General features: G+C 58.5%; 48 protein-coding genes and 1 pseudogene (1 of these 49 running past the window's edge). 30 read left to right on the top strand and 19 right to left on the bottom strand.

Translation table 11 applies throughout. From position 1 onward, the window contains the following. A protein-coding gene (locus HBN68_RS18330; protein ID WP_169965656.1) for a DUF3313 domain-containing protein crosses the window boundary here: on the bottom strand, positions 1–97 show its beginning. The gene continues 572 nt to the left of window position 1, outside the view; 97 of the gene's 669 nt are visible here — the first part of the coding sequence; it begins with the start codon at positions 95–97; the stop codon falls past the left edge of the window. A 348-nt stretch (positions 98–445) separates the two neighbouring features. Between HBN68_RS18330 and ccoN the strand changes: the two genes are divergently transcribed. The 3 genes from ccoN (at position 446) to tal (ending at position 3,243) form a co-directional block, all read left to right on the top strand. Beyond that, positions 446–1,873 (top strand): cytochrome-c oxidase, cbb3-type subunit I, encoded by a 1,428-nt coding sequence (gene ccoN, locus HBN68_RS18325; protein WP_048376191.1) that lies wholly within the window; start codon positions 446–448, stop codon positions 1,871–1,873. Between the two features lie 54 nt (positions 1,874–1,927). After that, a complete protein-coding gene (locus tag HBN68_RS18320) occupies positions 1,928–2,158 on the top strand; it encodes a hypothetical protein (protein WP_169965658.1) in 231 nt (76 codons plus the stop codon). Positions 2,159–2,319: 161 nt separating this feature from the next. After that, positions 2,320–3,243 (top strand): transaldolase, encoded by a 924-nt coding sequence (gene tal / locus HBN68_RS18315; protein ID WP_094993347.1) that lies wholly within the window; start codon positions 2,320–2,322, stop codon positions 3,241–3,243. 103 nt (positions 3,244–3,346) lie between these two features. Here tal and rfaD read toward each other — a convergent pair whose 3' ends face one another. Both rfaD and HBN68_RS18305 read right to left on the bottom strand, forming a co-directional pair. After that, positions 3,347–4,336 (bottom strand): ADP-glyceromanno-heptose 6-epimerase, encoded by a 990-nt coding sequence (gene rfaD / locus HBN68_RS18310; RefSeq protein WP_169965660.1) that lies wholly within the window; start codon positions 4,334–4,336, stop codon positions 3,347–3,349. A 181-nt stretch (positions 4,337–4,517) separates the two neighbouring features. Further along, on the bottom strand, positions 4,518–5,807 hold the full coding sequence (locus HBN68_RS18305; protein WP_094993345.1) for a serine/threonine transporter: 1,290 nt from the start codon (positions 5,805–5,807) through the stop codon (positions 4,518–4,520). A gap of 227 nt (positions 5,808–6,034) precedes the next feature. On the opposite strand from HBN68_RS18305, the gene HBN68_RS18300 reads away from it, so the two are divergent. From HBN68_RS18300 to HBN68_RS18240, 13 genes are all read left to right on the top strand, one after another. Further along, positions 6,035–6,565 (top strand): DUF4946 domain-containing protein, encoded by a 531-nt coding sequence (locus HBN68_RS18300; protein ID WP_094993344.1) that lies wholly within the window; start codon positions 6,035–6,037, stop codon positions 6,563–6,565. Between the two features lie 146 nt (positions 6,566–6,711). Then, complete coding sequence (locus HBN68_RS18295) at positions 6,712–7,158, top strand: DUF411 domain-containing protein (protein ID WP_094993343.1); 447 nt, start codon at positions 6,712–6,714, stop codon at positions 7,156–7,158. Between the two features lie 619 nt (positions 7,159–7,777). Next, the gene (glgA, locus tag HBN68_RS18290) at positions 7,778–9,355 is read left to right on the top strand and encodes a glycogen synthase GlgA (RefSeq protein ID WP_169965662.1); all 1,578 of its coding nucleotides are present in this window, start codon (positions 7,778–7,780) and stop codon (positions 9,353–9,355) included. 16 nt (positions 9,356–9,371) lie between these two features. Beyond that, positions 9,372–11,183, top strand: coding sequence for a malto-oligosyltrehalose trehalohydrolase (gene treZ / locus HBN68_RS18285; protein WP_169965664.1), 1,812 nt, complete (start codon positions 9,372–9,374; stop codon positions 11,181–11,183). Continuing rightward, positions 11,176–13,266, top strand: coding sequence for a 4-alpha-glucanotransferase (gene malQ, locus HBN68_RS18280; RefSeq protein WP_169965666.1), 2,091 nt, complete (start codon positions 11,176–11,178; stop codon positions 13,264–13,266). The genes treZ and malQ overlap by 8 nt, the downstream gene beginning before the upstream one ends. Then, a complete protein-coding gene (locus HBN68_RS18275) occupies positions 13,254–16,022 on the top strand; it encodes a malto-oligosyltrehalose synthase (RefSeq protein WP_169965668.1) in 2,769 nt (922 codons plus the stop codon). Before malQ ends, HBN68_RS18275 begins: the two co-directional genes overlap by 13 nt. A gap of 16 nt (positions 16,023–16,038) precedes the next feature. After that, the gene (locus tag HBN68_RS18270) at positions 16,039–16,287 is read left to right on the top strand and encodes a DUF2934 domain-containing protein (RefSeq protein ID WP_169965670.1); all 249 of its coding nucleotides are present in this window, start codon (positions 16,039–16,041) and stop codon (positions 16,285–16,287) included. A 121-nt stretch (positions 16,288–16,408) separates the two neighbouring features. Then, on the top strand, positions 16,409–18,574 hold the full coding sequence (glgX, locus tag HBN68_RS18265; RefSeq protein ID WP_094993337.1) for a glycogen debranching protein GlgX: 2,166 nt from the start codon (positions 16,409–16,411) through the stop codon (positions 18,572–18,574). A gap of 2 nt (positions 18,575–18,576) precedes the next feature. Next, positions 18,577–19,578: an acyl-CoA dehydrogenase family protein gene (locus tag HBN68_RS18260; RefSeq protein WP_169965672.1), complete on the top strand. Its 1,002-nt coding sequence runs from the start codon at positions 18,577–18,579 to the stop codon at positions 19,576–19,578. Further along, positions 19,575–20,339 carry a PIG-L family deacetylase gene (locus tag HBN68_RS18255; protein ID WP_169965674.1) on the top strand — a complete coding sequence of 255 codons (765 nt, stop codon included), beginning with the start codon at positions 19,575–19,577 and terminating at the stop codon, positions 20,337–20,339. Before HBN68_RS18260 ends, HBN68_RS18255 begins: the two co-directional genes overlap by 4 nt. Before the next feature lie 3 nt (positions 20,340–20,342). Then, entirely contained in the window at positions 20,343–20,942 is a 600-nt protein-coding gene (locus HBN68_RS18250; protein ID WP_169965676.1) for a class I SAM-dependent methyltransferase, read from the top strand. Beyond that, the gene (locus HBN68_RS18245; protein WP_094993333.1) at positions 20,939–21,640 is read left to right on the top strand and encodes a glycosyltransferase; all 702 of its coding nucleotides are present in this window, start codon (positions 20,939–20,941) and stop codon (positions 21,638–21,640) included. The genes HBN68_RS18250 and HBN68_RS18245 overlap by 4 nt, the downstream gene beginning before the upstream one ends. A 75-nt stretch (positions 21,641–21,715) precedes the next feature. After that, positions 21,716–22,516, top strand: a complete 801-nt coding sequence (locus tag HBN68_RS18240) for an endonuclease/exonuclease/phosphatase family protein (protein ID WP_169965678.1) — start codon at positions 21,716–21,718, stop codon at positions 22,514–22,516. A 32-nt stretch (positions 22,517–22,548) separates the two neighbouring features. Here the strand turns inward: HBN68_RS18240 and glgB are convergent, their stop codons facing one another. Genes glgB through HBN68_RS18225 form a run of 3 tightly spaced genes read right to left on the bottom strand, consistent with a single transcriptional unit; the run spans position 22,549 to position 30,171 of the window. Continuing rightward, on the bottom strand, positions 22,549–24,774 hold the full coding sequence (gene glgB / locus HBN68_RS18235; RefSeq protein ID WP_169965680.1) for a 1,4-alpha-glucan branching protein GlgB: 2,226 nt from the start codon (positions 24,772–24,774) through the stop codon (positions 22,549–22,551). Continuing rightward, complete coding sequence (gene treS, locus HBN68_RS18230; protein ID WP_169965682.1) at positions 24,771–28,118, bottom strand: maltose alpha-D-glucosyltransferase; 3,348 nt, start codon at positions 28,116–28,118, stop codon at positions 24,771–24,773. The genes glgB and treS overlap by 4 nt, the downstream gene beginning before the upstream one ends. Positions 28,119–28,176: 58 nt before the next feature. Next, a complete protein-coding gene (locus HBN68_RS18225; protein ID WP_169965684.1) occupies positions 28,177–30,171 on the bottom strand; it encodes an alpha-1,4-glucan--maltose-1-phosphate maltosyltransferase in 1,995 nt (664 codons plus the stop codon). A 422-nt stretch (positions 30,172–30,593) separates the two neighbouring features. On the opposite strand from HBN68_RS18225, the gene HBN68_RS18220 reads away from it, so the two are divergent. Then, positions 30,594–30,833 (top strand): DUF3203 family protein, encoded by a 240-nt coding sequence (locus tag HBN68_RS18220; protein ID WP_094993328.1) that lies wholly within the window; start codon positions 30,594–30,596, stop codon positions 30,831–30,833. Positions 30,834–30,879: 46 nt separating this feature from the next. Here HBN68_RS18220 and HBN68_RS18215 read toward each other — a convergent pair whose 3' ends face one another. Further along, complete coding sequence (locus HBN68_RS18215; protein WP_262373572.1) at positions 30,880–31,440, bottom strand: maltotransferase domain-containing protein; 561 nt, start codon at positions 31,438–31,440, stop codon at positions 30,880–30,882. 347 nt (positions 31,441–31,787) lie between these two features. Here HBN68_RS18215 and ccoG point away from each other — a divergent pair, with 347 nt between their 5' ends. Next, the gene (gene ccoG / locus HBN68_RS18210; protein WP_169965688.1) at positions 31,788–33,209 is read left to right on the top strand and encodes a cytochrome c oxidase accessory protein CcoG; all 1,422 of its coding nucleotides are present in this window, start codon (positions 31,788–31,790) and stop codon (positions 33,207–33,209) included. Positions 33,210–33,307: 98 nt separating this feature from the next. Next, positions 33,308–34,717, top strand: coding sequence for a GntR family transcriptional regulator MpaR (mapR, locus tag HBN68_RS18205; protein WP_094993325.1), 1,410 nt, complete (start codon positions 33,308–33,310; stop codon positions 34,715–34,717). Between the two features lie 25 nt (positions 34,718–34,742). On the opposite strand, the gene HBN68_RS18200 is transcribed toward mapR, so the two are convergent. Next, a complete protein-coding gene (locus HBN68_RS18200; protein ID WP_094993324.1) occupies positions 34,743–35,153 on the bottom strand; it encodes a hypothetical protein in 411 nt (136 codons plus the stop codon). 222 nt (positions 35,154–35,375) lie between these two features. On the opposite strand from HBN68_RS18200, the gene HBN68_RS18195 reads away from it, so the two are divergent. The 3 genes from HBN68_RS18195 to HBN68_RS18185 are packed head-to-tail and all read left to right on the top strand — an operon-like array spanning position 35,376 to position 41,149. Then, on the top strand, positions 35,376–38,594 hold the full coding sequence (locus HBN68_RS18195; protein WP_169965690.1) for an efflux RND transporter permease subunit: 3,219 nt from the start codon (positions 35,376–35,378) through the stop codon (positions 38,592–38,594). Then, the gene (locus HBN68_RS18190; RefSeq protein WP_169965692.1) at positions 38,584–39,750 is read left to right on the top strand and encodes an efflux RND transporter periplasmic adaptor subunit; all 1,167 of its coding nucleotides are present in this window, start codon (positions 38,584–38,586) and stop codon (positions 39,748–39,750) included. The genes HBN68_RS18195 and HBN68_RS18190 overlap by 11 nt, the downstream gene beginning before the upstream one ends. Beyond that, entirely contained in the window at positions 39,734–41,149 is a 1,416-nt protein-coding gene (locus HBN68_RS18185; RefSeq protein WP_169965694.1) for an efflux transporter outer membrane subunit, read from the top strand. Before HBN68_RS18190 ends, HBN68_RS18185 begins: the two co-directional genes overlap by 17 nt. A 109-nt stretch (positions 41,150–41,258) precedes the next feature. Here HBN68_RS18185 and HBN68_RS18180 read toward each other — a convergent pair whose 3' ends face one another. Continuing rightward, positions 41,259–41,618 (bottom strand): SPOR domain-containing protein, encoded by a 360-nt coding sequence (locus HBN68_RS18180; RefSeq protein WP_094993320.1) that lies wholly within the window; start codon positions 41,616–41,618, stop codon positions 41,259–41,261. A gap of 252 nt (positions 41,619–41,870) precedes the next feature. Here HBN68_RS18180 and csrA point away from each other — a divergent pair, with 252 nt between their 5' ends. Both csrA and HBN68_RS18170 read left to right on the top strand, forming a co-directional pair. Further along, the gene (gene csrA / locus HBN68_RS18175; protein WP_047274922.1) at positions 41,871–42,065 is read left to right on the top strand and encodes a carbon storage regulator CsrA; all 195 of its coding nucleotides are present in this window, start codon (positions 41,871–41,873) and stop codon (positions 42,063–42,065) included. A gap of 290 nt (positions 42,066–42,355) precedes the next feature. Further along, a complete protein-coding gene (locus HBN68_RS18170) occupies positions 42,356–42,895 on the top strand; it encodes a DUF1269 domain-containing protein (protein WP_262373573.1) in 540 nt (179 codons plus the stop codon). A 58-nt stretch (positions 42,896–42,953) separates the two neighbouring features. Here HBN68_RS18170 and HBN68_RS18165 read toward each other — a convergent pair whose 3' ends face one another. Next, positions 42,954–43,370: an Ivy family c-type lysozyme inhibitor gene (locus HBN68_RS18165; protein WP_169965697.1), complete on the bottom strand. Its 417-nt coding sequence runs from the start codon at positions 43,368–43,370 to the stop codon at positions 42,954–42,956. Between the two features lie 64 nt (positions 43,371–43,434). Beyond that, entirely contained in the window at positions 43,435–43,755 is a 321-nt protein-coding gene (locus HBN68_RS18160) for a YbjQ family protein (protein WP_169965699.1), read from the bottom strand. A gap of 247 nt (positions 43,756–44,002) precedes the next feature. On the opposite strand from HBN68_RS18160, the gene ppnN reads away from it, so the two are divergent. Beyond that, positions 44,003–45,376, top strand: coding sequence for a nucleotide 5'-monophosphate nucleosidase PpnN (gene ppnN / locus HBN68_RS18155; RefSeq protein ID WP_094993316.1), 1,374 nt, complete (start codon positions 44,003–44,005; stop codon positions 45,374–45,376). A 71-nt stretch (positions 45,377–45,447) separates the two neighbouring features. Here ppnN and HBN68_RS18150 read toward each other — a convergent pair whose 3' ends face one another. After that, positions 45,448–45,981, bottom strand: a complete 534-nt coding sequence (locus HBN68_RS18150) for a DUF3087 family protein (RefSeq protein ID WP_169965713.1) — start codon at positions 45,979–45,981, stop codon at positions 45,448–45,450. A gap of 94 nt (positions 45,982–46,075) precedes the next feature. Next, positions 46,076–46,768: a glycoside hydrolase family 19 protein gene (locus HBN68_RS18145; protein ID WP_169965701.1), complete on the bottom strand. Its 693-nt coding sequence runs from the start codon at positions 46,766–46,768 to the stop codon at positions 46,076–46,078. Between the two features lie 291 nt (positions 46,769–47,059). On the opposite strand from HBN68_RS18145, the gene HBN68_RS18140 reads away from it, so the two are divergent. Next, on the top strand, positions 47,060–47,512 hold the full coding sequence (locus HBN68_RS18140; RefSeq protein ID WP_094993313.1) for a hypothetical protein: 453 nt from the start codon (positions 47,060–47,062) through the stop codon (positions 47,510–47,512). Between the two features lie 8 nt (positions 47,513–47,520). Here the strand turns inward: HBN68_RS18140 and HBN68_RS18135 are convergent, their stop codons facing one another. Beyond that, complete coding sequence (locus HBN68_RS18135) at positions 47,521–47,991, bottom strand: Lrp/AsnC family transcriptional regulator (protein WP_169965703.1); 471 nt, start codon at positions 47,989–47,991, stop codon at positions 47,521–47,523. A gap of 124 nt (positions 47,992–48,115) precedes the next feature. Here HBN68_RS18135 and HBN68_RS18130 point away from each other — a divergent pair. Continuing rightward, a pseudogene (locus HBN68_RS18130) lies at positions 48,116–49,316 on the top strand (methionine gamma-lyase). A gap of 325 nt (positions 49,317–49,641) precedes the next feature. Here the strand turns inward: HBN68_RS18130 and HBN68_RS18125 are convergent. Continuing rightward, complete coding sequence (locus tag HBN68_RS18125) at positions 49,642–50,568, bottom strand: LysR family transcriptional regulator (protein ID WP_094995174.1); 927 nt, start codon at positions 50,566–50,568, stop codon at positions 49,642–49,644. 310 nt (positions 50,569–50,878) lie between these two features. Here HBN68_RS18125 and HBN68_RS18120 point away from each other — a divergent pair, with 310 nt between their 5' ends. Genes HBN68_RS18120 through pcp form a run of 3 tightly spaced genes read left to right on the top strand, consistent with a single transcriptional unit; the run spans position 50,879 to position 53,212 of the window. Next, a complete protein-coding gene (locus tag HBN68_RS18120) occupies positions 50,879–51,610 on the top strand; it encodes a DUF969 domain-containing protein (protein WP_094995173.1) in 732 nt (243 codons plus the stop codon). After that, entirely contained in the window at positions 51,607–52,557 is a 951-nt protein-coding gene (locus tag HBN68_RS18115) for a DUF979 domain-containing protein (protein WP_169965705.1), read from the top strand. Before HBN68_RS18120 ends, HBN68_RS18115 begins: the two co-directional genes overlap by 4 nt. 7 nt (positions 52,558–52,564) lie before the next feature. After that, positions 52,565–53,212: a pyroglutamyl-peptidase I gene (pcp, locus tag HBN68_RS18110; RefSeq protein ID WP_094995171.1), complete on the top strand. Its 648-nt coding sequence runs from the start codon at positions 52,565–52,567 to the stop codon at positions 53,210–53,212. Between the two features lie 27 nt (positions 53,213–53,239). Here the strand turns inward: pcp and HBN68_RS18105 are convergent, their stop codons facing one another. From HBN68_RS18105 to HBN68_RS18090, 4 genes are all read right to left on the bottom strand, one after another. Further along, on the bottom strand, positions 53,240–54,298 hold the full coding sequence (locus HBN68_RS18105; RefSeq protein ID WP_169965707.1) for a linear amide C-N hydrolase: 1,059 nt from the start codon (positions 54,296–54,298) through the stop codon (positions 53,240–53,242). Between the two features lie 104 nt (positions 54,299–54,402). Next, a complete protein-coding gene (locus HBN68_RS18100; RefSeq protein WP_346010216.1) occupies positions 54,403–55,224 on the bottom strand; it encodes a hypothetical protein in 822 nt (273 codons plus the stop codon). 388 nt (positions 55,225–55,612) lie between these two features. Further along, positions 55,613–56,068 carry an anti-virulence regulator CigR family protein gene (locus tag HBN68_RS18095; RefSeq protein ID WP_094995169.1) on the bottom strand — a complete coding sequence of 152 codons (456 nt, stop codon included), beginning with the start codon at positions 56,066–56,068 and terminating at the stop codon, positions 55,613–55,615. A 259-nt stretch (positions 56,069–56,327) separates the two neighbouring features. Beyond that, positions 56,328–57,128 (bottom strand): hypothetical protein, encoded by an 801-nt coding sequence (locus tag HBN68_RS18090; protein ID WP_169965709.1) that lies wholly within the window; start codon positions 57,126–57,128, stop codon positions 56,328–56,330. Positions 57,129–57,671: the final 543 nt, after the last annotated feature.

The following is a 57,671-nucleotide window of genomic DNA, read 5'->3' as shown; positions in this document are numbered from 1 at the left end:
AACCGGAGTACTCATCCGGTTGGGTCACATTGCTTGAACAACCGAGCAGCCCGATTGAGGCAAGGCACAACGTACCGATCATTAAGCCGAACTTCATGGTGAAACTCCTGTAGAAATCGCCACCGCATGCGCACGGTGTTTTAGGTATAGCCAACCCGCGCAAAACCGTCATTCATTCGTACGTATTTGCATGACAGCGGTCATCAGGCCTCCAAAAACCTGACCACGGCCTTGCCTGCGTCAATACAGCGCAGACGCAGGATAAAAACCGCCAAGTGCAAAAAAACAGATCAGATGCGCACTCAAGCCCAATAAAACGCCTTTTAATCTGATCCGTAATATTTAACTTTTTCTGGATCTGTTTTGTTCTGCGTCGGGTTCCTACAGTTCACCCTGCGCCAGACCACGGGGTCTGGCAGGACTTTGAACCGTGGAAGACTTGAGCATGAGCACAGCACTAAACGGGCAGGCCTATAACTATAAGGTCGTGCGCCAGTTCACCATCATGACCGTGGTGTGGGGCGTCATCGGCATGGCCATGGGCGTGTGGATCGCGTCGCAACTGGCCTGGCCCGCCATGAACCTCGACCTGCCCTGGACCACTTTCGGCCGCTTGCGACCGCTGCACACCAGCCTGGTGATTTTCGGCTTTGCCGGCAGCGCGCAGTTTGCCGCCAGCTACTACGCCGTGCAGCGCACCTGTCAGGTACGGCTGTTCTCCGACAAACTCGCGGCCTTCACGTTTTGGGGCTGGCAGTCGGTGATCGTGATCATGCTGGTCACCCTGCCGCTGGGTTACACCACGACCAAGGAGTATGCCGAGATCGAGTTCACCGGCGCGGTGTGGATGACGGTGGTGTGGGTGGCTTACGCCATCGTGTTTTTCACCACGGTAGTGCAGCGCAAAACCAAACATATTTATGTCGGCAACTGGTTCTTTGGCGCCTTCATCCTGGTGATCGCCATGCTGCACGTGGTCAACCACCTGGCCATCCCCGTGGACTGGTTCAAGTCTTACCCCGTGTATGCCGGTGCCACAGACGCCATGGTGCAGTGGTGGTATGGACATAACGCCGTAGGCTTCTTCCTGACAACCGGGTTCCTCGGGATGATGTACTACTTCGTTCCGAAACAGGTCGGGCGCCCTATCTACTCTTATCGCCTGTCTATCGTGCATTTCTGGGCACTGATTACGCTTTATATCTGGGCGGGCCCACACCACTTGCACTACACCGCCCTGCCGGACTGGGCTCAATCGCTGGGCATGGCGATGTCGATTATTCTGCTGGCTCCGAGCTGGGGCGGCATGATCAACGGCATGATGACCTTGTCGGGTGCCTGGCATAAATTGCGCACCGACCCGATCCTGCGTTTTCTGGTGCTGTCACTGGCGTTCTACGGCATGTCGACATTTGAGGGGCCGATGATGGCGATCAAGACCGTCAACGCCCTCTCTCACTACACTGACTGGACCATCGGCCACGTGCACGCCGGGGCCTTGGGCTGGGTGGCAATGATCACCTTTGGCGCGGTCTACCACATGATCCCCAAACTCTACGGCCGCGAGCAGATGCACAGCGTGGCGCTGATCAACCTGCACTTCTGGCTGGCCACCATCGGCACCGTGCTGTACATCGCCTCGATGTGGGTCAACGGCATTACCCAGGGGCTGATGTGGCGGGCAATCAACGATGACGGCACCTTGACCTACTCGTTTGTGGAGTCGCTGCAAGCCAGCCACCCGGGCTTCGTGGTGCGGCTGGTGGGCGGAATATTCTTCCTTACGGGGATGTTGCTGATGGCTTACAACGTGTGGCGCACCGTTCGTGTCCCTGACTTCAAAAAAGCCGAGCTCTCGGCACAAATCGCCTGACCTACGCAGCGCACACCTGCGGGTGTGCGCTGCACCAAGCACGGAGCGGTGACGATGATAGAAATAGCCCTGAACATGCTGGCGGTAACCGGCCTTTACTTCGCCATCAGCGGATGCCTGAAGCATCAGACTGAGCGTGATATCGACGACGCCAGCTTGATCCCGTTCGCCGACGACCCGGAGGTCGCGCGCCGGGTCGAACAGGCCACAGGCAAAACCATTCAGACGGTACAGGTCAGCGACGAATCAGCACGCCCACCAGGCTGGGGCACAATGAAGCTCTAAAACGGGGGTTGCGAACACCTGTAAAGGCGCTTGAGCGCAGACATTGGTTGCATAACCCGGGTCATCGGCGGCATTCTGCCAGACCTGATGTTTTGCGAACTTTTGATCGACGACGCACTCAATCTGTACAGCCATTACACTTTTTCGGACAGAGCACGCTCATGACTTCCAAGCTGGAACAACTCAAGCAGTTCACCACCGTGGTCGCAGACACCGGCGACCTCGACGCGATTACCCGCCTTAAACCCGTAGACGCCACCACCAACCCGTCCCTGCTGCTCAAAGCAGCCGCGATGCCGGGCTATGCCGAACTCTTGCAAAACGCCGTCAGCTACGCCAAGGGTGATGTCGGCCTGGCCTGCGACCAGTTTTCGGTGTCTGTGGGTAGCGGTATCTTGAAAGTGATTCCGGGCCGTATTTCGACTGAAGTCGATGCCCGCCTGTCATTCGATGAACCTGCACTGCTGCAAAAAGCCAACCAGTTGATCGAGCTGTATGACAAGGCCGGTGTGAGCCGCGACCGCGTACTGATCAAGCTGGCATCGACATGGGAAGGCATCCGCGCCGCTGAAAAACTGGAGAAAGCCGGGATCCAAACCAACCTGACCCTGCTGTTCTCGTTCGCCCAGGCGGCAGCGTGTGCCGACGCGGGGGTGTTTCTGATCTCACCATTCGTGGGCCGGATCTATGACTGGTACAAAAAATCCACCGGCATCGACTACACCGGCGCCGAAGATCCGGGCGTTCAGTCCGTGACCCGCATCTACAACTACTACAAAGCCAATGATTACGACACCGTGGTCATGGGTGCCAGCTTCCGCAACCTGAACCAGATCGAACAATTGGCCGGTTGCGACCGTTTGACCATCAGCCCTGAGCTGATTGAAAAGCTTGCCCAGGAACACGGCACGCTGGAGCGCAAACTGAGCCCTGGTAACCCCGGCGAGCCGCGCCAGATCCTCAACGAAGCGCAATTCCGCTGGGCATCCAACGAAGACGCCATGGCCACCGAGAAACTGGCCGAGGGCATCCGTCAGTTCGCCCGTGATCAGGAAAAACTGGAAGCCCTGTTGTCGGGTAAATAACCCGCGGCTGCTCCCGCTCCCGGCGTGCGGCAGCGACGACTGACCCTGCACCTTAGGTGCACGCGCATGCAGTCGCTGTTCCGCAGCCCGGGGCAACCGGACGCTAGGGTGTCAGCAATGCCTGAACATAGCGGCCCACGCCCTCCTCCAGTCCCAGCATTGGCTCGCGGTATCCCGCCTCACGCAGTTGAGTCAGGTCGGCGCAGGTGTACACCTGGTATTTGCCCTTCAAGCTGTCCGGGAATTCACAGTAATGAATCACCCCTTCCAGTAACGCCGTCTCCAACGTCAGCGGTGGACGGTCTTGTGCCGCCCGTACGCCATTAATGGTTGCTAGCGCCAACGCATTAAATGCCCTGGCCTGCCCTGTGCCCACATTGAAAATACCGCTGACATGCGGGTTATCCAGCCAGTGAAGATTGACCTTGACCACATCGTCCACAGACACAAAGTCACGCAAATGGCCGCCTGCCGGGTAGTCACCATACTCGCCGAACAACTCGACGTAGCCCCGCTCGCGGTACTGATTGAAGCAATGCCAGACCATCGACGCCATGCGGCCTTTATGCTGCTCGCGGGGGCCGTAGACATTGAAGTACCGCAACCCCACCACCTGACTGCGGACTTTGGGCAGTAACTGCCGCACGTTCTGGTCAAACAGGCTTTTGGACCACCCATAGACATTCAGTGGCCGCTCGCAGTCGCGCACTTCGCGAAAATCCCGATGGGCGCCATAGACTGCCGCCGATGACGCGTAGATCAACGGGATCGACTGGTCCTGACAGGCCTGCAATAACGCGCAGCTGTAGCGGTAGTTGTTCTCCATCATGAAACGACCGTCATTTTCCACGGTGCTGGAGCACGCGCCCTGATGCAAAACGGCACGGATCTCGCCCAACCGGCGGTCCGCAAATCGTTGCACGAAATCACGTTTGTCGAAGTAGTCCGCAATATCACAGTCGGCCAGATTGCGGCACTTGTCGCCGTCAGTCAGGTCGTCTACCGCAATAATGTCGCGCTCGCCGCGATCATTGAGTGCCTTTACCAGGTTGCTGCCGATAAAACCCGCAGCCCCGGTCACGATAATGCTCATCCAGGACCTCCTGCCGATGCATGAAAGGTTTCAGCCTAGGCGTGTTTGCAGGTCAGATATTGATGCGGGTCAAGGCTCTTTCAAGCATTGAGACCCCGAGGGGATCGACGGCGCACTGAAGGCGCCGTCGCGGTGCACGAGGGGGTGTCACTGCACACCGGCGCAGTGACAACAGCGCCCGTCAGGCGAGGAAGGTTTGCGCCAGGGAATAGACCAGCGAGGAGATGGCCACCAGACCGATAACGGTCACAAATACGTTGGAGATCTTGCCCGAGTACTGACGCATGGCTGGCACGCGGCGGATGGCATACATCGGCATCAGGAACAGGATGGCCGCGATCACCGGACCGCCCATGGTTTCGATCATGCCCAGGATGCTCGGGTTAAGGGTCGCCACCGCCCAGCACACGATCAGCATGAACGCTGCGGTCATGCGGTCCAGGGTTTTGGCCGCGGGACGCTTGCCGGTTTTCAGCACCAGGCCTTTCAAGCCTTCACTGGCACCGATGTAGTGCCCGAGGAACGACTTGGCAATGGCCACAAACGCAATCAACGGCGCAGCGAACGCAATGGTCGGGTTGCTGAAGTGATTGGCCAGGTACGACAGGATCGACAGGTTTTGCGCCTTGGCTTCGGCCAGTTGCGCCGGGGACAGGGTCAGCACGCAACTAAAGACAAAGAACAGCACCATGACCACCATCAGCAGGTGCGCACGGGACAGAATCTGCGAGCTGCGCGCATCGGCGTTGTCGCCGTAGCGGCGCTTCTGGTCGACGGCAAACGCCGAGATGATCGGTGAATGGTTAAACGAAAACACCATCACCGGAATCGCCAGCCACAGCGTGTGCAGGAACGCCGAAGGCTGCGGCACAGTGCTCGCCGTGGCGAGAATGCCTCCGTTCCAGTGCGGGATCAGGAACACCGCCAAAAACAGCAGCGCCACGATGAAGGGGTAGACCATCATGCTCATGGCCTTGACGATCACTTGCTCGCCGCAACGGACCACTACCAGCAGCCCGAGGATCAGCACCAGCGACAGAATCGCCCGTGGAGGCGGCGTGATAGACAGTTGATTGAGCATGAAACTGCCGACCGTGTTGGTCAGCGCCACGCTGTAGATGAGCAAAATGGGGAAGATGGCCAGAAAGTACAGCAGCGTAATCACTGCACCGGCCTTGAGACCGAAATGTTCCTCGACCACGTCAGTGATGTCAGAACCTTCGCGCCCGGAGAGGACGAAGCGGGTCAAGCCCCGGTGGGCGTAAAAGGTCATCGGGAATGCCAGCAACGCCAGAATCAACAACGGCCAGAAACCGCCCAGCCCGGCGTTGATCGGTAAAAACAGTGTTCCTGCGCCAATCGCTGTGCCGAACAGGCCCAGCATCCAGGTGGTGTCTTGGCGGTTCCAGCGAGTGAGCGTCGCGGGTGTCTCGTCGAAACGTACGTCGACGCTATTAGCCTGGTCATTCATCCGGTCGAATCTCCGCTAGCCGGTCGTTACCACGCGGCCGGGGCGGACAAAACACACCTTACAGACAACGCCCCAGCCATAAGAAGGGCGCGATTGTCCGGGATTAGACATAAGAAGCAAAGGTTTAGCTGAGCAAAGGTAAAAAACATTTGCTATGCCAACGCACTGTCCAGACACCTGTTGATACACTCTGACGACCCAACATACGCCCATAAGGTGTGTCCATCATGACTGTCTCGCACCGCTGCACAGCACTGCTCGGACTCTTCTGCGCCCTCGCCCTGCCCGTAGCCCTGGCCGACGCAACGCTTATCACCTGGCCCGCCGGCTGGGAGATTCAAGACGTGCCGCCTGCCCCGGACGACAACGGCCAGCGCCAGCGCGCCGTGAAGAACGACGCCAACGGCGACCCGTTGATGGTGATGGAGCTGACCCAGACCACATTGGCGCCCGAGCATCAGGTCAATATGGAGGCCGTTCTGCTGCAAATGCGCAAAACCTTGCAGCAAAATTTCGCCAAGGGCGGCTATCAAAGCGCTTGCAACAAGATCCACCCCAGCACGCTGGGGGGCCTGAACGCGCTCGAAACCACCTGCAAAATCACCCAGAACGGCAACCATGTCATCACCCAAACCCTGGTGGCCGCTACCCGGGAGGCGCACGCCTACGCGCTGTCTTACGCTGGGCCCGCCGAGGGCTATAAAGCCACCGAGCCAGAAGTGCGGGGGATTCGCGGCAGCTTGCGTTTCACTCAATGAACGCCCCACTGCACCTTGAATCCTTGGCAACCCTCCCCAACCTGACAAAACTGTCATCCAGCCATCAGTTGACTGACAGCAGGTGTCGGTCAGGCTGACATTTTTTCAAGGTTGCATGTGCGCCTTAATAAGCGAAGAGGACCCCAATGAAAACCCCACTGCGCGTTGCCGCACTCTCGGCCCTGTTACTGAGCGGCATGGCCCACGCCGCCGACCCTTTGACCATTGACGTTCACCGCGATGCCAATTGCGGCTGCTGCAAAACCTGGATTTCTCATTTGCAAGAACACGGGTTCAAGGTCAATGACCATGTCGAAGCAGACATGAGCAGCGTCAAGCAGCGCCTCGGCGTTCAGCCCCGCCTGGCTTCCTGCCACACCGGCGTGATTGATGGAAAATTCGTGGAAGGCCATGTGCCCGCAGACCAAGTGATTGCACTGACCAAACGCGACGATCTCAAAGGCATTGCCGTCCCGGGCATGCCCATAGGCTCTCCCGGTATGGAAATGGGTGATCGCAAAGACGCGTATCAGGTGATCGGCGTGAACCATCAAGGCCAGGATGTGATCGTGGCCGATTACCCGGCCAACTGACCTTCCTCACGCTAACCCGCTCCTGCCCGGGCATCTGAACCCGGCGGAGCGGTTAGCGCACCGGCTTAAACCGTCTGGTTATGAGCAATACCCAATCGTTCTAACCCGCGCTTGGCGTCGACCGACGATCCTTGCTGGAACGGCATCTATCGACAGTCGATAGGCGCATGGCTGTTACACGCTGCATGCATCGGCAGCGATCAGCCGCCATCGACCGGCATATACACGCTTAAACACCCCTTGAATGTCCGTTGGCCTGCACCTGCTTGCCTGAGGATTAGCGCTCGCCCTGTGCGCCAATAGTCGCGAGCCCGATTTTTGAGAGAAGTTTCGCCCGCTGCATGAGGCAGTCATCCGCCCTATTTTCAGCTTTTCTCCTACACTCTGAGGTCGGTAATCCGTACAGGAGTGTCGCTTTTAAAAAAAACGAACCTTCTGCGATGCCGCTGGGTCAGCTTAAAAGTAGGGTCGTTGATTTCTGGATCATTCCTTGCAACGCCCTCCTCACCCTTTGCGCATTAACCCGCGATCAACAAAGCAGTGTTGTGCCTGCCCACAGGACGTGAGTAAGAGCCCGACCATGGGTCGGGCAGATCAATAAATACAACGGGAGAACACCATGATCAGTGCTGCTGCGACAAACCCACAGAATTGCCTGAATACGCTGGTCAATGAGGTCATAACCGGTGCTGGCCGGACACCGGCTGGCAATCTAGCAGTACCGATCGCACAAGCGCTCCCGAGTAATCCGAACAAAAAGAAAGTCTTGTTTGTGACCTCCGAGCTGGCCGACTTGGTCAAGACTGGAGGTCTGGGCGATGTTTCAGCGGCGCTCCCCCGCGCCATGCGCCACCTGCACGATGTACGGGTGTTGATTCCGGGCTACCCACAGGTGATGAACAGTGACAACCCGATCCACGTGATTGGCGAGCTGGGCGGCCATGCAGCCTTACCGCCCTGCAAGATCGGGCGCATGGACCTCAAGGACGGGCTGGTGATTTATGTCCTGATCTGCCCCGAACTCTATGAGCGCGAAGGCACCCCGTACGGCGCAAACAATGGCCGTGACTGGCCGGACAATCACATCCGATTCGCGCGCCTGGGACTGGCCGCTGCCGACATCGCTGCCAACCTGGCGCAGATCCACTGGCAACCCGACCTGGTGCATGCCCACGACTGGCCCGCCGGTCTGGCCCCGGCGTACATGCACTGGCGCGGCCAGCGTACCCCGACGCTGTTCACCATTCACAACCTCGCCTATCAGGGCGTGGTCAGCCTCGCTTGCTGCCCGGAACTGGGCATCCCGTCCCACGCCTTGCAACAGGAAGGCATGGAGTTCTATGGTAAGTTGTCGTTTCTCAAGGCCGGGATGGCCTATGCAAGCCACATCACCACGGTCAGCGCCACCTACGCCCAGGAAATCACCACCCCGGCCTTTGGCTGCGGGCTGGATGGCTTTCTGGACAGCAAAACCCAGCAAGGCCTGCTCAGCGGCATTCCCAATGGCATTGATGAAAGCTGGGAGTCGTCGACCGACCCGCACCTGATGGCGCCTTTCGCCATTGGCGAATGGCAAGGCAAAGCGACCAACGCCGATCACGTGCGCACACTCTTCGGCCTGAACCCTTCCAAAGGCCCTTTATTTGCCGTGGTCTCGCGACTGGTGTACCAAAAAGGCCTGGACCTCACCGAAGGCGTGGCGGCCTACATCGTGGCCAACGGTGGGCAAATCGCAATCATTGGCCGTGGCGAACCCGAAGAAGAGCAAGCCATGCGTGATCTGGCCCTGCGCTTCCCCGGCCAGATCGGCGTGCGCATCGGTTTCAATGAAACCGATGCGCGGCGCATGTTTGCCGGCAGTGACTTCCTGCTGATGCCTTCGCGCTACGAACCCTGCGGCCTGAGCCAAATGTATGCACAACGCTATGGCTCCTTGCCCGTGGCACGCAACACCGGCGGGTTGGCCGACACCATTGAAGATGGCATCACCGGCTTTCTGTTCAACGAATCCACTGTGCACAGCTACGAGCAGGCATTGAGCCGCGCGTTCAAAGTGTTCGCCTTCCCCGATCTGCTCAACGCCATGCGCTGCCGCGCCATGTCAGCGCCTTTCAACTGGTGCCAGGCCGTGGAACCCTATGCCCATCTTTATGAACAACTGGTGGTGAAATCCCTGAACAGAGCCGGCAGACCCTGAACCGAGGCTTGTACCGATGCCTTTAAAAACCGTGGAACACGGCTCCCATGGTGCTCAGCGACTGGACGCGCACCACACGCGCTTCACCCTGTGGGCGCCCGATGCTTTTTACGTCAGCCTGGAGCTGCGCGACGGACGCTCTTTGCCGTTGATTCCTCAGGCCGATGGTTGGTTCGCGCTGGAGGTTGCGTGCCCGGCTGGCACCCGTTACCGCTTCAACATAGATGGTGATATTGAGGTCCCCGACCCGGCCTCACGCGCCCAGGACGGCGGTTTGACGGGCTGGAGCGTGGTGGTCGATCCGCAGGCCTATCACTGGCGCCACCCACACTGGAAAGGACGCCCATGGCAGGAAGCCGTCATCTACGAGCTGCATGTCGGCGCCCTGGGCGGTTATGCCCACGTCGCCCGGCAACTGCCGCGACTGGCTGAAATGGGAATTACCGCCATTGAGTTAATGCCGCTCGCGCAATGCCAGGGCGAACGCAATTGGGGGTATGACGGCGCGCTGCTGTATGCGCCGCACGACACCTATGGCTCGCCGCAGGCGCTCAAGCAGCTAATTGACGAGGCACATGGCTTGGGGTTGATGGTGATTCTGGACGTGGTCTACAACCACTTCGGCCCTGAAGGCAATTTCCTGTCGCACTATGCCAGCTCTTTTTTTCGCAAGGACAGCCACACCCCGTGGGGCGCCAGCATTGACTATGAGCGCCCGGCCGTGCGCGAGTTCTTTATCGACAATGCGTTGATGTGGCTGCTCGAATACCGCGTTGATGGCTTGCGTCTGGATGCCGTACACGCCATTGGCGACCCGGACTTTCTGCATGAACTCGCGTATCAGGTGCGGCGCCACACAGCCCCCGATCGCCATGTATGGCTGACCCTTGAGAACGAATTCAACCAGGCCAGCCTGCTGGAAAAATCCTTTGACGCGCAGTGGAATGATGATGCCCATAACGCCTTGCACGTATTGTTGACTGGCGAAACCGACGCGTATTACGCCGAATTCGCTGACAACCCGACGCACAAGCTGGCGCGCTGCCTGAGTGAGGGTTTTGCGTTTCAGGGCGAGGCCAATCGCCATGGCGCGGCGCGGGGCGAACCCAGCGCACATCTGCCGCCCAGCGCCTTTGTGCTGTTCCTGCAAAACCACGATCAGATCGGTAACCGTGCACACGGCGAACGCTTGCACCATTTATGTGCACCGCAAGCCCTGCGGGCCGCCACCGTTTTGCTGCTCTTGTCGCCGATGATCCCCTTGTTGTTCATGGGGGATGAAAGTGCCGCGCCCGAGCCGTTTCTGTTTTTCACCGATTACCGCGGCGAATTGGCCGATGCCGTGCGTGAAGGCAGGCGCAAGGAATTTGCCGAATTCAGCACCTTCAACGCGCAAGACGCGGACTCGCTGATTGCCGACCCAAATGACCCCGAGACCTTTGCCCGCTCGCGCCCGGACTTGCGTGTGCCCGAACGTGGCCCGCGCCGCGAGATGCTCACGCTGTACCAACACCTGCTCGCGGTGCGTCGCCAACAGATCATTGCGCGCCTGGAAGGTTCCCAGGCGTTGGGCTGCAAAGTGCTGGCCGACGGCGCCTTCACCGCCAGCTGGCGGCTGGGCGATGCCAGTGTCCTGCACATCACCCTGAACCTGAGCGGGCAGTACGTGCCCTTCGCGCCAGCCCCTGACCAACCTGTCCTGTTCCAGACCCCACCCGATATGACCCTCGACGTGCAGCAGCATCAGCGGCTGGCGCCTTACAGCGCGCTGGTCAGTCTGGTGCCGCCACCGACCCTTTCGCCCTTGATGGAGAGCGCTTATGAGTGACGCGCAACTGGAAATACTGGCGAGCCGTGCCGGACTGGCCGTGGACTGGGTGGATGCCAACGGCAACCCGCAGCGCGTGTCACCCCACGTGTTACAAGCCGTGCTCGCCGGGTTGGGCTTGCCCGCCGACAGCGACGAGGCCATCGAGACCAGCCTGCTGAACCTGCAACTGGAGCAACAAAACAAACGCCTGCCGCCCCTGCTGACCGCCGACGTGGGCAGAAGCCTGGACCTGACTCGCTATTTCTCCCCCCACAGTCAATGCATGGTTCACCTCGAAACCGGGGGTTCACTGGAGATTGAACTGGATGCCGATGCTTACCTGCCCGGCATGATCCCGGTGGGCTATCACCGCGCCCACGTCGGCGAACAGCATTTCACACTGGCGGTCGCGCCTGCACGTTGCTTCAGCATGGCCGATGCGCTGGACAACGACACGCCGCGCACCTGGGGCTTAAGCGCGCAGCTGTACAGCCTGTTCCGCCCGGGCGACGGCGGGCTGGGAGACACGCAAGCGCTGGAAACTTTCGCCAAGGCCGCCGGGGAACGCGGGGCTGACGCTCTGGCCATCAGCCCGATGCACGCCATGTTCAGTTGCGACCCAGACCGCTACAGCCCGTATTCACCCTCCAGCCGTTTGTTCCTCAACTATTTATATGCCGCCCCGGCCAGCGTGCTGGGCGACAGCGTGGTGCAGCAGGCCATTGATGACAGCGGCCTGCGCGAGGAATGGCAGCGTCTGGAACAGTTGCCCCTGATCGACTGGCCCGCTGCCACCCGCGTGCGGCACACCTTGCTGCGCAACCTCTACGAAGATTTCGTGGTCGGCGAACAGCCGTTGCGAGAGGATTTCAACGAATTTTGCGACAACGGCGGCGAATCGCTGGAAAACCATTGCCGGTTTGAAGCCTTGCAGGTTCAACGCCGCACCGAGCACTTAAGCCAGGACTGGCGTGACTGGCCTGAGCAGTGGCGTGACCCCAACAGTCCAGCACTGCTGCTGTTTGCTGAAGAACACCGCCACGACATCGGCTTTTACGCATTTTGCCAATGGTTGATCGCCCGCTGCCTGGCCAAGGCCCAAAAAGCTGCACGGGATGCAGGCATGGCCATTGGCCTGATCGCGGACCTGGCAGTCGGTGCCGACGGCGCGGGGAGCCAGGCCTGGTGCCGACAGGATGAGTTGCTGTCGCAGCTTACCGTCGGCGCGCCGCCCGACCTGCTCAACCGCAAAGGTCAAGGTTGGGGCATTTCGGCATTTTCACCGGATGGCCTCAAGCGCAATGGCTTTCGCGCATTCATCGAAATGCTACGCGCCAACTTTGCCCATGCGGGCGGCCTGCGCATCGACCACGTGATGGGCCTGCAACGGCTGTGGGTGATTCCGCGGGGTGCGTCACCCAGCGAAGGCGCCTATTTGTATTACCCGGTCGATGACCTGCTGCGCTTGATGGCGCTCGAATCCCTGCGCCATCGCGCCATCGTCCTGGGTGAGGACTTGGGCACAGTGCCTGACGGGCTGCGCGACAAACTCAGCGAACGCGCCATCCTCGGTATGCGCATTCTGTTGTTCGAACAAGATTATGGCGCCCGCTTCAGGCCGGTGCTGGAGTGGCCCGACACGGCGCTGGCCACCACCAGTACCCACGACCTGCCCACCCTCAATGGCTGGTGGCAGGAACGCGATATCGACTGGAATGCACAGCTGGGGCTGGTGGACGCCGAAACCGAAGACCATTGGCGGGATAACCGCGCCCACGAGCGCAACGGCCTGCACCAGGCGCTGAGCCTGGATCCGCAAAATTTTCAGGAGGAAGCCACCGGCGCCGATCAAGTGCTCAACGCCAGTGCGCGCTTCCTCGGCCATACCCGTTCGCCCTTGGTGTTGCTGCCCGTGGAAGATGCGCTGGGGGTGGTCGAGCAGGCCAATCTGCCGGGCACCGTGAGCACCCACCCCAACTGGCGACGACGTTTGCACATACCCTGCTCGACCCTGCTCGACCGTCCTGAAGTTGCCCGCCGCCTTGAGCTGCTGGCCTGTGCGCGCCTGCAAGCGCAGGAGCGTGATGAATGCAGACGTTGAGTTCCCCGGTTTTGCGCGCCACTCAGCGCCTGCAATTTCATGCGGGCTTCACCCTGGACGATGCGCGCGCGCAAGTACCTTACTTTGCCCGAATGGGCATCAGCCACCTGTACGCGTCGCCGCTGCTCACGGCCCGCGAAGGTTCGATGCACGGCTATGATGTGGTGGACCCCACGCAAGTCAGCCCGGCGCTTGGCGGCGAGGCGGCCTTGCGGCGTCTGGTGGCCGACTTGCGCACCCATGGCATGGGCCTGATTCTGGATGTGGTGTCCAATCACATGGCCGTGGGCGGCGCTGATAACCCGTGGTGGCTCGACCTGCTGGCCTGGGGCCGCGCCAGCCCGTATGCCGAGTTTTTCGACATCCAGTGGCACTCGCCCGACCCGCTGCTCGAAGGGCAATTGCTGCTGCCCTTTTTAGGTAACGACTACGGCGCCACGTTAAAAGCCGGCGAGCTGCCCCTGCGCTTCGACGCGCAACAGGGTCGCTTCTACGCCGAGCACGGCCATCACCACTTCCCGATTTGCCCGCTGGATTACGGCTTTTTGTTGCAGATCAGCGGCCAGCCCGACCTGCAGTTCCTCGGTGAACGGTTCACAGCGCTGCAACCCTTGGCCAACCCCCGGGAGCGGGCGGCGCCGCTGCATGCCGAGCTGGCCGTGCTCAGTGCCCAACCTGAAGTGCGGGCCGCCATCGAGCAGCAGCTGGCGTGTTTCGACGCCCGCCAATCCAGCGGCCTGGAACGCCTGCATGCGCTGCTCGAACGTCAGTCCTATCGACTGGCCAGTTGGCGCACGGCAGCCGACGACATCAACTGGCGGCGGTTTTTCGATGTCAACGAATTGGCCGGGCTGCGTGTCGAGCGGGCCACCGTTTTTGAAGCCACCCATGAAAAAATCTTCGCGCTGATCCGCGACGGGCTGGTGGACGGGCTGCGCATCGACCACGTAGACGGTCTGGCCGATCCCAGGGGCTATTGCCGCAAGTTAAGACGCCGCGTGGACGCGCTCTCACCGGATCGCCACCTGCCGATTTATGTCGAAAAAATCCTTGGCCCGCACGAATCCCTGCCCGATGACTGGCGCGTAGACGGCACCACCGGCTACGAGTTCATGGATCAGGTGTCGCTGTTGCAACACGACCCCGCTGGCGCCGTGCCGCTGGCCAGCCTTTGGGCCGAGCACAGCGAACGGCCCGGTGACTTCCGCGAGCAAGCGCTGCTGGCCCGGCAACAAATTCTCAAGGGTTCGCTGGCGGGCGATTGCGACCGCGTCGCCCTGGCCCTGCGTGACGTGGCCCGTGATGACCTGATGACCCGCGACCTGACGCTGGGTGCCATTACCCGAGCGTTGCACGCGCTGGTGGTGCATTTCAGTGTGTACCGCACCTACATCAACGCCGCCGGGCGCAGTGCCGCAGATGACGAGGTGTTTCGCCGCGCCATGGAGGGCGCACGCAATGACCTGAGCGAAGCCGACTGGCCGGTGCTCGACTCCCTGCAACGCTGGTTGGGTGGCGATAACTGGCGCACCCGGCCCTACGGTCGCTCGCGCAAATTACTCAAGCGCGCCTGCATACGGTTTCAACAGCTCACCTCGCCTACGGCTGCCAAGGCGGTGGAAGACACAGCCTTCTACCGCTACGGGGCCCTGCTGTCGCGTAATGATGTGGGTTTCCACGCCGAACGCTTCAGCGCCCCGCCGCAGGTTTTTCATCAAGCCTGCGCAGATCGCTTGCAGCATTTCCCGGACAATCTGCTGGCCACGGCGACCCACGACCATAAGCGCGGCGAAGACTGCCGCGCACGATTGGCCGTCCTCAGCGAGCGCAGCGACGACTACGCGCAGTGCATTGCCCGCTGGCGCCCGCTGGCCCGTCAACTGCGCGGCCAACGCGAAGGGCCTTCAGCGGGCGATGAGCTGCTGCTGTATCAGATTGTGCTCTCCACCTGGCCGCTGGCGCTCACGCTCGACGATCAACCCGGGTTGGCGCGTTACAACGAACGCCTGTGGCAATGGCAGCTCAAGGCCCTGCGTGAGGCCAAACTCGACAGCCAGTGGGCCGCACCCAATGAAGCATACGAGCACGCAGTGCAGCATTTTATTGAGCAACTGCTGTTAGACCCCGCCGGTGCTGCCCTGCGGGCCGACATTCATGCAGCCAGTGAACGTCTGGCCCCGGCGGGCGCGTTGAACAGCCTGGCGCAATGCCTGCTCAAGCTCACCACACCGGGAGTGCCGGACATCTACCAGGGCACCGAGTTCTGGGACTTCAGCCTGGTGGACCCGGATAACCGACGCGCCGTGGACTTCGCCCTGCGTCAGCAATGCCTGGACGTCAACGCACAGGCACCTGCCCTGCTCAACGACTGGCGCAGCGGCTCGATCAAACAGGCCCTCATCGCCAAAGCCCTGGCCCGGCGTGCCGAGCATCCCCTGCTGTTTGCACGCGGCAGCTATGAGCCGTTGAACGTGACGGGCGAGCTTGCCGGTCACGTGCTGGCCTTCGCACGCCGTTGGCAAGACCAATGGGCCGTGGTGGTGGTGCCCCGCTTAAGCGCAAAAATCACTCAAAAAAATGGGCAGCCATTTATAGATCCACTCATATGGGCAGATACCCGCATCGAATTACCGTTCGACGGAACTCAGCGCAAATTAAATGGATTTTTTGCGCAGCCCGTAGTCATTACCAATAAGACGATAAGGGTCAGCGACGCTCTCGGTTCCTTCCCCGTCAACCTCATGATCACCACTTGATTCCAGGAGCTTTGCGATGAATAACGACGACAAACGCATTCGTGAATTTGCCTACCAGATCTGGGAATCCGAAGGCAAACCTGATGGCCAGGATGCCCGGCACTGGGAAATGGCCCACAAGCTGGCCCAGGCCGAAGCACTGGCGCCCCAAAAAGCCGACGCGAGTAAAGCCAAACCCAAGGCAGCCGCAGCTGCAAGCGGTAAACCGGCTAGCAAAGAGCCCGCGGCGAAAAAACCCCGGGCACCCCGCAAACTCGCTTCTTGACACCCGGGTGCGTCACGCCCTGACGCACCGCACCGTAAACCGTTTTTAACAGGACAGTAATGCCTGACGGCCGCGCTTTGCCTGCCGTTTGTGAAGGCCTTCGATACAGCCAGGAGTCACCATGACCAAGCGCAAGTCAGCCCCACCCGTTACACCGGACGTTGAACCCTCGCGCCTGAGGGAGGGCCTGCCCTTCCCGCTCGGCGCCACTTGGGACGGGCTAGGTGTTAACTTCGCGATTTTTTCGGCCAACGCCACCAAAGTTGAGCTGTGCCTGTTTGATGAAACAGGCGACGTGGAGCTCGAACGCATCGAATTGCCCGAGTACACCGACGAGACGTACCACGGCTATTTGCCCGACGCGCACCCGGGGCAGATTTATGGCTATCGGGTTTACGGCCCGTATGACCCGCAAAACGGCCACCGTTTTAACCACAACAAATTGCTCATCGACCCGTACGCCAAACAATTGGTCGGTGAACTGAAGTGGTCCGAAGCCCTGTTCGGTTACACCATCGGCCACCCGGACGGCGATTTGAGCTTCGATGAACGCGACAGCGCCCCGTTCGTGCCCAAATGCAAGGTCATCGACCCTGCCCATACGTGGGGCCACGATCACCGCCTGATCGTGCCGTGGGACAAAACCATCTTTTATGAAACCCACGTACGCGGCATCAGCATGCGCCACCCCGACGTGCCGGAGGCCGTGCGCGGCACGTTTGCCGGGCTGATGGTGGACGAGGTCATCGAGCACATTCGCAAACTCGGGGTGACCAGTGTCGAGCTGCTGCCGGTGCATGCGTTCGTCAACGACCAGCACCTGCTGCAAAAAGGCATGACCAACTACTGGGGCTACAACAGCATTGCGTTCTTCGCCCCGGACCCGCGCTACCTGGCCAGCGGCAAGATCGCGGAGTTCAAGGAAATGGTCGCCCACCTGCACGAAGCCGGGCTGGAAGTGATTCTGGACGTGGTCTACAACCACACCGCCGAAGGCAATGAGCAAGGCCCGACGCTGTCCATGCGTGGCATCGACAACGCCTCCTACTACCGCCTGATGCCTGACGACAAGCGCTACTACATCAACGATTCAGGCACCGGCAACACGCTGGACCTGAGCCACCCCTGCGTGCTGCAAATGGTCACCGACTCGCTACGCTATTGGGCCCACGAGATGCATGTCGACGGCTTCCGTTTCGACTTGGCCACCATTCTGGGCCGTTACCACGAAGGGTTTAACGAGCGCCACAGCTTCCTCGTGGCCTGCCGTCAGGACCCTCTGCTGCGCCAAGTGAAAATGATTGCCGAACCCTGGGACTGCGGCCCCGGCGGCTATCAGGTGGGGGGCTTCCCGCCGGGCTGGGCCGAGTGGAACGACCGGTTTCGCGACACCGTACGCGCTTTCTGGAAAGGCGATGACGGGCAACTGGCCGACTTTGCGGCGCGCATGACCGGCTCGGGCGAGCTGTACAACCAGCGCGGGCGGCGGCCTTATTCCTCAGTCAATTTCATTACCGCCCACGATGGTTTCACGTTGCACGACCTGGTGTCCTACAACGACAAGCACAATGAAGCCAACGACGAGAACAATCAGGACGGCAGCAACAACAACCTGTCGTGGAACCACGGCGTCGAAGGCCCGACCGACGACCCTCAAATCAATGCCCTGCGCTTGCGCCAGATGCGCAACTTCTTTGCCACCCTGCTGCTGGCTCAAGGCACGCCGATGATCGTCGCCGGGGATGAATTCGCCCGCACCCAGCACGGCAATAACAACGCCTACTGCCAGGACAGCGAAATCGGCTGGATCAACTGGGACCTGGACGAGGATGGCAAATCGCTGCTCAAGTTCGTCAAGCGCCTGATCAAACTGCGCAACAACTACCCGATCCTTCGGCGCGGGCGCTTCCTGGTGGGGCATTACAACGAGGAGCTGGGGGTCAAGGACGTGACCTGGCTGGCGCCTGATGGCAGCGAAATGTCCATCGAACAGTGGGAAGACCCGCAAAGCCGCAGTTTCGGCATGCTGCTTGACGGCCGGGCGCAGGTCTCCGGCGTGCAGCGTTCGGGCGCCGATGCCACCTTGCTGATTGCCTTCAACGCGCAGCATGACGGTGTGGACTTCATCCTGCCGCAAGTGCCCGAAGGCACTGGCTGGATCTGCAAGTTCGACACCTTCGATCCGGACTTCAAAAGCCCGCACACCTTGGCGTTTGGCAGCACCTACGGGGTGAATGGCCGCTCGGTGGCGCTGTTCGAACTGGAGCATCACAAGGACGCGGGCTAACCATGACTCTGCATGATTTTCTTGAAGACTGCGCATCGCCGGTGAACACGCCGCAGGCGCTGGGCCAGTGCTTGCAGCGCATGGTCGAAGCCGGGCTGGATCAATTGCCGTTGCCCGGCAGCGGGATGACCCTGCAACGCTGGCAACAATTGGCACTGGTGGCCGGGCATGACTTGGGGCTGTGCAAGGTGTACGAAGGCCACACCGATGCGCTGGCCACGATGCGCGAGCTGGGCGCCAAACCGGTCCCGCCGGGCAGTACTTGGGGCCTGTGGGCCGCCGAGCCGCCCAACGCCCGGGTTCTCCTGCGCGTTGTTGACGGCCGCTCGCTCATTAGCGGGCGCAAAGCCTGGTGTTCGGGTGCGGGCGTGGTCAGCCACGGGTTGCTCACGGCTTGGGATGAACAAGGCGGCCAGCAACTGGTGGCGGTCGACATGCAGCAGCCAGGGGTCAGCATATCCCGTGAAGGCTGGGAAGCGGTGGGCATGGCCGCAACGGCCAGCGTCGACATTCTGTTTGAGCACGTACCATGCACCCGCGTGGGCCAACCCGGCGACTATTTGCGTCGCCCCGGTTTTTGGCAAGGCGCGATTGGCATTGCCGCGTGCTGGTATGGCGCTGCGTACCGGCTGGCCGAGTTCCTGCGACAGCAATGCGCAAAGCGCGCCGAACCCCATGCACTGGCGCATTTGGGGGCGGCGCAGGCTGCGCTGTTCGGGGCCCGCAATACCCTGATCGTCTGCGCAGGGCTGCTGGATGAAGCGCCCACTGCCGACCGCCAGGCACTGGCCCGACAAACCCGGGCCCAGATCGAAGAGTGCGCCGAACAGGTGCTTCGCCACGTAGGCCGCGCACTGGGCGCCGGGCCTTTTTGCAAAGACCCGCACTTTGCCCGCCTGAGCGCCGACCTGCCGGTTTATTTGCGCCAAAGTCATGCTGAACGCGACCTCGAAGCCTTGGGCGAATGGGCCGCGCAAACACCCGGGAGGCACTGGCCCCTATGAAAGAAAACCTGATTGTGGGCAGCGGCACCCCGCTGCAACACTGGCGCGACTCTCAACGGCTGGCAAACTTGCCGGCCGTGGACGTCACTGAGCTGCTGCCAGAAGGCTCACGTGCAGTCATCGTCGCCCCCCATCCGGACGACGAAGTCCTGGGTACCGGCGGCTTGCTGCAACTGATCAATACCCTTAACCGCCCGCTGTTGTTGATCTCTGTCACTGACGGCACCGCCAGCCACCCCGGCTCCAGCTTATGGCCAGCGTGCGATTTGGCGTATCAACGCGCCCTCGAATCTGAAGAGGCCCTGAGCCGACTCGGCCTGCCGGTGCCTGAGCTGCACTGGGTCAGGGGCGGTTTCCTCGACAGCCAGGTGGCTGCCGATGAAGCGCTACTCACGGCCTTCATCGAACAGCACCTCAAGCCCGGCGACGTGGTGTTCAGTACTTGGTGCCGGGATGGTCACTGCGATCACGACGCCGTCGGCCGCGCCAGCGTCAAGGCGGCTGCGAACGTGGGCGCCCGCGTGCACGAACTGCCGATCTGGACGTGGCACTGGGCCCACGATGACGACCCGCGCGTGCCGTGGGCGCGCGCCCGGCGCATCGACCTCAGCGCCCAGGCGGTGGCACGCAAACGCTATGCAGCCAAGGCCTTCACCAGCCAGATCCACAACGACCCAAGCACGGGTGCCGAACCGGTGCTCAGCGAACACGCACTGGAACGGTTGCTACAACCCTATGAAGTTGTTTTTGTACAGGGATGAATCATGAGTGTCTCGACTGCTTTTTTTGATCAGCTCTACGCCCACAACAACGATCCGTGGGCCTTTCGCGAACGCTGGTACGAACAGCGCAAACGGGCCATCACCCTGGCCAGCCTGCCGCGCCAGCATTACCCGGCGATTTTTGAAGTGGGCTGCGCCAATGGCGAATTAAGCGCCGGGCTCGCCCAGCGAACCGATTGGCTACTGGCCTGTGACACCTCAGCCAAGGCCGTGCAACTGGCACGCCAGCGGCTGAGCGACTGCGCCAACGTGGAGGTGCGGCAAAACCGCGTGCCGGAACAATGGCCCGAGCGTAGCTTCGACCTGATTGTCATCAGCGAGGTGGCTTATTACCTGGACCCCAAAGCACTGGAAGAAATGCTCGAACTGGCGCTGCTTAGCCTAGCCCCTGATGGCCAGTTGCTCGCGTGCCACTGGCGACCGGCTATCGAAGGCTGTGCCCTGACCGGCGACGAGGTGCACGCGCGGGTGCACGACACCTTGGGCTGGCCGCGCCTGGTACAGCACCTGGAAGACGATTTCATCCTTGAAGTGTGGGGCCGCGACCCTATTTCTGTAGCCAGCCTGGAGGGATTGCGATGATCGGCGTGCTGATTCCCGCACATAACGAAGAGGCGCTGATTGCCCACTGCCTGCATGCCGTGCTCAGCGCCAGCCGTCATCCGCAGCTTAAGGCAGAGCCGGTGCGCGTGCTGGTGGTGCTCGACAGTTGCGACGACCTGTCAGCCGACATTGCTGCGCAATACGACGTCGACGTGCTGGCGATCAATGCCCGCAACGTGGGCGCTGCCCGTGGCGCCGGGGCGCAATGGTTGCTGGAACGCGGGGCGCGCTGGATCTCGTGCACCGATGCCGACAGCCGCGTGGCCGAAGATTGGCTGGTGGCGCAATTGGCGTTGGGCAAAGACGCCGTGTGCGGCACGGTGACCGTCGATGACTGGGGCAACGGCATTGATGAAGCCGCCCGCTCCCGTTACCAGGCGGCCTACGAAGCACGGGACGGCCACCGGCATATCCACGGTGCCAACCTTGGCTTCAGCGCCAAAGCCTACCGCCGTGCCGGGGGCTTTCAGCCGCTGGCTTGCCACGAAGACGTGCACTTGGTGAAGCAACTGGAGGCCTGCGGCGCGTCTATCGCCTGGAGCCACCGCCCACAGGTCATCACCAGCGCCCGGCTCGACTGCCGCGCCTCTGGTGGCTTTGGTGATTACTTAAGGTCACTGCTTAGCGTGGCCGAACATGACCAACATCAAGGGGGATCACGCCCCGACGCGCTATAAAAAAGGCAGTGCCGATACTGAACGCGCTGTCTCGGCATGCGTCGAACCCACGTGACCCCACGCACAGGAGAGACCATGAGCCTCGATATAGCCGGTAACAACCTTGAGCCCCCTGCCCCGGTCGCCGCGCCCGCCGTGCACCGGATGAAGGTGCTGACTGTCAACACGCACAAGGGGTTCACCGCCTTCAATCGACGTTTCATTCTGCCGGAACTGCGCGAAGCGGTGCGCAGCACCGGGGCCGATCTGGTGTTTTTGCAGGAAGTGCTCGGTGAGCATGAAAAACACGCTTCGCGCTACGACAAGTGGCCGGCCATGTCGCAGTACGAGTTTTTGGCCGACAGCATGTGGAATGATTTTGCCTACGGCCGTAATGCGGTCTACCCGGACGGCCACCACGGCAATGCCGTGTTGTCCAAATACCCGATCAAATCGTGGCGCAACCTCGACGTTTCCATCACCGGCCCCGAGCGGCGCGGGCTGCTGCATTGTGTGCTGGACGTACCCGGTCATGAACAGGTGCATGCGATCTGCGTGCATTTGAGCCTGCTGGAAAGTCATCGCCAGCTACAGATCGTGTTGCTCAACCAATTGCTCAAATCCTTGCCGCCACAAGACCCGGTGATCATCGCCGGGGACTTCAACGACTGGAAACTGCAAGGCAACGCTGCCCTCAGGCAGCGCGATGACCTGCATGAGGCCTTCGAGCGCCATCACGGCAAGCTGGCGAAAACCTACCCGGCGCGCTGGCCATTGCTGAGGCTGGACCGGATCTATTTGCGCAATGCGAGCAGTCGCAACCCGAAAATCCTCGACGGCAAGCCCTGGACCCACCTCTCGGACCATTTGCCCTTAGCCGTCGATGTGCATTTGTAGTCACTGCCCAGGCGCACCCCGGCAGTGGCAGGTCAGTTCGGTTTAAGGATCAAAACCCCCAACGGCGGCAGGTTCAGCGCCAGTGAATGGGTTTGCCCGTGGCTGGGCAGCGGGTCGGTGTCCACGCCTCCGCCGTTGCCGTAATTGGAGCCCGCGTAGGTGTCGGCATCGCTGTTGAGCACCTCCTGCCAAGTGCCCGCAGACGGCACGCCAATCCGGTATCCCTCACGCGGAACGGGGGTAAAGTTGGCAACCACCAGCAGCGGTTGGCCGTCCTTGCTCCAGCGCAACCACGCGAACACGCTGTTGGTGGCGTCATCGCCGATCAGCCATTGAAAGCCTTGGGGTACATCATCCTGATCGTGCAAAGCCGGGTAATCGCGGTACAGGCGGTTCAGGTCGCCCACCAGCTTCTGCACGCCCTTGTGTTCCGGGTATTGGAGCAAGTACCAGTCCAACTGCTGATCGTGGTTCCACTCGCGCCATTGGCCAAACTCACAGCCCATGAACAGCAGCTTTTTGCCTGGATGGGTCCACATGAAGCTCAGGTAGGCCCGCAAGTTGGCAAATTTCTGCCAGCGATCGCCGGGCATTTTGTCGATCAGCGAGTGTTTGCCGTGCACCACTTCGTCGTGGGAAATCGGCAGGACAAAGCGCTCGGTCCATGCATAGACCAGCCCGAAACTCAGTTCGTTATGGTGGTGCGCCCGGTAAACCGGGTCTTGCTGAATGTAATGCAGCGAATCATGCATCCAGCCCATGTTCCATTTGTAGGCAAAGCCCAACCCGCCTTCATCGGTGCGCTGGCTGACGCCCGGCCAGGCGGTGGACTCTTCGGCAATCATCAGCGCGCCAGGGGCTTGCAGTGCAACCACATCGTTGAGGTGGCGCAAAAAGTCGATGGCTTCGAGGTTCTCCCGCCCGCCATGCCGGTTCGGAATCCACTCACCGGGTTGGCGCGAGTAATCGCGGTACAACATGGACGCCACCGCATCGACCCGCAGCCCGTCGATGTGGAAATCTTTGAGCCAGTGCAAGGCTGACGCCAGCATGAAACCGTGGACTTCTGTGCGGCCCAGGTTGTAGATCAGGGTATTCCAGTCTTTGTGGAAGCCTTCCAGCGGGTTGGCGTATTCATACAGCGCGGTGCCATCAAACTGGGCCAGACCGTGCTCGTCATTGGGGAAATGCGCAGGCACCCAGTCCAGAATGACGCCGATGTGCGCGACGTGACAGGCGTTAACAAACGCGGCGAAATCATCCGGCGAGCCATAGCGCGCACTCGGGGCGAATTGCGACAGCGGCTGATAGCCCCACGACCCCCCGAACGGGTGCTCCATGATCGGCATCAGTTCGATGTGGGTGAAGCCCATTTCTTTTACATAGGGGATGAGCCGTTGCGCCAGTTCCTGCCACGTGTATTGACGGGCCACTTCGCCCACCTCGTCCACTTCGCACTGCCACGACCCCACGTGCAACTCGTAGATCGACAGCGGCGCATCAGGGCGTTGCACGTGGCCGCGTTCCTGCATCCACTGCTGGTCCTGCCAGTCCACCGCCAGCGGCGAGGCCACTTTGGACGCGGTCAGCGGCGGCAGCTGCGTGGCCAGCGCCATGGGGTCGGCCTTAAGCGGCAAAATCCCGTGTTCACCGAGAATCTCGTACTTGTAGGCTTCACCCGCCTGTAGACGCGGAATGAAGATTTCCCACACCCCGCTCGGGTGGCGCAGGCGCATCGGGTGGCGGCGACCGTCCCAGATATTGAAATCGCCGACCACCGACACGCGTCGGGCATTGGGGGCCCACACGGCAAAGCGCACGCCGGGCACGCCGTCCACGCTCATCACCTGTGCGCCCAGGCAATGGCTGAGGTCTCGGTGATTGCCTTCGGCAAACAGGTACAGGTCCATTTCACCCAGTAGCGGACCAAAGCTATAGGGGTCTTCGCTGGTTTGCTCACCCCCGGCCCACTGGATGCGCAGTGCGTAGGCACGCGGCTCGGCAAAATGGCCGACGAACAACCCCGGTACGTCGGGACACGACAACGGCCCCAGCACATCGCCGGTGTCGCGTGCGATTACGCTGACGCTCAACGCCTGTGGCAGAAACGCCCGAATGTATTGCCCGCCCTGGCCGTCCGCATGGGGGCCCAACACCGAAAAGGGATCGCGGTGCTCGGCGTTAATCAACGCTTCAATGTCTTGCCGAGTGGGCAATAAACCACCACGTCCTTCACCCAGATCCTTGCCAGCACTCATTGTTTCTCTCCGTTCAAAGGCTTGGACATGCCCGGCACCTGACTGAGCAAGGCACTCAGCCCGCGCAGTGGAACCTGTAACCAGGCAGGTCGGTTGGCCGCTTCATAGATCACTTCATAGGCCGCCTTTTCCAGACTGAAGAGGGTCAGTGCAGCCTGCGGGCCACTCTCCACTTCCCAGCCTGAAGCCAGCGTAGCCGTTGCATGGGAATACGCCTGCGTCAAGGCACCGCGGGCTTCCTCTAGGTAACGCTCCACCACACGTTGACGGGCCACATCGGCCTCGGGCGAATGGTCCGCCTGTTGCACCTGCGCCACCGCCATGGCTGCGGCGTAATCAAAGGAACGCAGCAGCCCGCTAAGGTCTTTGTAAGGGCTGTGGCGGCTGCGTCTCTCTTGCAAGGGCCGCGCCGGTTCTCCTTCGAAGTCGATGAAATAGGCATCGCCCTGTACCACCAGCACCTGCCCCAGGTGGAGGTCGCCATGCACGCGGATCCGTGGGCCGCCGAGGGTGCGGTCGGCCAGCGCCTTGATGTAAGCGCTGATGTCACGCCCGTGCTTGAGCCAGTGTTTGACCTGCGCCTGATCTTCAACCGACAACAGCGACAGGTGCCCGTGGAGTTGCTGCAACGCCGCGTTGACCTGCTGACTGATGACCGTCGACCAATGGCGCACGTCTTTCGCGCTGGTGGTCTGCGGGGTGAAATCCGGGTTGTCGGTCTCGCTGGCCAGCACCTGATGCAGCTCACCCAGGCGGCGGCCCAGCACAGCGGCAAAGTCCGCCAGCTCACCCAGTGCGTTGTAGTGCTGATCGTGTTCGGACATGGCATCTGCCAGTTCGTCGCGAATGGCACGTTCCAGGTTGTTTTGAGTCCAGGTCCACGCATCGCCCTGATTGCTCAGATAGCCTTGGGCAATCATCAGCAACGTGCTTTCGCCGTCGCTGCCATGACGCTCCACGGCGCCCAGCAAGGGGGAAATATTGGGGTAGCCCGCGGCCGTCAGGTAAGCGCCCATTTCCAGCTCGGGGTGGATGCCGCTGCTGAGCTGACGAATGAGTTTGAGCACCAAGGTGCCGCCGACCACCACCGAGCTGTTGGATTGCTCGGCCGACAGGTAACGAATCTCGCTGTTTTCATCCAGCCCCAGTTCGGCCAGTTGCGCGGTCGGGGTGAAACGAATGGGCCCTGCGCTGCTGTCCAGCGCCGTGCCCGCGTGTAAGTGACCCAGCACAGCGCGCACAAAGGGTTCAAGGCTGAAGGCATCCGTGATAAAGCCCACCTGACGCACCCGTCGCGCCCGGCACAGTACCAATTGCTGAGCCAACGCGCTGACGGGCTGGTCTTCACCCACAACCCCGAGCGGCAGTTGGTAGCGGTACTGCTGGCCGCCTGCGGTGACCAGCACCTCCGTCAGCAACATCGGCGTATCGGCGTGCCCCAAGCGTGTGCCATACAGCCACTCCACCTGTTCGATCGGCGCGCCTTTTTGCCCGAACCAGCGCTGCTTGGGCAGCCAGGCCGGCAAGGTCACGCGCTCCAGTGTGGTGCGTGCGGGTCCGTGCAGCACATCTTCGAGGCTTTTTTTGATCACCAGCGTGACCAGCTCGGGCAAGCTTTGTACGGGCTCGGCGTGCCAACCCGGCATTTGGCTTTCAGGTGCCAGCAGGAACCAGTAGAAGCCATATGGCGCCAGCGTCAGCATGAACGGCAACTGGCCAACCGGCGGGAAGGCATTGCCGCCCAGCATTTCCACAGGCACCCGCCCACCGTACTCGGACAGGTCCAGCTCCACGGCCTGTGCGCTGCGCGACACGTTGGCCACGCAAAGAATGGTTTCGTTCTTACCTTCGCTGTCGGTGTAGTCGCGAATATAGGCCAGCACCCTGCGGTTGCTCGGTGACAGCATTTTCAGGCTACCGCGGCCGAACGCTTGCTGTTGCTTGCGCACGGCCAACAACCGGCGGGTCCAGTTGAGCAACGAATGCGGGTCACCGGACTGAGCCTCCACGTTGACGGACGGGTAGCCGTAGAGCGGGTCCATGATCGGCGGCAGCACCAGGCTTGCCGGGTTGGCACGTGAAAAACCGCCGTTGCGGTCAATCGACCACTGCATGGGGGTGCGCACGCCGTCGCGATCGCCCAGGTAGATGTTGTCACCCATGCCGATTTCGTCGCCGTAATACAACGTGGGCGTACCGGGCATCGACAGCAACAAACTGTTGAGCAGTTCAATGCGCCGACGGTCGCGTTCCATCAAGGGCGCCAGACGCCGACGAATGCCCAGGTTGATGCGCGCGCGGCGGTCCGCAGCGTAGTAATTCCACAGGTAATCACGCTCTTTGTCGGTGACCATTTCCAGGGTCAGCTCATCGTGGTTGCGCAAAAAGATCGCCCACTGACAATTGGCCGGAATTTCTGGGGTCTGGCGAAGAATGTCGGTGATCGGGAAACGATCTTCCTGTGCCAACGCCATGTACATGCGCGGCATCAGGGGGAAATGAAACGCCATATGGCATTCGTCGCCATTGATGCCGTCGCTGTCACCGAAATACTGTTGGGTGTCTTCCGGCCATTGGTTGGCTTCGGCCAGCAGCATGCGGTCCGGGTAATGGGCGTCAATTTCGGCACGAATCTGTTTCAGTATCTGATGGGTTTCGGGCAGGTTTTCGTTGTTGGTGCCGTCGCGTTCGATCAAATACGGAATGGCATCCAGGCGCAGGCCGTCGATGCCCATGTCCAGCCAGTAGCGCATCACCGACAACACTTCTTTCATCACCTGCGGATTGTCGAAGTTGAGGTCGGGTTGATGGGAATAGAAACGGTGCCAGTAGTACTGACCAGCAACCGGGTCCCACGTCCAGTTGGAGCTTTCGGTGTCGAGAAAGATGATGCGCGTGCCATCGTACTTCTGATCGGTATCAGACCACACGTAATAATCCCGGGCCTTGGAGCCGGGTTTGGCGTGCCGCGCTTTTTGAAACCAGGGGTGTTGGTCGGACGTGTGGTTGATGACCAGCTCGGTGATGACCCGCAGGCCGCGTTTGTGGGCTTCGGCGATGAAGCGCTTCACATCGGCCAGGGTGCCGTAATCCGGGTGTACGCCGCGATAATCAGCGATGTCGTAGCCATCGTCGCGGCGGGGTGACGGGTAGAACGGCAAAAGCCACAGGGTATTGACCCCCAGCTCCGCGATGTAATCGAGCTTGCTGATCAGGCCCGGAAAATCCCCGATACCGTCATTGTTGGAGTCGAAAAACGATTTCACGTGGACCTGATAAATCACCGCGTCTTTGTACCAGAGCGGGTCGTTGATAAAACTTGCGGTTGCGGCGTTCTTTGCCATGGGTAATACCTGCTGATTCGCACGCGCGAGGCCGCCTGAGCAGCGGCTCAAGGCTCGGTTAAAGAGGTTTGATGCGCCAGATGCCGAAGGGCTGAACCTGAGGGTCGAGGCGGGTCCACTGGGTTTTCCCGTGCCAGGTCCAGCGGTGGCCACTCATCAGGTCTTCACCTGCGGTCGCGGCATCGTCGGGCAAGCCCAGTTCCCACAAGGGCAATTCAAAGTGGGCTTCCTGCACGTGGTGCGGGTCGAGATTGATCGCCACCAGTACAAAGTTGCTGCCATCGGCGCTGCGCTTGCCGAAATACAGAATGTTGTCGTTCCAGGCGTTGTAGAACGTCAGGCCCAAATGCGTGTGCAAGGCCGGGTTTTGGCGGCGGATGCGATTGAGTTGCGCGATCTCGGGCACGATGTTGTCGGGCGCCGTGAAATCCCGTGGTCGAATCTGGTATTTCTCGGAGTCGAGATATTCCTCGCGCCCCGGCAAGGCCGCGGATTCGCACAATTCAAACCCCGAATACATGCCCCACAAACCCGAGCCCATGGTTGCCAGCGCGGCACGGATGAGGAACCCGGCGCGCCCTGACTCTTGTAAAAAGCGTGGGTTGATGTCCGGGGTGTTAACGAAAAAATTCGGGCGAAAGCACTCGCGCAACGGGCTCTGGTTGAGCTCGGTAAAGTACTGGGTCAGTTCGGCCTTGGTGTTGCGCCAGGTGAAATAGGTGTAGCTCTGGGAATAACCCACCTTGCCCAGCCGCGCCATCATCGCCGGGGTGGTAAAGGCTTCAGCCAGAAAAATCACGTCGGGGTGGGTGCTTCTGATGTCGGCAATCAGCCATTGCCAGAATGGCAGCGGCTTGGTGTGCGGGTTGTCCACACGGAACAGCTTGACCCCCTCTTCAACCCAGCCCAGCACGATGTCACGCAATGCCAGCCACAGTGACGGGATCGCATCCGGGGCATAAAAATCGACGTTGACGATGTCCTGGTATTTCTTCGGCGGGTTCTGCGCGTAGCGAATCGTGCCGTCGGGGCGCCAATTAAACCAGCCGGGATGCTGGGTAAGCCACGGATGGTCCTGCGAACACTGGATGGCGAAATCCAGCGCAATCTCCAGCCCGTGTGAAGCGGCGGCCTGCACCAGACGGCGAAAATCCTCACGCGTGCCCAATTGCGGGTGAATCGCATCGTGCCCGCCCTCTTCGCTGCCGATGGCATACGGACTGCCAGGGTCGTCGGGGCCGGCTTGCAGGGCATTGTTCGGCCCCTTGCGATGACGGCGGCCGATGGGGTGGATCGGCGGAAAATACAGCACGTCAAAGCCCATGTCGTGGATCATCGGCAGCCGATCAATCACGTCATTAAACGTTCCGTGCCGGGCGGGATCGTTGGTCATCGAACGCGGGAACAGTTCGTACCAGCTGGCAAACTCGGCCAACGGGCGCTCCACGTCCACCGGGTACTCAGGGCTGAGGCTGACGTAGGCATGGTATTGCGCCTGCGCCATGAGATGGGCGCTGCTTTCATGGAGGAACAGCGCCACTTGTTCGGTTTCAAGCAAGCCGGCGAGTTGAACCAATAAAGCCTGCAACTGCGCCTTAAGCGCATCCTGCGTGCGCTCGATCGCTTGTTGGACCAGCACCCGTCCTTCTTGCAGCTCAAGGCTGACGGGGACCCCGGCCTGATGCTTTTTCTCCAGTTCATGGCAAAAGCTGGCAAAGCGATCAATCCAGGCTTCAATGCAGAACACATAGCGCCCTTGCAATGGCACGCCGAACTGACCCCGCCAGCTATCATTGCCAAGAAATGTCATGGGCGTGGTTGACCACACGTCCTCTTCGGCCCGACGCCAATGCAGCCTCACGGCCAGTTGATCGTGTCCATCGGTAAAGACGTTGGTGGTGACCTCAACCGTCCGCCCTTGGGTCGCCTTGACGGCGAACTGGCCGTTATCCAGCACCGGGGAGGTGCTTTCAATGACGATGCGCGGCAGCAACAACGCATGGGACAGAGGCAATACAGCGGTTGAATCTGAATCCGGGAAATCAGCAGTCATCGAGCATCACTCCTCACGCCCATGGACGCTAACGTGTGTCGTTTTGAAGCACTTTCCGGCATTGGCACCGGGCACTTAGCTTGGGAGGCAGCATCCGGTTTAAAAGTTCAGACTGTTTTGCGACGACCCGCTGGTCGTAATGCGGGAGTTTTTTACCGGGGTACGGGGTCAACCGTCTTGAAGACCTGCCGTTAAGCCGCGGCGCTAGCCAATCGAGAGGCCCACTGATGACGATTCCGATGCCTGCACACACACCGGACCCGAACATTGATGATCCGGTGATCCCACCCACTGATACACCGCCCATCCCCGAGCAGGATCCTTTGCCCGAGGCCCCAGAGCCAATGGGCGATCCACCCACTAAAGTCCCGCCAATTAAAGCGTCAGCCATCCTTTGACCTGCTGATTCAGGAGATTGCCCCATGAGCTTAGTTATTGACCGAACCCATAGCACCTGTGTCTTTACCTTGCCCGCCGGCACGCTGCAGGTAGACCTGCCCAAGGTCGTCATTATTAACAGTGACCCTTCTGGCCTGTCACAGGCGTTGGTGGGGGAAGAGAAAATTGCAGTTACCGAGGAACAAGCGGAGGAGTTGGTCAGCGCTGGCGCGATCGATCAACGAGAGATGCTGCATGCCACCACCGACGGCTCACCCATATAAGCCATGCGCACGGTGAGCGACGTTAAGGCGACGCTCACCGCAGCTGTCAACGAACTACGTACAGCGGGTATTCCGGGCTCAGGGTCAGGCAAGTGCGCAATTGGGTGTCACGCATCAGCGCTTTGGTGGTTTCACTCATTAACAACGTGATTTGCGCTGGCGGCGGCAAAAGGCTCAGTCGCTGGTGAAGTTCGATCAATGGCTGTTGCCGCGACGCGTCACAGTGTTCATACGCCCGAAAAATGTGAGCCAGCCCCAGGTCGATCAGCTCGGCGGGCGATGTGTCTGCCTGCATCGCTTTCTCCAGCGTCAGGCAATACCCGGCGTAACTGTCAATCCATGCGTCAATACAAAACACATGTGGCCCGGGTTGTGCGAACAGAATCTGCCCGTACCACACACGGTTACCCAGCGTATGCATGTACTGACTCTCGCCATCGCAGCTGTCAACGTGCCGCCATCGGACAATGACGGCCAATGGCCCGGAGGTGAGGCAATAGACGTTGCTCGTGACCTTGAACAATTGGCCGACAATCGCTTTGGCCGGCTTATGGCCGTAACTGACTACTGGCATAACCTTTTCAATCACGATTCGCGGTGTTTCCATGCCGAATGCGGATCTTTCAGCACCTGAATCTGGCTCAAACCTTGCCCCAGCGGCCATCTAAAGTAACCCCACTTCAATCATGTGTTTGCGCAAATGTCCGGTTGCAATCCGGACTCACTCATCAGGTGAGTCGCTGTTTCATTGATCCTTGTCAGCATCTGCCAAGACACAATGAGTTACAAGTCGCGACCCAATAAATACAACGGCGTTACCCGGTGCAGCAGGTTGTCGCAGGTGTTCGAAATATGGCATCTGATACGCTTTTAAAACAGATAGCTGAGCCTGTTATGCAAACAGTTCGCTGGTCATAGTGCACGGGCCTGATGGAGGCTGATGAGCGATAGACCATGAGCGAACATATTCCCGTCCAGATAATTGAATCCTTTGAGGCTTCTCGACCCAAAGCCGCAACAGTCAAATCCACACACCGTGATAACGCAATCCATACCCGCAGCTTTACCGGGCTGTTTCGAACCCTGCGATTAGTCGGCGCCGGTTTTCTGTTTCTACTGTTCTTCGGCACTGTCTGGCTCAGTTGGGACGGACGCCAAGCAGTGCTGTGGGACCTGTCTGAAAGCAAGTTTCACATTTTCGGCGCAACCTTTTGGCCTCAAGACTTCATTTTGCTGTCAGGGCTATTGATTATCGCCGCGTTCGGTTTGTTCACTATCACTGTGTTTGCCGGACGTGTGTGGTGCGGCTACACCTGCCCGCAAAGCACCTGGACGTGGCTTTTCATGTGGTGCGAAAAGGTCACCGAAGGCGACCGCAACCAGCGCATCAAGCTCAAAGCCGCGCCCTGGGGCATCAACAAAATCGCGCGCCGCACCGCCAAACATGCGCTGTGGCTGGCTATCAGCGTGATGACAGCCTTGACCTTTGTCGGTTATTTCACGCCGATTCGTCCGCTGGCCACTGAACTGCTGACCCTCGAGATGGCTGGCGTCAGTTTGTTCTGGGTGCTGTTTTTCACCGGTGCCACTTACCTCAACGCCGGGTGGTTGCGTGAAGCCGTGTGCATGCACATGTGCCCGTATGCGCGGTTCCAGAGCGTGATGTTCGACAAGGACACACTGGCTATTTCCTATGACGTGGCCCGTGGCGAAGCCCGTGGACCGCGCAAACGCGGCGCCGATCCCAAACAGGCCGGGCTGGGCGATTGCATCGATTGCCATATGTGCGTGCAGGTGTGCCCGACGGGCATCGACATTCGCGACGGCTTGCAGATGGAATGTATTGGCTGTGCAGCCTGTATCGACGCCTGTGATTCGGTCATGGACAAAATGGGCTATGACCGCGGGCTGGTGCGCTATACCTCCGAACACGAGTTGCAGGGTGGCAAGACCCACCTGCTGCGCCCGCGCCTGATTGGCTATGCCGTGGTGCTGTTGGCGATGATCGGCGCGCTGGTGGTGGCGTTGAACCAACGCAGCATGGTGTCACTGGATGTGATCAAGGACCGGGGCCTGTTCCGTGAGAACAGTCAGGGCCAGATCGAAAACATCTACAGCCTGAAAATCATCAACAAAACCCAGGAGACCCAGCACTATCGGGTGTCGCTCAAGGACGGCGAGGGTTACCAGTTGCAAGGCAAAACCGAGTTGACGCTTGCTCCCGGGGAAATCACCGACCTGCCGGTGTCGGTGGCCCTGCTGGCCGATCGCCCGACCAGCAGCTCGCAAACCATAACGTTCGTGGTCACTGACACCGATCAGCCCAGCGTGCGTGGCGTCGCTGATAGCCGTTTCGTGGCGCCGCTCAATCGCTGAGTGCACACCGGCCCTGTTTGCGCTGCGATAACCGGCGGCGACAGGTAGAGTGTCGGCGCTGAAACTTTTTGAATAATGCCGGACCGAGCCTTGCCTAGATGAAACGTTACGAAAAATTTGCCGACGATATTGCCGAACTGATCCGCTCCGGGGTGCTCGGCCCCGGCCAACGGGTGCCTTCGGTGCGCTACGCCAGCCAGACGTACGGCGTGAGCCCGTCCACCGTGTTTCAAGCGTATTACCTGCTGGAGCGCCGCGGTTTGATTCGTGCCAAGCCGCGCTCCGGGTACTTTGTAAACGCCCATACACCCAGCCCGTTTTGTGAACCGGCGTTCAGCAGCCACGTCACCGAATCCACGGAAGTGGACGTCAGCGCACTGGTGTTTTCGGTGCTCGACTCGATCAAAGACCCGCACACCGTGCCCTTTGGCTCGGCGTTCCCGAGCCCGACGTTATTCCCCCTGCAGCGCCTGGCCCGTTCCATGGCCACTGCCAGCCGCGAAATGGACCCGCGCATGGTGGTAACCGACATGTCCCCCGGCAACCCGCAACTCAGGCGGCAAATTGCGCTGCGTTACATGGTGGGCGGGCTGATGCTGCCCATGGAGGAGTTGCTGATTACCAACGGTGCGCTGGAAGCCTTGAACCTGTGCCTGCAAGCGGTGACCGAACCCGGCGATCTGGTGGCCATTGAAGCGCCTGCGTTTTACGCCTGCCTGCAAGTGCTTGAGCGGCTCAAGCTCAAGGCCGTGGAAATCCCCGTGCACCCGCGCGAAGGCATTGACCTGGGCGTGCTGGCACAAACCCTGGAACGCCATCCGATCAAAGCAGTCTGGTGCATGACCACCTTCCAGAACCCGATTGGCGCGAGCATGCCGGATGCCAAGAAACAGGCACTGGTCGACCTGTTGCGCACCCATCAGGTGCCGTTAATCGAAGATGACGTGTATGCCGAACTGTATTACGGCCAACACGCCCCTAAACCGGCCAAAGCCTTCGATACCGAGGGGTTGGTGATGCACTGCGGCTCGTTTGCCAAAAGCCTGGCGCCCGGCTACCGGATCGGCTGGGTGGCAGCGGGCCGCTACGCGCAAAAAGTCGAACGCCTGAAACTGATGACCTCGTTGTGCGCTTCCATGCCAGCCCAGGCCGCCATCGCTGACTACCTGCAGCATGGCGGTTACGATCGCCACCTGCGCAAATTGCGTTACGCGCTGGAGGAACAGCAAAGCGCCATGCTGGCCGCGATTGGCCGTTACTTCCCGGCTCAAACCCGTGTCAGCCAGCCAACGGGCGGTTACTTCCTGTGGCTGGAACTGCCCGAACAAATGGACTCGCTCAAACTGTTCCAGATGGCGCTGGCGCAAGGCATCAGCATCGCACCGGGCCCGATCTTCTCAGCGACCCAGCGGTTCCGCAATTGCATCCGCCTCAACTATGGCAGCCCGTGGGATGAAGCGAGTGAAAAGGCCATGGAAACCTTGGGGAAAATCGTGCGCTCGTTTTAGCGCTCCCGCCAACCGAGGCGTCACGCTATCCCGGCATGCAAGTGAAGTCCGCCGTGTGTGCCACTTCCTTGCCCTGCCCATCCACCAGCCGGGCCTTGATGTGCGAGCCCAGGCTCGACTCGATCAGTTGGTAACGGGCGCCAGCCTCGAAGCCCTGGTAGCTGACGTCACCTTGGCAATCAATCTGATTTTGATCACCGCTTGCCCCTTCAAACAACGTGACGTCCAGCCGGTGCGCGCCCGGTGTCACCTCAAAAAAACGCCCATCACGGGTGTTCTTGCCATCCACACGTTCGGCCATCAGGTCGTTGCTGCCCTCTTCCTTGAGGCCAATCCATGCCTCGCTCGGGTCTTGTCTGGGCATTGGCCCGGCACAGGCCGACAGGAACAGGGCAAGGCTCAGGCCAGGAATCAACAGCAAGGGTTTGAAAATCATCGCAACGTGCCTCGCAAAACAGACCATCGAAATGACGGGGCTGACCTTCTCCCGTCGAACAGGCCTTCAGCTTGGCCGCCTTCGAACACAGCGCCAAATGAAGGTCAATGAAGGGATTTTCAGCCGTTACTTAAAGGATCCTTCATGTGCCTGAAAGCGCCGCGTTAGGTGCCAGCGGCAACACTGCCGGGGTTTGCAATTCCACTCCCCGGAGGTTCAGGCATGCTCGGGCTGGTAAAGACCGCACTGCACAAGCCCTACACGTTTATCGTGTTGGCGATTTTCATCTGCATCATTGGCCCTCTGGCTGCTGTGCGAACGCCCACGGATGTGTTCCCGGACATCGGTATTCCGGTGGTCGCCGTGGTGTGGCAATACACCGGGCTGGCACCCGCCGACATGGCGGGACGGGTGATTTACACCTATGAGCGCTCACTCAGCACGACCGTGAATGACATCGAACACATCGAGTCGCAGTCACTGCCGGGCATGGGCATTGTGAAAATTTTCTTCCAGCCCGGCGTCGATATTCGTACGGCCAATGCGCAAGTCACCGCAGTATCCCAGACCGTGCTCAAACAAATGCCGCCCGGCATTACGCCGCCGCTGATCCTTAACTACAGCGCCTCCACCGTGCCGATTTTGCAGTTGGCATTCTCCAGCCCCACGCTGTCCGAAGCGCACATTCGCGACCTGGTGCAGAACAGCATCCGCTTGCCCCTCAGCGCCCTGCCCGGTCTGGCCATGCCGACGCCCATGGGCGGCAAACAGCGCCAGATAACCCTCGACCTTGATCCGCAAGCGCTGGCCGCCAAAGGCCTGTCGGCACAGGACGTGGGCAATGCGCTGGCGGCACAAAATCAGATCATCCCCGTGGGCACGGCAAAGCTCGGCAGCTATGAATACACGGTGATGCTCAACAACAGCCCCAAGGCTATCGACGCACTCAACGACTTGCCGATCAAGACCGTGAACGGCGCGCTAATCACCATTGGCCAAGTGGCCCACGTGCGTGACGGATCGCCGCCGCAAACCAATATCGTGCGGGTCGATGGCCACCGTGCGGTGCTGATGCCAGCGCTGAAAAACGGCAACATTTCGACCCTTTCGATTGTCGACGGCATTCGCGCGATGTTGCCGCGCATCAATGAAACCCTGCCGCCGTCACTCAAAACCTCGTTGCTGGGCGACGCCTCGGTGTTCGTCAAACAGTCGGTGGGCAGCGTGGCGCAGGAAGGTGTGATTGCAGCCTTGCTGACCAGCGCCATGATTCTGCTGTTTCTCGGCAGTTGGCGTTCGACGCTGATCATTGCGGTATCGATCCCGCTGGCGGTGCTGTCGGCCATTGCCTTGCTGGCCCTGAGCGGGCAAACCCTGAACGTGATGACACTGGGTGGGCTGGCCCTTGCGGTGGGGGTTCTGGTAGACGACGCCACGGTCACCATCGAGAACATCAACTGGCACCTTGAACAGGGCAAATCGGTGCGCGATGCAATTCTGGACGGTGCGAAACAGATCGTCGGCCCTGCGTTTGTTTCGCTGCTGTGCATCTGCATCGTGTTTGTGCCGATGTTCATGCTGCAAGGCATTGCCGGTTACCTGTTCCGCCCGATGGCGCTGGCGGTGATGTTCGCCATGGGCAGCTCCTTTCTTCTGTCGCGCACGCTGGTGCCGACGCTGGCGATGTTTCTGCTTAAACCCCACGTGCCTGAGCAAGGCCTCGGCCATCATCCCGAAGACCGCTACATCAATCATCACGAAGGCCAACAGCACGCGCAGCCACATTCGCCGCCCGTGCGGGCGTTGCTGCGTTTTCAGCAAGGGTTTGAGCGCCGCTTTTCTGCTGTGCGCGACGGCTACTACGGGTTACTGACGCTGGCGCTGACGTGGCGCAAGGGATTCCTGCTGGTGTTTATGGGGGGTGTATTGGCCTCGTTCGCGTTGCTGCCCAGCCTTGGGCAAGACTTTTTCCCCGCTACCGATGCGGGCGCGCTGGCTTTGCACGTGCGCTTGCCGTTGGGCACACGCATTGAGGAAAGTGCCGCAGCGTTCGACCGCATCGAGTCGCGCATCCGCGAGGTGATCCCGGCAGATCAAGTCGACAGCATCATCGACAACATCGGCATTGCGCTGAGCGGGATCGACATGGCCTACAGCAGCAGCGGCACCATCGGGCCGCAGGACGGCGATATTCAGATCACCCTCAATGCCCGTCATGGGCCAACGGCGGGGTACGTGAAAACATTGCGCGAAACCCTGCCCGACAGTTTCCCCGGCAGCCAATTTGCGTTTATGCCCGCCGACATCAGCAGCCAGATCCTTAACTTTGGCGCCCCCGCGCCGCTGGACGTGAAGATTTCCGGGCGTGATGACACGGCCAATCGCGCCTATGCCCAGGTATTGATGCGCCGTTTGCAGCATGTGCCGGGTATCGCTGACCTGCGCATTCAGCAGTCGCAGGGGTATCCCTCTTTGCAAGTGAATGTGGACCGTCAACGCGCCAACGGGTTGGGAATTACCGAGCGCGATGTGACCAATAGCATGGTGGCATCCCTTGCGGGCAGTTCGCAGGTGGCGCCAACGTTCTGGCTTAACCCGCAGAACGGCGTCTCCTACGGGGTGGTCGCGGCCACGCCACAATACCGCCTGGACAGCCTGCCGGCTCTGCAAGCGCTGCCAGTAACAGGGAGTAACGGCCAGTCACACGTCCTTGGTGGCCTGGCGACTATCCGCCGCGTGCAAAGCCCGGCGGTGGTGACGCACTACAACATTCAGCCGACCCTGGACCTGTACGCCAACCTTCAGGGGCGCGATTTGGGCGCCGTGGCCAGCGACGTGCAAAAGGTTATTGATGGCGCCGCCGACCTGCGGCCCAAAGGCGCGGTTATCCGCCTGCACGGGCAGATCGACGCCTTGCATGAAGCCTTTAGCGGTTTGAGCTATGGATTGCTGGGCGCGGTGGTGCTGATTTACCTGCTGATCGTCGTCAACTTTCAGTCCTGGCTGGACCCGTTCGTCATCATCACCGCCCTGCCCGCCGCGCTGGCCGGGATCGTGTGGATGCTCTTCCTGAGCGGCACCTCATTGTCTGTACCCGCACTGACCGGCGCCATCTTGTGCATGGGGGTGGCGACCGCCAACTCGATTCTGGTGGTGAGCTTCTGTCGCGAACGCCTGGCTGAGCATGGCGACGCGTTGAAGGCTGCGCTGGAAGCAGGCTACAGCCGATTCCGTCCCGTCTGCATGACGGCGCTGGCCATGATGTTCGGGATGCTGCCGCTGGCGCTCTCGGAAGAACAAAACGCGCCGCTGGGCCGCGCCGTGATTGGCGGCCTGATGTTGGCCACCGTTGCCACCCTGTTATTCGTGCCCGTGGTGTTTAGCCTGGTACACGGTCGTAACAACACTCGCGCTGCTGGAGAAACGCCCCATGTCGTCTGATCAAAACCCCTCGCGCAAGCGCTTGATGTACCTGGGCATCGGCGGCCTTGCGCTAGTCGCCCTGCTGGTAGCCAACGGGCTGGCGGCCCGCAGCCGGCATGAGCACGCGGTCAGCCAGTGGACAGAAGCGGCTGCCCTGCCGGTAGTGAGCGTGTTGCAGCCCCAGCAAAACGCCCGGGGCGACACCCTGCGCTTGCCCGCCCACCTTGAGGCCTGGAGCAAAGCGCCCATTCATGCCCGCGTGAACGGCTACTTGAACAGTTGGCAAACCGATATCGGCAGCAAAGTGCAAGCCGGTCAGGTGCTGGCGCTGATCGACAGCCCCGACCTGGACCAGCAATTGGCCCAAACCCGCGCCCATATGCTGCAAGCGCACGCCAATGCCAGGCTGGCGGCGACTACCGCCGCGCGCTGGCAACACTTGCTGGCGTCGCATTCGGTCTCGCGTCAGGAAGCCGATGAAAAGCAATCGAATGCGGCCGCCGCCCAGGCCAATGCGCAAGCGGCCGAAGCTGATTTCGCACGGCTTTGCTCACTGGAGGCCTACAAGACCATTCGCGCGCCTTTCACCGGGACCATCACTGCGCGCCATACGGACATTGGCCAGTTGATCAAGGCCGATACGGACAGCGACACCGAACTGTTTGACATCGCTGACACCCACCAACTACGCCTGTACGTACCGGTGCCGCAGAATTACGCCAGCGTGATCCGCCCCGGCATGCAAGCTCAACTTTCGGTGCCGGAACACCCGGGGCACACTTTCAGCGCGCGTCTGATTGGCAACTCAACCTCGGTTGACCCGCGCTCGGGCACGCTGCTGGCGCAATTTGTTGTACCCAATCTCAACGGCGCGCTGATGCCCGGCGACTATGCCGAAGCCGTTCTGGCAGTTGCGCCTGACACCCAGGGCGTCAGCATTCCCGCCAGCGCGCTGATTTTTCGCGCTCAAGGTACGCAAGTGGCGCTGCTGGATGCCACGCAGCACGTGCACTTGCGCACCATCCACATCGGCCTGGACCTGGGTGATAGGTTGGTGGTCGATCAAGGGTTGAAACGTACCGACGCTGTCATCGACAACCCACCGGACGCCTTGCGCGAGGGTGATGCCGTAAGGCTCGCGAACCAGGGGGCGTCCCATGCTGCCAAGGCTTAAGTTCGCGCTATTACTGGGGGTCCTGGTGTTGCAGGGCTGTTCGTTGGCACCCACCTACAGCGTGCCGACGATCGCACTGCCCGCACACTATCGAGAACAAAGCCGTGTTGGCCCCTGGCATCCTGCGCGCCCTGCAGATCAACGCCCGCGGCAGTGGTGGTGGGTGTATCAGGACGCACGCCTGAACGCCCTGCAACAACAATTATTGAACGCCAATCCCGATCTGGCAGCGGCGCTGGCGCATTTTGATGCGGCCCAGGCGTATGCCAGCCAACTGCACGCCGGACTGTTCCCACAACTCACGGCCAGCGCCCAACCGTTGCGTGAACGTCAATCAGAGAGCCGCCCGTTGCGGGGTGCGACTCAACCGTCGGTGTACAACAGCAATACGGCTGGCTTCGCGCTGAATGTCGACCTCGATTTGTGGGGCAAAATCCGCAATCAGGTGGCGGCCGGTGATGCACAAGCGCAGGCGGCGGCCGATGATCTGGCGGTCGCGCGCTTGAGTTTGCAACGGCAGTTGACCGATTTGTATGTGCAGCTCGACGGTCTGGATGCACAACAGCGCATTTTGTCCCGCTCGCTGCAAGATTACAGCCAGGCCCTGCAACTGACCCGTGCCCGTTATCAGGGCCAGATTGCCTCAGAAGTTGACCTCACCCGCGCTCAGACCCAACTGGCCGAGGCACAGGCGCAACTGGATGAGGTGCGCGGGCAACGCAACCTGACTGAGCACGCCATTGGCGAACTGGTGGGCGAACCCGCCAGCACGTTTGAACTGGCCGCCCGCGAGCCGACCCTGTGCCTGCCGGAGCAACCCGACACCTTGCCTGGCGCACTGCTGCAACGTCGCCCCGACATCGCCGCGGCGGAGCGCCGGGTATTTGCCGCCAATGCACAGATCGGCGTAGCGAAAGCGGCGTGGTACCCCGACTTCAGCTTGAGCGGATTGATCGGCGGGCAAACCCAGGGCGCTGGCAACCTGTTGGCGGCCAGCAACCGATTTTGGGCGCTAGGGCCGTTGGTCAACTTGCCCATTTTTGACGGCGGCCGTCTAGATGCTCAGGCGCGTCAGGCCAGGGCAGAATTCGAAGAAGCCAGCGCGTTGTACCGCAGCACGGTACTGCACGCTGTACGGGAGGTGGAAGACAACCTGGCTCAGTTGCGCGACCTGCGCCAGCAACAATTGGACGAACAGGCCGCTGCCAATGCGGCACAGAACACCCAGGCGCTGGCCGTGCACAGCTATGAAGCGGGGGCGGTCAGTTATCTGGATGTCGTCACCGCGCAAACCGCTGCGTTGCAAACGCAACGTCAGGTACAGGCGCTGCGCACCCGCCAATTGCAGGCCAGCGTGGCGCTGTTGACATCATTGGGTGGAGGCTGGGGCAGGCGTTGACACAAGGCAAAACGCATAACGGCGCCGCTGCAAAAAAAATAATTGCACGGTGCCGTCCAAGTCCGCTGGTTGACGCTACGCTTAGGCAGCAAAGCAGCGCACTGATTCGTTAATGGGTGAGTTGATCGGCTGGCAACTCGATAACCTTGGCTTGCAGGTTGTCGAGTTTAGTGGTCAATCGGGTCAACATCGCCTGCGCCTCATCCCGGGTGTTGAAAGGTCCGAGCAGGACGCGCTGAACGCCATCAATGACCGCAATATAAGAGCTATAACCATGTTCCAACAGCCTGGCTGTCAGATCACTGAGCGCTTGAGTCTCGCCCAATTTGACCTCAACCGCCCATTGAGCCATCGGCGCCTGGACAGTCGATGTTTCAGAAGCTGCTTTAGCCCGTTGAATTTTATCGTTAGACTCCTGACCGCAAGCCGTCAGGGCCAATATTGCTGTCATTACGATGACTTTACGCACTGCGTATCCCCTATCTTTTTGAGTGGGTCGATTTTATCACTGGGACAGCGGCCTTTGCTCTCCTTGAACAAATCCAATCTGCCCTTATCTAAGACACATAGGCGAGAGCTTTCCTCGTACAGGGAATTGCCCCTCTGGCTATGACGTCTGTAATGAGCGGCGCATTTATATGCAGTTAGCAGTATTCTGTAGCCATGAACGAAGCCGCACCGTCTCAGAGACGTGCCATACAAAGCCATCAAGGAGAAAAAAATGCTGATACTCACCCGTAAAGTTGGTGAAAGCATAAACATCGGTGACGATATTACGATCACTATTTTAGGTGTCAGCGGCCAACAGGTCAGAATTGGCATCAATGCACCCAAAGACGTAGCCGTTCACCGTGAAGAAATTTACCAGCGTATCCAGGCAGGCCTGACAGCTTCGGACAAGAACGATCAGCAATAAATCTCCGAGGTATCAGCCCTTGGAGTAAGTGTCAGGGCTGCTCAGCCAGCCCTCCTCTTTCCTTTCTCACACACCTTGTTCACCCCTTCGTTAATCCCCTGCTGCGCCCTCCTGCGACAACCTGAACGGTGTATCGACTTGACGGTTTCGAGGTCTGCGACCACGCTCATTGCTCGCAGCTGCTGATGAACTGCTGCATCGCTGCGTAACAAGGTGTTAACCGTGTAGTCACGCCTTGAGGCATACCTCTTGATTCAGCCCCCTCCGGGTTGGAACTGTACAGTCAAGGAATGAAAGACATGTCTGATTTAATCGTAGTGGGATTTGACGATACTGAAAAAGCTGACCGCGCCTTGACCAAAATGGTGTCGTTGAGCAAAGAGCATCTGGTGGAACTGGAAGATGCGGTCATTGTTGTGCGCAACAACGAGGGCAAGGTACACATCAAGCAGAGCGTCAATCTCACCGCCCTTGGCGCGACTTCCGGTCTGGTCACAGGCGGTTTGTGGGGCGCTCTGGTTGGGCTGTTGTTTCTCAACCCGCTGGCAGGCTTTGCCATCGGCGGCGCGCTGGGTGCGGGCACTGGCGCGCTATCGGGGTCGTTGAGTGATTACGGTATTGATGACGATTTCATCAAGTCGCTGAGCGAAACCATTCCCAATAACTCTTCAGCCTTGTTCGTGCTGTTGCGTAAGTTCCAGCCAGAGAAAGTGTTGAAGGAACTTGAAGATTCAAACTTCAAGGGCAAAGTATTACGCACTTCTCTTTCGCCCGAACAAGAAGAAAAGCTTCAGGCTGCACTCTCTCAAACCAGCCTGACGAAGTCGTAAAGCCAGCCAGCCGCTCAATCGACCGCCTCACAGGGCGGTCGATCGGTTTGGGCCCACCTCAATCGGTGGGGTTGTTGTCCGCAAACGATTTATTGAGCAGCTTTTTAATCGTTTCATCCGGCATGCCCAGAAACTGCTGATCAAACTCTTCAGCGTTTTCGGCGCGAACTGAGAGCAAACCCCACGCCTGTTTACCATCGGGACTAAACACCACATTCAACTGATTGGCTGCACAATCGTGGGGTTTACACATCTGGCCGACGGTGTAGGTTTTGCCGTCCATGACCACCTTCTCTACGGGGGCCGCTGTGCCCTGACCGGTTGTCACCCACTGCGGGTAAGCCAGCATGGCCTGATATGCCTTTTTATAAGGCGCTTGTGTTGTCAGCTCAGGCAGACGGCTTTCAGCGCAGACGCCCGTTGCAATACCCGCCACAACTAAGCCCAACAACACACGGTTTAAAAATCCAGTCATCCGGTAGCTCCTTCTTATTCCCAAAACCTTACGGCGTGATAAGTGCCACAGGTTTAGCGCAGTTTCAGTTCAAGCGCACGGCAGTACCGGTAGCAAATACCACCAGCATCCCCCCGCGACCTGACGGCATACTGATTTCAAAATTCAATCCCACAATCGCATCGGCCCGCAGCACGCCCGCACGCTCACGAATTTCGTCCGTGACTTCTGCCCGGGCTTCTTTCAATGCACGTTCCAGGGTCTGCGAACGCCCGCCGAAAAAATCCCGCATACCGGTAAAAAAATCCCGCACCACGTTGATACCGTGTACGGACTCCGCACTGACTACACCCAGATACTCCGTAATTTGACGGCCTTCAATTCGGTGAGTGGTGGTAATGATCATTAAAACTTCCTTAGGGCATGTGAGGTCGTACAGCAGGCCTCATCGAAGGACAGGTTACCTCAGACCATGAGGACACAACCGGGTTCATCATCACTCCCCTGCAGCTCTGGTCTTATGAGCAAGCAGTGTTACTGTAGAGGCCGACTGAAAAACAGCCGGCATGAAAAAGGACATGCACCCCGCGCTGGTAGGTTTGAAGGTAAAAACTGCGTCAGGTAATTTTTTGACCCGCTCAAGGAAGTTCTCAATGGTCCAAAGACACGTCATCAATGCTTCGGTCAGCCCCAAAGGCAGCCTGGAGACGTTATCGCAACGTGAAGTGCAGCAACTGAGCGAAGTGGGCTCAGGCACCAGTTACACCCTGTTCCGCCAATGTGTGTTGGCCATTCTCAACACCGGCGCTCATGTCGACAATGCCAAAACCATCCTTGAAGCTTATAAAGACTTCGAAGTCCGTATTCATCAGCAAGACCGTGGTGTTCGCCTTGAGCTGTTGAACGCTCCGGCAGATGCGTTCGTGGATGGCGAAATGATCGCCAGCACGCGTGAAATGCTGTTCAGCGCCCTGCGTGACATCGTGTACACCCAAAGTGGTCTCGACAGCCCGCGCATGGACCTGAGCACCTCCGCAGGCATTACCGACTATGTGTTCCACCTGCTGCGCAATGCGCGCACTTTGCGCCCCGGCGTAGAGCCCAAAATCGTGGTGTGCTGGGGCGGCCACTCGATCAATACCGAAGAGTACAAATACACCAAGAAAGTCGGTCACGAATTGGGTTTGCGGCTGCTGGACATCTGCACCGGTTGCGGTCCTGGCGTCATGAAAGGCCCAATGAAAGGGGCCACGATTTCCCACGCCAAACAACGCCTTACGGGCGGCCGGTATCTCGGGCTGACCGAGCCCGGGATCATTGCTGCCGAAGCACCCAACCCGATCGTTAACGAACTGGTGATCTTGCCGGACATCGAAAAACGCCTTGAAGCCTTTGTGCGCGTAGGCCACGGCATCATCATCTTCCCGGGTGGCGCAGGCACGGCAGAAGAATTCCTTTATTTGCTCGGCATTCTGATGCATCCGGACAACAGCGACGTACCGTTCCCGGTGATTTTGACCGGTCCTAAAGAAGCCGAACCTTACCTGCAACAACTCCACGAGTTTGTGGGCGCCACACTGGGCGAAGCGGCGCAAAAGCACTACCAGATCATCATCGATAACCCGGCCGAAGTGGCTCGCCAGATGACGGCCGGTCTCAAAGAGGTCAAACAGTTCCGTCGCGAACGCAACGACGCGTTCCACTTCAACTGGCTACTGAAGATTGATGAGGGTTTTCAGCGCCCGTTTGATCCGACCCATGCCAACATGGCCAGCCTGCAATTGCGCAAGGACCTGCCACCCCACGAATTGGCTATCAACCTGCGGCAGGCTTTTTCAGGCATTGTGGCCGGTAACGTGAAAGAAAAAGGCATTCATCTGATTGAGCAACATGGCCCTTACGAGATTCATGGCGATGCGGCCGTGATGAAGCCGCTGGACAAATTGTTGCAGGCTTTCGTAGAGCAACACCGCATGAAACTTCCCGGTGGCGCAGCGTATGTGCCGTGTTATCGCGTGGTGAGCTAACCCACGGCGTCATGGCTGGCCGGGCTAAAGGTGCACACGGCGGCACCCATGGCCTGGCCGGCCTTACTGTCTTATTTCAACGGCGTGAACGTTTTAACCTGCTCGATCCACGCAGGGTCCAATCGCGTTTGCTCAGTGTCGATGCTCAACGCTTCAAGCCGCGCCTTATGCAGGTCAATCTCCCGCACCATCTGGCTCAACGCACTGGAATTAGCATCCAACTGATACATCTGGGTGATCCCCAAGTGATAGAAGCGCAACAGTTTGAGCGCGCTGACATCCCCGGCCATGACACCCGCCGTAACGTGATGCATGGCGTTTGTGACCCGCATGAGGCTGCGTTTGAGTTGCCACCCGTATACCGCAGCCGCCATCCAGGGTTGTGACCAGAACACGTAACGTACCAGCATTAAGGTGACGATCAGTGCGGCGATTACCCCTGCCAGATTCAACCTGAAGTTATCCCCGCCCGGTGCGCCTGCCAGCATCACCGCCAGGCCAGAAATCACCAGCGCCAACAGGGCAAACAGTAATGCGATATAAAGCGTGCTGCGCCGGGTTTGCTGACGATAAGCCTCGGGACTCATCGGCTTGATTTCAAACATCACGGTTTAAATACCCCTGCATGGCTGGAAAACAGGCGCGCATTATGGCACCTAACCCGGCCGAGCTGAGCGTTCGCCCCTTTTATAACTCACGTTAACGTCCGGGGGCCTGACTCATCAGGTCCAGGGCTTGTTCATATAACGCTACGCGCTGAGCGTGCCCGTTAAGTCCCCCATTAATAGCGCGTGTCACACGCTCAAAATCATCGCCATCTGCCAGCTCATTGAGGTGTCGAGAACTCCAATACCAACCTGCCGACTCTACTGCCCAGCGCCATTGTTCTAGCAATTGTGGCGTGGTCAGTAAACGCTCATCCCCAAACAGGCCCAAGCTGCATCGTTGATAGTTACTCTTGCCGGTCATTTGAATCAGCCCCCTGCCGCGGTAAAGCCAACCCTCTCCTGACGCCTCATCCCCATTACCCAGACGATTGCTGTATACCCGGTTTGCAATGGCTTCAGGCTTGCGATGCAACGTCTGCGCCTCACTATTGGGAACACGTCGTAAACGACCACCCTCCATGACCGTTACGTACGCGCCCTCGGCATTTTTCTCGGCAAAACGTGAACCCCACGTTGCGGCCAAACCACCCGCACTGTAATTAAGGTTCTCAACCAACACCGTAAAACCTCCACTCTCATGACCCACCTGGGACAAAAAAGCCGCCATACGGCGCGGGGTGTTGATCTCACGCTGCTCCGCCACCCGTAGTAAAAATGGCAGGTAGTCATTCAGGAAGGGGACGCTTTTGGGGAATAACGTCGTCATTAATGCTGGCGTCAACATAGTAAACTCTTTTAGCTATTAAAAATAAAAGCTAAGCATCCGCCTGATACTCACGCACACGACCACCTTATAAATAGATACGCCTTACCACACACAGTAAATTTACCGACAATATTCAACCAAACCTAACGAACCAGCTCGTGACCCCTTATGTAATGTACCTGCTTAAGCGGAGTGAACACCGGTGTGTTACACCATATAAACTTCAGCCCACACGTCTGAAAAACTCACCATACTCCAACTAACAAACACCTCATCACTGCCTAACCCACAACAACAGGAGTTCACTCTATGAACAGGCACCCTGACGATACGATGTCTATACACATGCGCTTCATAAACAAAACGGGCTACCGACTGGACTTGGTGTCAGCTCACCACACGGCCCTAGAAGGTGCCTTTCCTCCCGAGTTATCTGACAGCAACCTTGCTGTGCGCGTGGATGCCATTCAATTCATAACCCTACCCAAACTGAGGGGGGATATTCTGATTGACTATGACGTCAAAAAATCTATATTCGAGTCGCGTGCGTCTTATGCCTTCGACAATAAAACCGTTATTTTCGAAAGCAGTTTTTTATATGCTTATGAGAAAAGGCTTAATCATCGCGCGCCCAAAATCCAGTTTTACTGGACGCATCGCATTACTTGCCCCGACCACCCCGACGTGGCCTGCCAATCGCAACTCGTCAAATGCAACACCTCTAGACCCTTTAGCTACAGCGTTGACTTCTATCTCGGGTAACAACCTTATTAAAGTGCCAAGGGCATCTTGCGCAGCGGCTTTACTGACTTGAAAGAGAAACTTGAATAGATTTCCTTTACCGCCGGTAAAGTTTGCAGTACTTCACGCGCAAACTCACCAAACGACTCAAGGTCTTTAGCCACCACTTCGAGCAAAAAATCATAACGGCCCGAGATGTTATGGCATGCCACGATCTCAGGAATATCCAGTAGGCATTGCTCGAACTTTCTGGCAGTTTCCTGAGAATGGGAAGCCATCATGACACTGACAAACGCCGTAACGCCGTAGCCCAAATGCTTGGGCGACAGGATGGCTTGATAGCCGGTAATCAGCCCTTGCTCTTCGAGGATTTTGACCCGTCTCCAACAGGGTGAGGTGGTCAGCGATACCTTTTCCGCCAGTTCGGCAACTGTTAATCGCGCATTGTTTTGCAAGGCTGCTAACAGGGCTTTATCGGTTCTATCCAGCGGACTGGGCATACTGTGCCTCTCAATCTCAGCGTGAAGGGTATTTATTCCAATAACACGCGTTTCATCCCCTGGATTTGGAATTTATCGTGTCGAATATGAGCATAGCATTGTAGGAAATATCGGAGCGCTCAGCATGAACGACAAAAAAAATGAGTTCGGCTTTTCTACCCGCGCGATTCACCACGGCTACAACGCGCTTGAAAATAATGGGGCCTTGATTCCTCCCATTTATCTCACTTCCACCTTCGCATTTCCCTCCACTGAATACGGTGCAGCCTGTTTTGCCGGAGAAGAAAGCGGGCATTTTTATACCCGTATTTCCAATCCAACCCTGGCCCTGCTCGAATCCCGCATGGCAACGCTGGAAAATGGTGAAGCCGGTATCGCTTTCAGCTCTGGCATGGGCGCCATTGCAACGACCTTCTGGACCTTACTGCGCCCGGGGGATGAGTTGATTGTGAGCCGCACCCTGTATGGCTGCACGTTTGCTTTGCTACACCACGGCATTGGCGAGTTCGGGATCAAGGTCAAGCACGTCGACATGGCTGACATGCAAGCACTTGAAGCCGCCATCACCCCCGCCACGCGCATGGTCTACTTTGAAACCCCCCGCCAACCCCAACATGCAATTGGTGGATATCGCAGCGGTAGCTCGTATCGCCCACGCCTACCCCGACATTACCGTGGTTATCGACAACACCTACTGCACTCCTTATTTGCAGCGACCGTTGGAATCAGGCGCTGATATCGTTGTGCATTCGGCAACCAAATACCTGAGCGGCCACAGCGACATCACGGCTGGCATTGTGGTCACGTCACAGGCACTGGCCTCGCGCATTCGCTTGCAAGGCTTAAAGGACCTCACCGGGGCCGTGTTGTCGCCCCACGATGCATACCTGCTCATGCGCGGGCTCAAGACCCTGGCTTTACGTATGGACCGCCATTGCAGCAGTGCTCAGTTGATTGCGCAGTATTTGGAGCAACACCCGGCAGTGAAGTCGGTGTCGTATCCGGGGCTACCCTCGTTCGCACAACATGAGCTGGCTAAATCCCAAATGCGCCAGCCCGGAGGGATGATTGCTTTCGAGCTAAAGGGAGGCCTGGAAGCCGGCAGGTATTTCATGAATGCCCTGCAACTGATCAGCCGAGCCGTCAGTCTGGGCGGTGCTGAATCCTTGGCGCAACACCCTGCCAGCATGACCCATTCGGCTTACACCCGGGAGGAACGTGCACGTCACGACATCAGCGAAGGCCTGGTGCGCCTGGCAATAGGCCTTGAAGATGTGGAAGACCTGCTGGCTGATGTTGAACAAGCCCTCACTTACTGCGTCTGAATGCCCTTGCCCAACAGAAAAGGCCGCTGGTTTAGCAGCGGCCTTTTGATGTTCGGGGGATCAACCCGGCGGAATAGTGGCAAGGATACCGATCCCAATGGTCAACAGCAGAAATCCTCCCAAAAACCAACCCATCTTAGCCATATCAGTTCCTACCGTAAGTGTGTCGAAAACCAGAACGTGAGCATCAACGGACGGCATCCCTGCACCGTTCAAGGTTCGATGCCTACTTGAGCTATCTGACTGAGTGTAATTTTCTGCCGATTGTGAGCTGCAATACAGGCGCAGTTGATTCATAAAAATACGGATCAGATGACAAGCTGTACTAGTCGAGGGGCTTGGGCAATATCAGGTGACCCGGTTTAACGGCGCGCTGGTAGTCGGCCACAACCGCTTGGGCGAGGCTGACAACCGCTTCATTGAGTTCAAGGCCTGCGCCGACGCGCCAACTGGCATAGACCGAAAAGCCGGGGCCGGCGCACATCGGCAACTCAACCAGGCTGCCATGACGTAATTCGCGGCTGACCAGCACCGGCGGCAGGACACCAATACCAAACCCATCAGCCACCAGCTTGATAATGGCTGCCACCGAATTGATGCAACTGATGCGTGGCGCGCTAATGCCTTGCTGATGCAGGTAATTGAGCACATCCTGATGCGGCCGGGACAACCGCGAGAAGGTCAGCAACCGTTCCTGACAGAGCGCTTCGAGCCCGTCATAAGGGCGATCAAGAGGGGTTCCTCTGGCCACCACCCAGCGCAACGGATAGCACGCCAGATGCCTGTTACGCACACCGTCGGCCCGTAATAAATCTGTCTGGAATATCAGATCCAGTTGCCCTTTGAGTAATTGCTCATTCAAGTTCAGGGCTGTATCAGCCGTCAGCTCTACTTCAACCAACGGATAGTCGCGACTAAGAGCGTTAATCAGCTCGCTCAGCCAGCTATGGATGACTGTATCCATGACACCAATGCGTAAACGGCCCGAAAACGTATCGGCCTTGCCCAACGACTGGAGCATGCGCTGCTGGGTCGCCAGCATTTCTTCCGCGTAACTCAGCACGTTGTGCCCTTCACGCGTCAGGTTCACACCCCGCGAGTCACGTTGAAACAACTGCACGCCAAGTTCGGCTTCCAGCACCGAGATACGGCTTGAAATGGCCGCTTGCGTACTGGATAGCTTTTCGGCAGTTAGTCGGAAACTGCCGAGCCGGGCCACCCATACAAAGGTCAAAAGGAATCTCATGTTCATGAAGGTTGCCCGTTCACGCTAAACAAGGTCGCCACTGTAAACCCTTGCAACAACTGCAAGCCAGCCCGATCCCGCGTGCAATTGGCCAAACTTTTTTGTTCAGCGGTGACAACTTTTTTTGACTGGACGCAGTGGGTAAAGCGCCCAAAGATATCGCTCAATGACGCCCGCTCATGGGACGCCAACAATAAAAAAACACGCTGAGTCCGGCAGCGAATCAATTTTGCGAAAGTGAGCCCGACCGCTTTCGCCTTGCGCGCACACCAGCCTGCCCTGGCGTTGCGGCAACCAGCCAAGGGATTCACTCCCCATGCAAACCGTCGTCAATCTATGGCCCTTATTGGGCGTATTCGTGATCATCGCGGGCTTCGTGCTGCGCTTCAACCCACTGCTCGTGGTGAGCCTGGCAGCAATCGTGACCGGCCTTGCAGCCCACTTTTCTCTGGAGCACATCATTACGCTGATGGGGGAAGGATTTCTTGAAACCCGTGCCTTGCAATTAATCCTGCTGCTACCGCTCGCAGTGATTGGTTTGCTGGAACGTCATGGCTTGCGTTTGCACGCACAGAACTGGATAGCCACCTTTCAACGCGCGACAGTCGGCCGTTTATTGATCATGTACCTCTTCGTGAGAGAAACCACCGCAGCGATTGGGCTGACCAGCCTTGGCGGTCACCCGCAGATGGTGCGCCCGCTCCTGGCGCCGATGGCCGAAGGCGCGGCTGAAAATAAATACGGGAAATTGCCCGAGGCCGTGCGTCATAAGGTACTGGCGATGTGCGCCGCCACCGACAATGTCGGCTTGTTCTTTGGCGAAGATGTGTTCGTGGCATTTGGCGCAATCGCCTTGATGCATACGTTCTTATTGGGCTCTGGCCTCGATGTAGAACCTTTACACATCGCTTTTTGGGGAATTCCCACAGCAATCTGCGCCTTTATCGTGCATGCGCTGCGCTTGTATCGCTTCGACTCGCAGCTGACGCGCCAACTGACCCCACGTGAATCTTCCATCGAGCCGACCTCACCGGAGGTTGCACGATGATCATCTCCATTGAGTACTTTTACTGGCTGGCAGGCGTGTTGTTAATGGTCACTGCCGGCATGATCGCTTGCGATCAAAACCACCCCAAACGATGGAGCAGCAGCCTGTTCTGGGCGCTGTTTGCCATCGTGTTTCTGGTAGGCGATCGCATACCTCCGTTCGTTGTAGGTGCAGGCGTGCTGGTCATGGCGTTGATTGCAGGCTTTGGCGGCATAGGCCGCGGGACGCATGCCGAGTTGCACGTCAAGGCAGCACGCGCCAGCGCCGGGAGACTGGGGCACAAGCTGTTCCTCCCTGCCCTGTCGATTCCATTGGTGACGGTTATCGGCTCCATGCTGCTCAAAAACACGCAAATCGAGGGCGTCCCGCTGCTAGACCCGAAAAACACCACGTTCGTGTCCTTGGGACTGGGCTGTATTGTGGCGTTGATTCTGGCATGCCTTCTGACCCGTGATTCCCCCCTGCAAAGCCTGCGCGAATCGCGTCGTCTGACAGAGGCACTGGGTTGGACCATGGTGCTGCCGCAAATGCTCGCCATGCTCGGGCTGTTGTTTAACGACGCCGGGGTGGGCTCTGCCGTCGCCCATGTCGCAACGTCCTACATCAATATGGACTTCCGCTTGATCGCAGTGATGGTCTATGTGCTGGGGATGGCATTGTTTACCGTGATCATGGGCAACGGCTTTGCCGCGTTCCCGGTCATGACAGGTGGTGTAGGTGTTCCGGTGCTGGTAGGCATTTACGATGCCAACCCGGCAGTGATGGCCGCCATCGGCATGTTCTCTGGCTACTGCGGCACACTCATGACACCGATGGCGGCCAACTTCAATATCGTGCCGGTCGCCCTGCTGGAAATCCCGGACAAATACGCCGTGATCAAAGCGCAAATGCCTACGGCATTGATGATGTTGGTCGTCAATATCGTCCTGCTCTATCTGCTGATGTGAGGTGCCCATGCGTACCGTATTACTGACAGGTTTCGAACCGTTCGATCAAGACCCGATCAACCCTTCATGGGAGGCCGTAAAAGCGCTGGATCAAACCCTGATCAAGGAGGACGTCCGGATCGTCTCGCGGCAGTTACCCTGCGTATTTTCCCAGGCCCCGACGCGCTTGCTTGAGCTACTCGTGTCATTCCAGCCAGAACTGGTGATTGCCGTTGGATTGGGCCCGGGACGAACCGATATTTCGATCGAGCGCGTGGCAATCAATCTCAATGATGCGCGAATCCCCGATAACCTGGGCGAGCAACCTATCGACACGCCTGTGGTCTGCGGCGGCCCCGCAGCCTACTTCAGCACATTGCCCATCAAGGCAATGGCGCGGGCGCTAAAGGCCGAAGGCATACCCGCGTCAGTGTCGCAAACGGCCGGAACTTTTGTCTGTAATCAGGTGTTCTACTGTTTGCAACACGCCTTGACGGGCTCTGGGGTGCGCAGCGGTTTCATTCACGTGCCCTATTTACCACAACAAGCCGGGCTCGCCCCGCAACCCGTGGCGTCCATGAGCCTTGCTACACAGGTTCAAGGGTTGCGCGTGGCAATCATCACGGCACTTGAGACTGTGGATGACCTCCACGAAACAGGGGGACAAGTGAGCTGAAGGCTAACGGTGCAATAATGTGAACCTTCAGGCGCCCTGAAACTGAAAAGGTGCCGCCTTTTCAAAATCTGCGGAAACCTCGCCCGAGTAAATCGTGCTTTGATTCGGCCCCAGATCCAACTTTTTGACTACCCCTGTGGCCTGGGTGAAATCCAGCTTTTTAAGGTCGACCCAAAATGTATTGGGGGTCATGGCGGACTCAAAAAAATACAGCTGTTGTTTATGGTCAATCACGGACCGCCACCGCGTGGACGATATGTTCGGCTCTCCGGGGGTGGTGATGCCATAGGGTACTGACACATTACGAATCACACTGAAAACGCTAGCCAGCGCGAGACGCGGGTCCTGGGATTTAGGCACGGCATTCACGTAGAACGAAGCACGGGCAAAACGATCCGCAGACCGGTTGGTGCCCGGTAGCATGACGGTGCCGCCGATAGCCTGCCAATACGCATTCATCGCCAGCTGTGCGTCAAAAGCCGGCGAGTTGGTCATCACCTGATAGGCCCGGTCATGATGGATGACTTGTTTGCCGTCAATGTATTCGATGATTGCACTGTCGCCCGATGCATCCGACATCGATAAATGCAAAGTGGCCAGGCGTCCTTCGCCGGGTACATCAGCGGTAATCACATTAAAGGGCTCGGTTTTGAGCACGTCCACAGCTTCTGACACGCTACTGAAGTTATCCAGTACGTACTGAGCCCAGGCAGCAATACTCAAGCCTGGCCGGGTTTTATCGAAAGGTGGGTAGTGTGACTCCACCAGCCACAACAAATTGGCAGACAGGCCTGCCTCGTTCACGCCGTCGGTGGTTGCAATGTCATAACCCGAAGCGATGACGCTGCCATATTTCGATGTCCACTCAAGCGAGTTGGGTCCCACCTCGCCATTGCGCTTCATACCTTGGGGAAACACCCACAGGTTAGTGGCCACGTCGGTTTTCCAGTCCATGGAGCGGGCGGTAATCACCTGCTGGTTGTCACCCAGGTACACCAACCGTGTACAGGCCTGCACCACAGGAACCGCGCTGATAAAAGCTGCCAGTGACAGCACACATGCTCTGGTGATGCATGCAGTTTTCATTTCTATGATCCTCAAATAATCACCCGTGCCCGGGGCTGGCACAAAGACACATCACGCTGGTGTCAACACAGCAAGGCCCAGCACCAAGACCTGTCAGCCAAGGATTAAAAGCGCATGGAAAGGCCAATTACCGGTCCGCGCTGGGTCACATCATATTTGAACGTATTGCCAGTAAAATCTCGGGTTCGATAGTCCTGCGCCAAGACTCTGTAGCCCACGCGCACGAGCGTGGGATGCTCAAAAACATAGGTTCTGTAGCCCAAATAGGCTTGAGCGTTGTAGGTTTGCTTGGCAGAGGTATCAAGACCTCCGGCATCGGCTTCGCCTGAAAGCGTCCACCGGTCTGTCAGATCCGCCTGCATGCGCACGCCAATAAACGGGTCTGTCCAATGGGTTTTCTTCTTCGTACTGAAGCCCAGCGAGTCAATATTCACTTTGGTAGACAACTGACTCCAGCGCACGCCTACCGTAGGCTCAACGCGCCATGTGCGCGGTTCGCCGAAAACTGTCGAGCCACCCAATGCCTGCTCATACACACGGTAATAGACGCCCGCCGCGAATGTGGACTGAGTGATTGAAAGACCAATCTTTTGCCCATAGAGCCGTTCTGACTGACGGGTTTTAGCGTACACACCATCCACATAAAAGCCGACCGTGCGATTGGTGATTTCAAGGTTGCCCATGAAAACAGAATTCAGGTTATTGAAGACCTCACGAAAACCCACGTCAGCCTTGGTATCAATGCCCGCCAGTGAGACCTGCCCATTACTGGAGGGTGCCCAAACAAACGGACTCGCCAAAACCAACCACTCGCCGCTGCCTGCCCTACTGTCTCGGTCCCCGGGACGGGTATTTTCACCCATGACCAAGGACGGCATGAGCAGCAAACCGCACACTAACTGCCATTGCACGCGCTTCAAAACCATGTCGACTGTCACCTCCCCTGACCGCTTTTGCTCTCAGCGCTTAGGTATAGGCGTTAATCCACAAGGGCGCGTACAAGCTTGAAGAAAAAGATGAAACGTTTGTCATGCAAACGTCACCTCGGCGACCACAGGGGTAACTAACCTTACAGATCAACAAAGTGACTACAGGAGTTACCCACGATGTTTGCCCACGAAAGTACCGGACTGATCACCTTGAGCGTCATCATACTGGCCTGTGTATCTGCCCTAGGCCTTCATGGTGCGCATGCGCTATGGAATACGTACATCAGAACCAGACGTTGAGTGTGGCTGAGCACTCAAGCCATCCCCCCCGGATATCCTCTATCACCGTGCCAGCACCACAGCCCGGCCCGGCCCTTGCGCGCCCTCAATCAAACGCTCCATTGAGCACTTCATAGATGAGACCGCTGGCTATAGAAACCAAAACTAAATCCGCCCCCGCTTGTTGCCACTCATAACCCTCGTAGCGAGGTAATTGATTTAACAACCTGCCATCCAGCTTTTTAGCAATACCGGGAGGAAGTGGTTTACCTCTGGCCAGATTCTTTTGAATACCAGGTGGCAGGGCTGGACCGGGTCTCCAATAATCGCGATGACCTCCCAACACCCCTAATATATTGTCCCGGTCAATATGAGGTGAACGCCCCCAATTGCCCTCCTTGCCGCCCTGACCTTTGCCCCCTTCATTACCATGCCCCTTGCCACCTTGAGCATGGCCTTTATCAGGCCCTTTACCGTTACCGGGGTCGCTGAATGCTGGGAGCGAACTCAATGCAAAAGAACAGCAAATAGCAGCAGTTGCAAACACACGTAAAGTAAACATGACCATCCTCTCGGGTTAGGGAGTGCTCGACTTGCCCTGATTGAAAGTAGCTCAATCATTACATGAGTGTAAAACTACCCCCACTCAACACAGCGCGCCAAGGATTACTTTTTTATTTCCTCAAAAGGTAAAGCAGCACAATTTGGCAAGCATGCCAAAGGCGAAGATATCCTGAATTAAAATCAGCGTGCCTATACAGCAATGGCGTCACAGGCACGCGGATATTTTATATAAAGAACAACACACCAAGTGTTAGGATTCAAATAAATCTAATCTTATGGCCACCGGTCCCCCATGTTGGAAGATTTGGATCGTGTGGTGCGAAATCCACAGAACCGCCGCATATAGCGTACGCTTCTTTTGGCCAGCCTGTATAAGCCTCCTTTGGCACCCGCATCACGTACTTCGCTTCCGGGGATGCGTCATAACGTTGAATAGTCGAATAAAGAATGGTATAGACATCGTCGATGACTGTCATAACTACCCAGCTTAAGGCCACAATGCTTGGAAACGCTATATTTTTAATCGGCTGAAGCTCGACATCAAGTCCATCCGGATAGTTGCCCACAATAATGTCGCCGTTTTCCAACCCTTCGACAACGGGTTTATCGTAGGTAAGCCGTGTCGTTACACGAACGGGCAATTCTAATGAGGCAGTAGAATCATCGTCCAGGTGAACGTTATAACTAATCGTGAGTTTTTTACCTTCAAATTGCTTTAAATCGCTGGGTGGTATTTTGAATAAAAGCTCATCGGGTGGCGACACTCTCTCACGTGTGGTCTTGTAAACGGCGGGGCCTTCAACCTCCTTAAAATAGACATCAACAAGCGATGATATGGGCAGGTCAGTCGTTGGAACACCTACTGAAAGCTCATAGTTCCACTCTGTTAACTCATAGGGAAAAATGATGCCCTCTGTTGAGTGGGATAAAAAAGGCAAGCCTACCCGATATAGAGTAGGACTGACGAACGCACGACCACCGACGGGTCTATGGAGGGTGCTGTTAAATCCTTCAAAATCACTTCTTGCCGCCTGTATTTTATTCACCTTAGTCATCATTAACTTCACCAGTATGTAGATAAATCCAAAGGACAAAGATCCGTGTCAAAGACATGGTCTTAACAGAGAAGCGGCCAAACTAAAGCGCAGGAAATTTCAGATCATTAACCAACTCATCACTTTTAGATAAACCCAACGAGTCCCCTAACAAAGATGAGCAACCCACACCTTCACGCGCCTAAGGGAATACTCCGCCACATCTTTATTACTATTAATGAATAGCCTGAAACACGTGACGAAGCCAAATTACGCCCGGCATTTAACCTTGTCCACTGTCAAAAGTGACAGGTTTATTTACCGTTAGTCGTACTTATCACTGCTCACTGTAGAGAGATGTAATGGAGGCACAAAATGAGAGGCTCTGTCCGAAATTAGCCGAAAAGAGTGTGAAATACACGACCGCCCTGACTCACTAAGGAATCTCCGAACAAGTTTTCAAATGTGCTGAAATACGCCTGACCACCTGATCCGAGCCGCCCATGAGCCAGATGAGCCAGATGAGCCAGATGAGCCAGATGAGCCAGATGAGCTTTTCCGATTTCG

Origin of the sequence: Pseudomonas sp. WS 5078, from assembly GCF_012985745.1 — a bacterium.
In the GTDB taxonomy this organism is placed as follows: Bacteria; Pseudomonadota; Gammaproteobacteria; order Pseudomonadales; family Pseudomonadaceae; genus Aquipseudomonas; species Aquipseudomonas lundensis_A.
The sequence above is the reverse complement of the archived record's forward strand: the minus strand, read 5'-3'. Positions and strand labels throughout refer to the sequence as shown.

Bases quoted from the DNA above. Each gene is read 5' to 3' on its own strand.
- ccoN (WP_048376191.1), top strand. From the start codon at position 446: ATGAGCACAGCACTAAACGGGCAGGCCTATAACTATAAGGTCGTGCGC.
- HBN68_RS18320 (WP_169965658.1), top strand. From the start codon at position 1,928: ATGATAGAAATAGCCCTGAACATGCTGGCGGTAACCGGCCTTTACTTC.
- tal (WP_094993347.1), top strand. From the start codon at position 2,320: ATGACTTCCAAGCTGGAACAACTCAAGCAGTTCACCACCGTGGTCGCA.
- rfaD (WP_169965660.1), bottom strand. From the start codon at position 4,336: ATGAGCATTATCGTGACCGGGGCTGCGGGTTTTATCGGCAGCAACCTG.
- HBN68_RS18305 (WP_094993345.1), bottom strand. From the start codon at position 5,807: ATGAATGACCAGGCTAATAGCGTCGACGTACGTTTCGACGAGACACCC.
- HBN68_RS18300 (WP_094993344.1), top strand. From the start codon at position 6,035: ATGACTGTCTCGCACCGCTGCACAGCACTGCTCGGACTCTTCTGCGCC.
- HBN68_RS18295 (WP_094993343.1), top strand. From the start codon at position 6,712: ATGAAAACCCCACTGCGCGTTGCCGCACTCTCGGCCCTGTTACTGAGC.
- glgA (WP_169965662.1), top strand. From the start codon at position 7,778: ATGATCAGTGCTGCTGCGACAAACCCACAGAATTGCCTGAATACGCTG.
- treZ (WP_169965664.1), top strand. From the start codon at position 9,372: ATGCCTTTAAAAACCGTGGAACACGGCTCCCATGGTGCTCAGCGACTG.
- malQ (WP_169965666.1), top strand. From the start codon at position 11,176: ATGAGTGACGCGCAACTGGAAATACTGGCGAGCCGTGCCGGACTGGCC.
- HBN68_RS18275 (WP_169965668.1), top strand. From the start codon at position 13,254: ATGCAGACGTTGAGTTCCCCGGTTTTGCGCGCCACTCAGCGCCTGCAA.
- HBN68_RS18270 (WP_169965670.1), top strand. From the start codon at position 16,039: ATGAATAACGACGACAAACGCATTCGTGAATTTGCCTACCAGATCTGG.
- glgX (WP_094993337.1), top strand. From the start codon at position 16,409: ATGACCAAGCGCAAGTCAGCCCCACCCGTTACACCGGACGTTGAACCC.
- HBN68_RS18260 (WP_169965672.1), top strand. From the start codon at position 18,577: ATGACTCTGCATGATTTTCTTGAAGACTGCGCATCGCCGGTGAACACG.
- HBN68_RS18255 (WP_169965674.1), top strand. From the start codon at position 19,575: ATGAAAGAAAACCTGATTGTGGGCAGCGGCACCCCGCTGCAACACTGG.
- HBN68_RS18250 (WP_169965676.1), top strand. From the start codon at position 20,343: ATGAGTGTCTCGACTGCTTTTTTTGATCAGCTCTACGCCCACAACAAC.
- HBN68_RS18245 (WP_094993333.1), top strand. From the start codon at position 20,939: ATGATCGGCGTGCTGATTCCCGCACATAACGAAGAGGCGCTGATTGCC.
- HBN68_RS18240 (WP_169965678.1), top strand. From the start codon at position 21,716: ATGAGCCTCGATATAGCCGGTAACAACCTTGAGCCCCCTGCCCCGGTC.
- glgB (WP_169965680.1), bottom strand. From the start codon at position 24,774: ATGAGTGCTGGCAAGGATCTGGGTGAAGGACGTGGTGGTTTATTGCCC.
- treS (WP_169965682.1), bottom strand. From the start codon at position 28,118: ATGGCAAAGAACGCCGCAACCGCAAGTTTTATCAACGACCCGCTCTGG.
- HBN68_RS18225 (WP_169965684.1), bottom strand. From the start codon at position 30,171: ATGACTGCTGATTTCCCGGATTCAGATTCAACCGCTGTATTGCCTCTG.
- HBN68_RS18220 (WP_094993328.1), top strand. From the start codon at position 30,594: ATGAGCTTAGTTATTGACCGAACCCATAGCACCTGTGTCTTTACCTTG.
- HBN68_RS18215 (WP_262373572.1), bottom strand. From the start codon at position 31,440: ATGGAAACACCGCGAATCGTGATTGAAAAGGTTATGCCAGTAGTCAGT.
- ccoG (WP_169965688.1), top strand. From the start codon at position 31,788: ATGAGCGAACATATTCCCGTCCAGATAATTGAATCCTTTGAGGCTTCT.
- mapR (WP_094993325.1), top strand. From the start codon at position 33,308: ATGAAACGTTACGAAAAATTTGCCGACGATATTGCCGAACTGATCCGC.
- HBN68_RS18200 (WP_094993324.1), bottom strand. From the start codon at position 35,153: ATGATTTTCAAACCCTTGCTGTTGATTCCTGGCCTGAGCCTTGCCCTG.
- HBN68_RS18195 (WP_169965690.1), top strand. From the start codon at position 35,376: ATGCTCGGGCTGGTAAAGACCGCACTGCACAAGCCCTACACGTTTATC.
- HBN68_RS18190 (WP_169965692.1), top strand. From the start codon at position 38,584: ATGTCGTCTGATCAAAACCCCTCGCGCAAGCGCTTGATGTACCTGGGC.
- HBN68_RS18185 (WP_169965694.1), top strand. From the start codon at position 39,734: ATGCTGCCAAGGCTTAAGTTCGCGCTATTACTGGGGGTCCTGGTGTTG.
- csrA (WP_047274922.1), top strand. From the start codon at position 41,871: ATGCTGATACTCACCCGTAAAGTTGGTGAAAGCATAAACATCGGTGAC.
- HBN68_RS18170 (WP_262373573.1), top strand. From the start codon at position 42,356: ATGAAAGACATGTCTGATTTAATCGTAGTGGGATTTGACGATACTGAA.
- HBN68_RS18165 (WP_169965697.1), bottom strand. From the start codon at position 43,370: ATGACTGGATTTTTAAACCGTGTGTTGTTGGGCTTAGTTGTGGCGGGT.
- HBN68_RS18160 (WP_169965699.1), bottom strand. From the start codon at position 43,755: ATGATCATTACCACCACTCACCGAATTGAAGGCCGTCAAATTACGGAG.
- ppnN (WP_094993316.1), top strand. From the start codon at position 44,003: ATGGTCCAAAGACACGTCATCAATGCTTCGGTCAGCCCCAAAGGCAGC.
- HBN68_RS18150 (WP_169965713.1), bottom strand. From the start codon at position 45,981: ATGTTTGAAATCAAGCCGATGAGTCCCGAGGCTTATCGTCAGCAAACC.
- HBN68_RS18145 (WP_169965701.1), bottom strand. From the start codon at position 46,768: ATGTTGACGCCAGCATTAATGACGACGTTATTCCCCAAAAGCGTCCCC.
- HBN68_RS18140 (WP_094993313.1), top strand. From the start codon at position 47,060: ATGAACAGGCACCCTGACGATACGATGTCTATACACATGCGCTTCATA.
- HBN68_RS18135 (WP_169965703.1), bottom strand. From the start codon at position 47,991: ATGCCCAGTCCGCTGGATAGAACCGATAAAGCCCTGTTAGCAGCCTTG.
- HBN68_RS18125 (WP_094995174.1), bottom strand. From the start codon at position 50,568: ATGAACATGAGATTCCTTTTGACCTTTGTATGGGTGGCCCGGCTCGGC.
- HBN68_RS18120 (WP_094995173.1), top strand. From the start codon at position 50,879: ATGCAAACCGTCGTCAATCTATGGCCCTTATTGGGCGTATTCGTGATC.
- HBN68_RS18115 (WP_169965705.1), top strand. From the start codon at position 51,607: ATGATCATCTCCATTGAGTACTTTTACTGGCTGGCAGGCGTGTTGTTA.
- pcp (WP_094995171.1), top strand. From the start codon at position 52,565: ATGCGTACCGTATTACTGACAGGTTTCGAACCGTTCGATCAAGACCCG.
- HBN68_RS18105 (WP_169965707.1), bottom strand. From the start codon at position 54,298: ATGAAAACTGCATGCATCACCAGAGCATGTGTGCTGTCACTGGCAGCT.
- HBN68_RS18100 (WP_346010216.1), bottom strand. From the start codon at position 55,224: ATGGTTTTGAAGCGCGTGCAATGGCAGTTAGTGTGCGGTTTGCTGCTC.
- HBN68_RS18095 (WP_094995169.1), bottom strand. From the start codon at position 56,068: ATGTTTACTTTACGTGTGTTTGCAACTGCTGCTATTTGCTGTTCTTTT.
- HBN68_RS18090 (WP_169965709.1), bottom strand. From the start codon at position 57,128: ATGATGACTAAGGTGAATAAAATACAGGCGGCAAGAAGTGATTTTGAA.